At 40.8% G+C, this 57,671-nt stretch carries 43 protein-coding genes, 2 tRNA genes and 1 pseudogene (1 of these 46 running past the window's edge); 21 read left to right on the forward strand and 25 right to left on the reverse strand.

Annotated elements, in window-relative coordinates; genetic code table 11:
• On the reverse strand, positions 1-186 hold a 186-nt coding region (locus tag VIM94_RS00975; RefSeq protein WP_332037426.1), incomplete at its 3' end, for a DJ-1/PfpI family protein.
• 139 nt (positions 187-325) lie between these two features.
• Between VIM94_RS00975 and VIM94_RS00980 the strand changes: the two genes are divergently transcribed.
• Entirely contained in the window at positions 326-1,411 is a 1,086-nt protein-coding gene (locus VIM94_RS00980; protein ID WP_332037427.1) for a Gfo/Idh/MocA family oxidoreductase, read from the forward strand.
• Positions 1,412-1,512: 101 nt separating this feature from the next.
• Here the strand turns inward: VIM94_RS00980 and VIM94_RS00985 are convergent, their stop codons facing one another.
• Positions 1,513-2,298 carry a hypothetical protein gene (locus VIM94_RS00985; protein ID WP_332037428.1) on the reverse strand — a complete coding sequence of 262 codons (786 nt, stop codon included), beginning with the start codon at positions 2,296-2,298 and terminating at the stop codon, positions 1,513-1,515.
• Positions 2,299-2,689: 391 nt separating this feature from the next.
• Between VIM94_RS00985 and VIM94_RS00990 the strand changes: the two genes are divergently transcribed.
• Positions 2,690-3,115, forward strand: a complete 426-nt coding sequence (locus tag VIM94_RS00990; protein WP_332037429.1) for a hypothetical protein — start codon at positions 2,690-2,692, stop codon at positions 3,113-3,115.
• 179 nt (positions 3,116-3,294) lie between these two features.
• On the opposite strand, the gene VIM94_RS00995 is transcribed toward VIM94_RS00990, so the two are convergent.
• The 6 genes from VIM94_RS00995 to VIM94_RS01020 all read right to left on the reverse strand — a co-directional run bounded on the left by VIM94_RS00995 (position 3,295) and on the right by VIM94_RS01020 (position 13,961).
• The gene (locus tag VIM94_RS00995; RefSeq protein ID WP_332037430.1) at positions 3,295-4,605 is read right to left on the reverse strand and encodes a sugar porter family MFS transporter; all 1,311 of its coding nucleotides are present in this window, start codon (positions 4,603-4,605) and stop codon (positions 3,295-3,297) included.
• Positions 4,606-4,616: 11 nt separating this feature from the next.
• Entirely contained in the window at positions 4,617-5,726 is a 1,110-nt protein-coding gene (locus VIM94_RS01000; protein WP_332037431.1) for a glycoside hydrolase family 130 protein, read from the reverse strand.
• Positions 5,727-5,745: 19 nt separating this feature from the next.
• Entirely contained in the window at positions 5,746-7,218 is a 1,473-nt protein-coding gene (locus tag VIM94_RS01005; RefSeq protein WP_332037432.1) for a RagB/SusD family nutrient uptake outer membrane protein, read from the reverse strand.
• 30 nt (positions 7,219-7,248) lie between these two features.
• Entirely contained in the window at positions 7,249-10,296 is a 3,048-nt protein-coding gene (locus VIM94_RS01010; RefSeq protein WP_332037433.1) for a TonB-dependent receptor, read from the reverse strand.
• Positions 10,297-10,335: 39 nt separating this feature from the next.
• Positions 10,336-12,798: a hypothetical protein gene (locus VIM94_RS01015; protein ID WP_332037434.1), complete on the reverse strand. Its 2,463-nt coding sequence runs from the start codon at positions 12,796-12,798 to the stop codon at positions 10,336-10,338.
• A 122-nt stretch (positions 12,799-12,920) separates the two neighbouring features.
• Positions 12,921-13,961, reverse strand: a complete 1,041-nt coding sequence (locus VIM94_RS01020; protein ID WP_332037435.1) for a LacI family DNA-binding transcriptional regulator — start codon at positions 13,959-13,961, stop codon at positions 12,921-12,923.
• 712 nt (positions 13,962-14,673) lie between these two features.
• On the opposite strand from VIM94_RS01020, the gene VIM94_RS01025 reads away from it, so the two are divergent.
• Both VIM94_RS01025 and VIM94_RS01030 read left to right on the forward strand, forming a co-directional pair.
• On the forward strand, positions 14,674-15,039 hold the full coding sequence (locus tag VIM94_RS01025; protein ID WP_332037436.1) for an ATP-binding protein: 366 nt from the start codon (positions 14,674-14,676) through the stop codon (positions 15,037-15,039).
• Positions 15,032-15,697, forward strand: a complete 666-nt coding sequence (locus tag VIM94_RS01030; protein ID WP_332037437.1) for a response regulator — start codon at positions 15,032-15,034, stop codon at positions 15,695-15,697. The genes VIM94_RS01025 and VIM94_RS01030 overlap by 8 nt, the downstream gene beginning before the upstream one ends.
• 530 nt (positions 15,698-16,227) lie before the next feature.
• Here the strand turns inward: VIM94_RS01030 and VIM94_RS01035 are convergent.
• The 4 genes from VIM94_RS01035 to VIM94_RS01050 all read right to left on the reverse strand — a co-directional run bounded on the left by VIM94_RS01035 (position 16,228) and on the right by VIM94_RS01050 (position 22,728).
• Positions 16,228-16,313: transfer RNA gene (locus tag VIM94_RS01035), tRNA-Leu, on the reverse strand.
• A gap of 16 nt (positions 16,314-16,329) precedes the next feature.
• Positions 16,330-16,402 (reverse strand) — tRNA-Gly (locus VIM94_RS01040).
• Between the two features lie 157 nt (positions 16,403-16,559).
• Positions 16,560-19,157 (reverse strand): DNA mismatch repair protein MutS, encoded by a 2,598-nt coding sequence (gene mutS, locus VIM94_RS01045; RefSeq protein ID WP_332037438.1) that lies wholly within the window; start codon positions 19,155-19,157, stop codon positions 16,560-16,562.
• A gap of 418 nt (positions 19,158-19,575) precedes the next feature.
• The gene (locus VIM94_RS01050) at positions 19,576-22,728 is read right to left on the reverse strand and encodes a S41 family peptidase (RefSeq protein WP_332037439.1); all 3,153 of its coding nucleotides are present in this window, start codon (positions 22,726-22,728) and stop codon (positions 19,576-19,578) included.
• Between the two features lie 290 nt (positions 22,729-23,018).
• Here VIM94_RS01050 and VIM94_RS01055 point away from each other — a divergent pair, with 290 nt between their 5' ends.
• The gene (locus VIM94_RS01055; RefSeq protein WP_332037440.1) at positions 23,019-23,561 is read left to right on the forward strand and encodes an RNA methyltransferase; all 543 of its coding nucleotides are present in this window, start codon (positions 23,019-23,021) and stop codon (positions 23,559-23,561) included.
• Positions 23,562-23,569: 8 nt separating this feature from the next.
• Here the strand turns inward: VIM94_RS01055 and folK are convergent, their stop codons facing one another.
• Positions 23,570-24,703, reverse strand: coding sequence for a 2-amino-4-hydroxy-6-hydroxymethyldihydropteridine diphosphokinase (gene folK, locus VIM94_RS01060; protein ID WP_332037441.1), 1,134 nt, complete (start codon positions 24,701-24,703; stop codon positions 23,570-23,572).
• Positions 24,704-24,810: 107 nt separating this feature from the next.
• Here folK and VIM94_RS01065 point away from each other — a divergent pair, with 107 nt between their 5' ends.
• Both VIM94_RS01065 and VIM94_RS01070 read left to right on the forward strand, forming a co-directional pair.
• Positions 24,811-25,515: a queuosine precursor transporter gene (locus VIM94_RS01065; protein ID WP_332037442.1), complete on the forward strand. Its 705-nt coding sequence runs from the start codon at positions 24,811-24,813 to the stop codon at positions 25,513-25,515.
• A gap of 21 nt (positions 25,516-25,536) precedes the next feature.
• Complete coding sequence (locus VIM94_RS01070; protein WP_332037443.1) at positions 25,537-28,221, forward strand: AsmA-like C-terminal region-containing protein; 2,685 nt, start codon at positions 25,537-25,539, stop codon at positions 28,219-28,221.
• 67 nt (positions 28,222-28,288) lie between these two features.
• Here VIM94_RS01070 and VIM94_RS01075 read toward each other — a convergent pair whose 3' ends face one another.
• Positions 28,289-29,083 carry a DUF2797 domain-containing protein gene (locus VIM94_RS01075; RefSeq protein WP_332037444.1) on the reverse strand — a complete coding sequence of 265 codons (795 nt, stop codon included), beginning with the start codon at positions 29,081-29,083 and terminating at the stop codon, positions 28,289-28,291.
• Positions 29,084-29,196: 113 nt separating this feature from the next.
• Here VIM94_RS01075 and VIM94_RS01080 point away from each other — a divergent pair, with 113 nt between their 5' ends.
• Positions 29,197-30,711: a GH3 auxin-responsive promoter family protein gene (locus tag VIM94_RS01080; protein WP_332037445.1), complete on the forward strand. Its 1,515-nt coding sequence runs from the start codon at positions 29,197-29,199 to the stop codon at positions 30,709-30,711.
• A 50-nt stretch (positions 30,712-30,761) separates the two neighbouring features.
• On the opposite strand, the gene porV is transcribed toward VIM94_RS01080, so the two are convergent.
• From porV to VIM94_RS01110, 6 genes are all read right to left on the reverse strand, one after another.
• Entirely contained in the window at positions 30,762-31,934 is a 1,173-nt protein-coding gene (gene porV, locus VIM94_RS01085) for a type IX secretion system outer membrane channel protein PorV (protein ID WP_332037446.1), read from the reverse strand.
• Positions 31,935-31,945: 11 nt separating this feature from the next.
• Positions 31,946-35,578, reverse strand: coding sequence for a LamG-like jellyroll fold domain-containing protein (locus VIM94_RS01090; protein ID WP_332037447.1), 3,633 nt, complete (start codon positions 35,576-35,578; stop codon positions 31,946-31,948).
• A 495-nt stretch (positions 35,579-36,073) separates the two neighbouring features.
• Positions 36,074-37,363 (reverse strand): glutamate-1-semialdehyde 2,1-aminomutase, encoded by a 1,290-nt coding sequence (hemL, locus tag VIM94_RS01095; protein ID WP_332037448.1) that lies wholly within the window; start codon positions 37,361-37,363, stop codon positions 36,074-36,076.
• Positions 37,364-37,367: 4 nt separating this feature from the next.
• Entirely contained in the window at positions 37,368-38,198 is an 831-nt protein-coding gene (locus VIM94_RS01100) for a glucosaminidase domain-containing protein (RefSeq protein ID WP_332037449.1), read from the reverse strand.
• 1 nt (position 38,199) lies between these two features.
• Positions 38,200-39,138 (reverse strand): 1-aminocyclopropane-1-carboxylate deaminase/D-cysteine desulfhydrase, encoded by a 939-nt coding sequence (locus VIM94_RS01105; protein WP_332037450.1) that lies wholly within the window; start codon positions 39,136-39,138, stop codon positions 38,200-38,202.
• Positions 39,139-39,171: 33 nt separating this feature from the next.
• A complete protein-coding gene (locus tag VIM94_RS01110; RefSeq protein WP_332037451.1) occupies positions 39,172-39,498 on the reverse strand; it encodes a hypothetical protein in 327 nt (108 codons plus the stop codon).
• A 32-nt stretch (positions 39,499-39,530) separates the two neighbouring features.
• On the opposite strand from VIM94_RS01110, the gene VIM94_RS01115 reads away from it, so the two are divergent.
• From VIM94_RS01115 to VIM94_RS01130, 4 genes are all read left to right on the forward strand, one after another.
• Positions 39,531-39,698: a DUF5522 domain-containing protein gene (locus tag VIM94_RS01115; protein ID WP_332037452.1), complete on the forward strand. Its 168-nt coding sequence runs from the start codon at positions 39,531-39,533 to the stop codon at positions 39,696-39,698.
• 8 nt (positions 39,699-39,706) lie between these two features.
• Entirely contained in the window at positions 39,707-41,695 is a 1,989-nt protein-coding gene (locus tag VIM94_RS01120; protein ID WP_332037482.1) for a urocanate hydratase, read from the forward strand.
• A gap of 17 nt (positions 41,696-41,712) precedes the next feature.
• Entirely contained in the window at positions 41,713-42,255 is a 543-nt protein-coding gene (locus tag VIM94_RS01125) for a DUF4136 domain-containing protein (RefSeq protein ID WP_332037453.1), read from the forward strand.
• A 123-nt stretch (positions 42,256-42,378) separates the two neighbouring features.
• Complete coding sequence (locus VIM94_RS01130; protein ID WP_332037454.1) at positions 42,379-44,136, forward strand: aromatic amino acid hydroxylase; 1,758 nt, start codon at positions 42,379-42,381, stop codon at positions 44,134-44,136.
• Position 44,137: 1 nt separating this feature from the next.
• Here VIM94_RS01130 and VIM94_RS01135 read toward each other — a convergent pair whose 3' ends face one another.
• The 3 genes from VIM94_RS01135 to alaS form a co-directional block, all read right to left on the reverse strand.
• Positions 44,138-44,752: a DUF4230 domain-containing protein gene (locus VIM94_RS01135; protein ID WP_332037455.1), complete on the reverse strand. Its 615-nt coding sequence runs from the start codon at positions 44,750-44,752 to the stop codon at positions 44,138-44,140.
• A gap of 280 nt (positions 44,753-45,032) precedes the next feature.
• On the reverse strand, positions 45,033-45,968 hold the full coding sequence (locus VIM94_RS01140) for a GSCFA domain-containing protein (RefSeq protein WP_332037456.1): 936 nt from the start codon (positions 45,966-45,968) through the stop codon (positions 45,033-45,035).
• Between the two features lie 54 nt (positions 45,969-46,022).
• Positions 46,023-48,635, reverse strand: coding sequence for an alanine--tRNA ligase (gene alaS, locus VIM94_RS01145; protein WP_332037457.1), 2,613 nt, complete (start codon positions 48,633-48,635; stop codon positions 46,023-46,025).
• 130 nt (positions 48,636-48,765) lie between these two features.
• On the opposite strand from alaS, the gene VIM94_RS01150 reads away from it, so the two are divergent.
• The 5 genes from VIM94_RS01150 to VIM94_RS01170 are packed head-to-tail and all read left to right on the forward strand — an operon-like array spanning position 48,766 to position 51,913.
• Entirely contained in the window at positions 48,766-49,743 is a 978-nt protein-coding gene (locus VIM94_RS01150) for a M23 family metallopeptidase (RefSeq protein ID WP_332037458.1), read from the forward strand.
• Complete coding sequence (locus VIM94_RS01155; protein ID WP_332037459.1) at positions 49,743-50,072, forward strand: MerR family transcriptional regulator; 330 nt, start codon at positions 49,743-49,745, stop codon at positions 50,070-50,072. Before VIM94_RS01150 ends, VIM94_RS01155 begins: the two co-directional genes overlap by 1 nt.
• Positions 50,073-50,074: 2 nt before the next feature.
• The gene (locus VIM94_RS01160) at positions 50,075-50,671 is read left to right on the forward strand and encodes a LemA family protein (RefSeq protein WP_332037460.1); all 597 of its coding nucleotides are present in this window, start codon (positions 50,075-50,077) and stop codon (positions 50,669-50,671) included.
• Between the two features lie 3 nt (positions 50,672-50,674).
• Complete coding sequence (locus VIM94_RS01165; RefSeq protein ID WP_332037461.1) at positions 50,675-51,115, forward strand: TPM domain-containing protein; 441 nt, start codon at positions 50,675-50,677, stop codon at positions 51,113-51,115.
• Positions 51,116-51,913, forward strand: a complete 798-nt coding sequence (locus tag VIM94_RS01170) for a TPM domain-containing protein (protein ID WP_332037462.1) — start codon at positions 51,116-51,118, stop codon at positions 51,911-51,913.
• 104 nt (positions 51,914-52,017) lie between these two features.
• Here VIM94_RS01170 and der read toward each other — a convergent pair whose 3' ends face one another.
• The gene (der, locus tag VIM94_RS01175) at positions 52,018-53,325 is read right to left on the reverse strand and encodes a ribosome biogenesis GTPase Der (RefSeq protein WP_332037463.1); all 1,308 of its coding nucleotides are present in this window, start codon (positions 53,323-53,325) and stop codon (positions 52,018-52,020) included.
• A 115-nt stretch (positions 53,326-53,440) separates the two neighbouring features.
• Positions 53,441-54,322: a GTPase Era gene (era, locus tag VIM94_RS01180; protein ID WP_332037464.1), complete on the reverse strand. Its 882-nt coding sequence runs from the start codon at positions 54,320-54,322 to the stop codon at positions 53,441-53,443.
• A gap of 152 nt (positions 54,323-54,474) precedes the next feature.
• On the opposite strand from era, the gene VIM94_RS01185 reads away from it, so the two are divergent.
• The 4 genes and pseudogenes from VIM94_RS01185 to VIM94_RS01200 all read left to right on the forward strand — a co-directional run.
• Entirely contained in the window at positions 54,475-54,747 is a 273-nt protein-coding gene (locus VIM94_RS01185; protein ID WP_332037465.1) for a hypothetical protein, read from the forward strand.
• Positions 54,719-54,940: pseudogene (locus VIM94_RS01190) on the forward strand (class I SAM-dependent methyltransferase). Before VIM94_RS01185 ends, VIM94_RS01190 begins: the two are co-directional and overlap by 29 nt.
• 454 nt (positions 54,941-55,394) lie before the next feature.
• Complete coding sequence (locus VIM94_RS01195) at positions 55,395-56,936, forward strand: SulP family inorganic anion transporter (protein ID WP_332037466.1); 1,542 nt, start codon at positions 55,395-55,397, stop codon at positions 56,934-56,936.
• Between the two features lie 38 nt (positions 56,937-56,974).
• On the forward strand, positions 56,975-57,671 hold the 5' end (the start) of the coding sequence (locus VIM94_RS01200) for a TonB-dependent receptor (protein WP_332037467.1). Its footprint extends 740 nt past the window's final position; 697 of the gene's 1,437 nt are visible here — the first part of the coding sequence; it begins with the start codon at positions 56,975-56,977; the stop codon falls past the right edge of the window.

A 57,671-nucleotide genomic window follows, 5' to 3' on the forward strand; every position in this document is an offset into this window, starting at 1 on the left:
CCCCGGCTTTTCGGTATAGGTCTGGTCTCCTTCAAAATCGTGGATGGCGGTTTTTATCTTATCGCCTTTCTTTTTATCGGGGCATACCGTATGAACGGTATAACCAAGCATTTCCAACATTTGAAATGGCACCATAGTTTCGTAGTCCTCAGCGAAATCGCCGGTAAGGAAGAGTATTTTTTTCATAATAAAATCATTTAAAGCTAAGCAAGCTTAATTTACTAAATCCTACAGGTATCTGCATTAAATAATCGTTAAAAACCAGCCCATTACAGAGAAAAAGAGTCTCGTTTTTTATAAATTATAGATTCAAAAACCAAGCGCTATGCCTAATAGAAGACATTTCATAAAACAGTCTGGGCTTTTCCTTGCTGCCAGTGCCCTGCCTTTCCCAAATTTTATGATTCCGAAGAAAAAAGGAAAGCTCGGCGTTGCCCTTGTAGGTTTGGGCTATTACAGCAGCACTCAGTTGGCCCCGGCTCTTCAGGAAACCGGCTTGTGCGAATTAAGAGGCATAGTTACCGGAAGCCCGGGCAAAATTCCTGTATGGCAAAAGAAATATGGCATAAAAGACAGGAATGTCTACAATTATGAAAATATGGCGGATATGGCCAATAATGAGGAAATCGATGTGATCTACATCGTACTGCCAACCGGCCTGCACGCAGAATATGCAATTAAAGCCGCCGAAACCGGCAAGCATGTGTGGTGTGAAAAACCCATGGCGCGTACTGCAGAAGAATGCAGGAACATCATTAATGCCTGCGAAAAAAATAAGGTAAAACTTTCTATAGGATACCGCATGCAGCACGAGACCAATACCCGAAAAATAATGAAATGGGCAGAAACCAGGCCTTTTGGGACCATCAAAAACCTTGAAGCCCAGGCGGGGTATTATGGTTCCCCGATGAACCCCTGGAAACTAAAAAAAGAAATGGGTGGCGGGGCCTTGTATGATATGGGGGTATATCCGCTAAATGCAGCCAGGTATAGCACCGGAATGGAGCCTATTGCTCTTAGCGCCACTCATAGTACTAAGCGCCCGGAGATCTTTACAGAGGTAGATGAAACCACCAGTTTTGAACTTGAATTCCCCAATGGGATAACCGCCAGCTGCAAGACCAGTTTTGGGGAAAACCTGAACAATCTGGAAATAAATTGCAAAAAAGGATGGTATTTTTTAAGGCCTTTCCAGAGTTATAGAGGAGTTAAAGGGAAGGCCAGCGATGGCACTATCTTACCTCCTTTCGGGAAAAATCAACAAGCGGTGCAAATGGATGATGACGCGCGGGCAATTATAAATGACACCCCGGTTTTAGTTCCTGGAGAGGAAGGCCTGCGGGATATCGCGATCCTGGAAAAGATCTATGAATCGGCGGGAAACAAGGGAGCAAGAATGGTGCTTGGCTAGAAGGCCCAGGGAGCATCCTTTCAAATCTTAAACTTAAAAAATCCGGGGCTTTTAATTACCAGGTATTGTCTTAGGCATTTTATTCCTACACAACCTGTCCTTCAAAGATTAGCGATATAGCTTCCATCGAGAGCTTTCCCTGCAAATTTCCAGGAGGTAAAACTGGTTGAAAGCAGTTCTTCCACCTCTTCGATATCTCTTTTAAAATAGGTGTAGTAGACATATTTTGCCGTTTCCTCATCGAGTTCAGCAGGGTTTTGTCTAAGAGCCCTGAATATTCCCAATCTCCTTCCGGCCACTTTTTGTTTGCTTAGATTAAGGCTAATCTCTTCAGGGGAATGCTTGAATTGAAGGCCGAGGCTTTCTTTAAGTTCCAGCAAGATATCAAAAGGTGCCCGCCGTAGTTCTTCAAATTCAAGGATTTGGAGCCGGTGTTCTTGCGTTTGTTGCAATAAGGACCTAATGCCTTCAGAATATTTTCCTGCGATGATATAACTCGTATTCTGTGGCCCCAGCCCCACTTCCGGTGGACTACTATCCCATTTTACAGCTTCTATAAAACTGGAACGTTCTGTCCCTTCTTCACGATTTTTCCGGTAGGCAGCAAAACTGCGCCATACGGGATTCCTAAGCATCAGATAAACACTGGCCTGTGGCAGTAAGCATTCAGAAATATCGGTTTGGCCCAGCTCCTCCAGGCTTTCGAATTCGAAAATCCCTACCTTTAGATTTTTAGTTTCTTCAGCCGACTTACATTTCAGGATAGCTTTATTCTGCAGGATTGTAGGAGCTGTATCGGTTATTAAATTCTCCTTTAAGAGATCAAACACTTCCCTGGCACCACTATACTGCGAGGCAATTATCAAACAATCGAATTTACTTTTCATTGGGGCTATAGTATGTTCCGGAAAAAGAATCGCAAAGGCAATTCCTTTCTGTTCACGCAAATTATAGGCGAACAGCTATCACCTTGTGATCCGGGATCCGGAAAATTAATCTTATAACAACAACCAACGTAGTAGGTATAGCCGGTTTTTTTAATTTCTAATCAAAACGCTAAAGCATCTTCATTGCATTGCTCAAAAGTCCATCGCTTTACAAGACTATAAATCTGTGGTTTATAGGCATAACTAAATTAAAAAAATATAAGCTAATTTGAAATCCCCTATAAATAAGTAATGAACAGGTTATTAACTATTACCGGGAAAAACTACATTTCAATAAAAAATTATACTTTAGATTCACCTAGAAAAACAACTTCAAGCTGACATCAAACCTATGGGAAAATCAAAAAAGGATATACTTATACAAAGCATCTCCTTCGCCGTAACTTTTGGAATAGCTTTCTTTGCTGTTCAGTATTTTTTCTTCTCTAGCAATAACCTGGAAGAACAGCTGGCCGATGCAGCCCTGGAAGTAAATAAAATTTCCCCTAAGATGGTCGATGAATATTCCAGGCTAGACAGCGCTTCTACCGTGAGCGATCAGGTTTTTAAATATCATTATACCCTGGTCAATATGTCTAAGCAAGAAGTAAATACAGATACTGTAGAAAAATATATAAGACCGGGCATCATTAAAAATGTAAGCTCAAGCCCCGATCTAAAAGATTTCCGGGATAATAATATCACGATGAGCTATAATTATTATGATAAAAACGGCAAGTTTATCCTGAACATTGATGTCACCCCAGAGATGTATTAGGAAGTCTAATACTATTCCTGCCGCCTTAAACCCTCTCCTTCCATCCTGGTTTGAACCAATTTTTAAGGAAAATAAAATTTTGCCTTAACTCCCGGAGCAGATAGGCTTTACGTTACCAAATTGGTAAAAAAAAGCCCGATGTTATCATCAGGCTTTTTTTAATCAAAAACAAATACAAACTAAACATTCTCTTCCAAAGTCTTTCCTTTAGTTTCCGGAAATAATTTAAAAACGAAAAGTAATTGAAAAATCATCGCTAAGGCAAAAAAACCAAAAGCATATGTGCCTCCATTTGGCAATTCGGCTACCACTGGAAACATCCAGGTAAGGATAGCCGCCCAGAACCAGTGAATAAAGGTGCCAAAGGATTGACCTGAGGCTCTAACCCGATTAGGAAAAATCTCTGATATAAAAACCCAAATAACCGCTCCCTGGGAAAATGCAAAACTTGCGATAAAAATCAAAATAGGAACGATCAATAAACCTGATCCAATTTCAGACTCATTTAAATAAAATGCACTAAAAATCAAACTTATGATCATTCCTAAAGTCCCCCAGATCATAAGTTTTTTCCTCCCTATCTTATCTATAAGGCTCATAGCTATGATAGTAAATACCATATTGACAAAGCCTACAGATGCAGCTTGGAGAAAAGCACTATCTTGGCCGATTCCCGACATTTCGAAGATCCTCGGAGCATAATACATAATAGCATTAATCCCCGAAAACTGATTAAAGGTAGCCATTAAAAAGACCAAAAGTATAGGCCTGAAATATTTACTCTGAAATAATTTTTCTTTTTTTACATTCTGCTGTAAGGAGTTTTTGATGCTGTCAAAGGTTTCTTTTGCCTTTAGATCGCCCAATTGTTTCAAAATATTAAGCCCCTCCTCATCATTGCCCTTTATTATCATCCATCGTGGGCTTTTAGGAATAAAAAAGGTAAGAAGAAAGAATATTAGGGCCGGAACTGCTTCTACACCTAACATCCATCTCCAAGCGTCATTCTGAATTTCAGTCTTTAAAAAGTAGTTGGATATAAACGCTAACAAAATCCCGAAAACAATACTAAATTGAAACAATCCAACCAAACGGCCCCGGTGCGTAGCGGGAGAAATTTCAGAGATGTACATTGGAGCAATCACAGAAGAGGCTCCAACCCCCAGTCCGCCTAAATATCGATATAGTAAAAATAGCTCCCAATTACTGGTTAGGGCACAGCCTATAGCAGACAACCCAAATAAGAAACCAATAAATAAAAGAGATTTTTTTCTACCTAATTCCTGGGCAGGCCAAAAAGCAAAGATAGCACCTATAATCGTCCCTATTAATGCTATAGAATTTGTAAATCCATGAGCGACAGGATCAAGGCCGTAAAAAACCTTAAGACCTTGTTCGGCACCCGATATTACCGCCGTATCAAAACCGAATAATAAACCTCCTAAACTAGAAACAATTGCACCGGTTAGAAGTTTTTTACTTAAAGCCATAGAAAATTTTTCTAGTCATTATTAGTTTTTACTACTCCTACCATACTATCGGCTGTTCCATAATATAGATACCACTCATCCTCGAAGAAAACTAAACCTTCAATAAATGTTGTTCCATCTATATACTGACCCGATTTTTCAAAAGGTAACTCGGGTTTTATAAACGGTTTTTCAGATCGATCCAGGAGTTTCCATGGTTCATTTGCATCATACAAAGCCTGCCCTCCTGTGTATATCCTATTTCCTAATTCTTCTACTCCAATATTTTGAGAGTTCCCCGCATTATACAAAACAACAATACCATCTTCAGTTAAAACTGGTGGTGGTCCTGCTTCAACTAACCAGGAATCAAAATAGCCCGGGCGTGGGCTCAGGACAGGTGCCAAATTACCTTCATAGTCTTCTACTGGCTCCCAATTAATTAAATCATCAGAGCTTGCTAACCAAATATGAGGCACCCCGTAATACATCCAGTATTTTCCATTGATCTTAGCAGCGACAAGTTTACCATCCTTAAGCTCGGTAACTATAGCTCCAGATTTTGTCTCGGTATTGTGATACTTTCCATCCTTCCATTCCTCAAAAATAGGCCCTTGTTTTTCCCAGTTTTCCAGGTCTTCTGAGGTTGCTACCGCTAACCTTGGATATTCCCTGTTCCATTGGGTGTAAGTAAGAACGTAAAGTCCATCTTCGGTCTCTACAATTCGTGGATCCTCTGTGCCACCTGTCCATTCAAACTCTTTTTGGTGATCATCATCTGGATAGAAAATGGGTTCGCTCTTTCGTTTATATTCTTCTCCATCCCTGGATACAGCCAGTCCAATCCTGGAAGTATGGCCCCCAATTTCTTTTTCTCCTAATTTCTCCTCAGCTCTATATAACACGTGAATTTTATCATCCTTAACTATAGCTGCCGGGTTAAAGGTTGCCATAGATTCCCACCTGATCTCTTTGTCGGTCATAGGATCTTTAAATGTGGTTAGACTATCTTTCTGTATAATGGGTTTGGCATCCTCAAACCTTTCAAAAGGCCCCATCATCCATTCTTTTTCCAATTTTTCCTGACTGTATCCCAGCAAACTAACCAGGGATACAAAAATTGCTATATAACATTTATTCATAATAATATCATTTTAAAAATTAGTAACCCGGGTTCTGTTCAATTTGCCCACCACTTTTATCTATTTCACCTTGAGGAATTGGATAAAGGTAATTGTAGTCCTGGAAGTTTTTCCCCATTTCTGTTAATACCTCTTCGGCAATACCCCACCGCCTTAAATCATTAAATCTATGTGATTCAAACCCAAGTTCAAGCCTACGTTCGTGCCTTAAAATCTCTAAAGCCTTTTCTTGAGAATATCCCTCACCTGAAACTTTAGCCAGACTGGTTGAGGTGCCGTCTAAAGCCGGAGTGTTCTCTGCTCTTACTCTTATTTGATCAATAATTTCAAGACCGGCTTCTACTTCTCCTGTTTCAATTAAGGCTTCGGCCTTCCAAAGCAATACATCGGCATATCTTATATATACTCTGTTGCCCGGGGAATCATCATTCCCTTTATAACGTCCATCTGTAGTTCCCAGCAATTTATGAACAGATTGTTCATCACTTTCTACTGTATAAAGCAATCTAGGATCCCCTTCCTCAAAAGCAGCTTTGAAATCATCGGTTGGGGCTACAAAACCCCATCCCATTAAAGCGGCAAGTCCATTACCCTTTCCGGGATTCTGTTGTTCCTGGTGGTCATAAGCAAAAATCACCTCATCTTCCTGAAATTCCTTGGATACGTCGAAGGCGTCAAAGTAATGGTCATTTAGAGAATAATAGCCCCAGGATTGTAATTCCTCAATATGGCTAATCACAGTATTCCATTCCTCTTGGTATAGTGCTAGTTTTGCCTGCATAGCTTTAGCCGCACCTAAAGAAACTCTCCAGGGTTCTGAAGGACTTGAGTATTTTCCCATTGGCAGAAGATTTGCTGCAGATTCCAGATCATCACTTATTAAATTTAGAACCTCCTGTTTTGGAGCCCTTTCAGAAACTTCATAAGCGGCTTCAAAATCCTCTAATGGTTCTGTCAACAATGGAACATCCCCAAAAAGATTAACTAAATCGAAGTAATAAAAAGCTCTAAGGAAATATGCCTCTCCTAATAAACGACTCCTTTCCTCTTCTGTTAAGCTTGTCGTCGAAACTACTTCGGTATTTTCTAAAGTCGCAATGGCTTGGTTAGCTCTGGAAATTCCTTCATAGTCATAACTCCATGCTCCATTAAATGCACCGTTCATGGAAGTGAAATTAAAGGCTGCAATTTCATCCATCCACGCCTGGTCCCCGTCAGGATTCCATTTTTTATTCATATCGCCTGCGGCAATATCCTGTAAGATGAAATCATTTTTAGTTACCTGGCCATCATCCCAGGCCCAATTACCCACTATATTTAAAGTGGAGGAAAGAAGTTGATAGGTTGAGTTTACACTCGAAGTAATAGTGCTTGCGGTAGGCTCAGAACTAATCTGGTCCTTGGTTATTAAACCTATAGGCTCCTCATCTAATTCACACCCCCAAAGAATCACACTCAGGGCTATAATTACTGTTTTTGTTATATTTTTCATTTTATAATTTTTTAATTTCAAACCTTTTTATTATAAGGTTATATTAACACCAAATAAAACTGTCAATGATTGAGGATAAGTACCAAAATCAATTAAATCTGTTGATTCGGGGTCAAGCCCTGAATAATCCGTTATCGTAAAGAGATTCTGGCCGGAAGTATAAATTCTAACACTTTCAACTCCTATCTCTTCCTGTAAACTTAAGCTATAACCTAATTCAATATTTTTTAATCGAAGATAAGAAGCGTCTTCAACAAAAATATCTGAAATCCGGCTACTCCCATTATCGGTAAAGCTTACTCGGGGAATGGAATTAGTCGATCCTTCTCCATCCCAACTTCCTAGCACCCTGTCTGTGAAGTTAAACGGACGGGTATCATAATCAATTATCTTTTTCAAATCATTATATCGGTCGACGCCGCTGACTCCCTGAAAAAGCAAACTAAAATCGAAACCTTTATAATCAAATCCTGCATTCAACCCAAAACTCAATTTTGGATTAGGGTTCCCAATAAAATCCCTATCATTATCATTGATTCTGCCATCTCCATTCAAATCCTTGAATTTGATATCACCTGGCTTTTGTGGTGGATTAGGTGTACCGTCCAAATGATCAGCTATCTCTTGCTCATTCTGGTATATTCCTTCTTGGATAAACCCATAATAAGAATTCAATGCTTCTCCTGGTTGGGTGCGGGTAACTCTTCCATTGATATAAGGCAGGTTAGGGTGTAATGAATTTACTTCATTTTTTAAGGTTGCTATGTTACCACTAACGGAATATTTGAATTCATTATCATAATTTCTGTAGGATAATGCAAATTCAAGTCCGCTATTACTAACTTCTCCGGCATTAAGGAAGGTTGGTGATACATCCCCCACAAAATTTGGAAGGGAAATAGGTAGCAAAATATCTGTGGTTTCTTTCTTAAAGTAATCTACACTACCATATATCCTATTATCGATTATTCCGAAATCCAAACCAACATTGGTCTGGGTGGTCGTTTCCCATTTCAAATCAGGATTTCCATATCGACTTATTAGGTACCGATCGGCATCTCTTCTATATAAGGTTAAGTAAGCAAAATTTGGAATTTCCTGGTTTCCTAATTGTCCCCAACTGGCTCTTAATTTCAGTTCAGATAACCAGGTAAGGTCCTCAGTAAACTCTTCTTCTGAAACCATCCATCCGGTAGAAAATGACGGGAAATAACCCCATTGATTCTCTTCGGCAAACCTCGAAGAAGCATCTGCTCGTAAATTCGCGGTAACCATATATTTATCCTGGTAAGAATAAGTTGCTGTTCCAAAGAATGAAAATAATGACCACTCCTCTGCTAAGCCTCCATTCCACAAATCTTGTTCTGTATCACCAAAATCTATATATCGAAAATTAGGTTGAGTAAAATCAAATCGTGCTCTGGAAGCATTTAAATTAGACAATTTAGAGGTTATATATTCTGTACCCACCAATGCATCTATACTATGCTCTTCAAATTCTTTCGAATAATTTAGGCTGTTATTCCAGGTTAAGGTGATGTCTTCGCCACGGGTTTCACTTAAACCATTAGGCCTGTTCTGTCTCCCTAAACCTCTATCCCGGGCTGCTCCTCCTCCATCATCATCTCCAAAATTTACAGCAAAAGCCTTATTATGAATAAAATTAATATCCGCTCCGAAATTGGTTCTGAATGTTAAAGATTTATCCTCAAGGAAACTATATTCAGCAAAAAGATTTCCGAAAGTTTTAAATGTTCTTGCCGCATCATCTGTGAAAAACGCTAATGCTATAGGGTTTTGGGAATATTCATATTTATTGCTTTCAAAACTATCGGGTCCCTGATAAAAAGGTAAATCGGTAAATGGATCCTCTTCAGAATAAGTAGGATCAGAAGGATCTTTTTTCACAGGAATTATCGGAGGACGCAAAAAAGCATGTCTTATAATTCCGGGAGCATCCCCACTGGAGGAGATTCTATCTTTATACTCATATGATGCCTGAAGGTTAGCACCAGCTCTAAATCTATCTGTTACGTTAGACTGAATATTTGACCGGAAATTAATTCTTTCATATTGGTCATTGTCGTAGACTACAGGCCCGTCTTGTCCAAAATATCCTCCCGACAAGAAGTAGTCAGTATTTTCATTCCCTCCTGAAGCAGTTATTTGCGCACTATGGGTGCGACCTAGTTCAAAAAGTTCATCAAGATAATCCACATCAGCAAAATCACTTCTGTTAAGATCTCCTGTATAAGGATTTTCTCCTTCATAACCGGCATTATCCCAGGCCTGCTCTACTGTTTGCATATATTGCCGGGCATTAAGCATATTTGGGAGATTGGTTACTTTTTGAAATCCTGTAAAATAACTTGCCTGGATACCTTTACGATCTCCCCCATTTTTGGTTTCAATAACAATTACACCCCCTGCTGCCCTGGAACCATAAATTGAAGCTGCTGAAGCATCTTTTAGTACAGTCATAGACTTAATGTCAGAAGGATTAAGAAAAGATATTTCTCTTGATGGAATTCCATCAATTACATAAAGCGGGTTGTTATTTCCTATAGTTCCATTCCCACGAATTCTCACTTCAACCTCATCTCCTGGTGCACCGGTACTCTGGGTAATATTTACACCGGCAACCTGCCCTTGAAGTGCCTGGGTAACTTCAGGAACCCTTCTGGACTCGAGATTACCCACATTAACCGAAGTGAGTGCCCCGGAAATTGTCCTGCCTTTTTGAGATTTATACCCAACCACAACCAGCTCATCTAATTGTGAAACCTCATCTTCAAGGAATACATCAATTTGTCTCCTTCCCTCTACGCTTATCTCCTGTGTCTTAAACCCAACATAGGAAAAAATTAACACGGCATCAGACTCATTAAGTTCAATACTATAATTACCATCAAAATCGGTTACAACACCATTATTGGTACCTTTCTCCACAACCGAAACGCCGGGAATGGGAATATCTGCAGCCGTTACAACTCCGGTCACAGTTTGAGCAAAAGTAGCACTCCAGCTAAGGCTTGCCAGAATTAGCAACAGGCTAAGAATTAAACTATTTTTTTTCATCATTTTTTATTTAAAATTAGTATTCCAGTATGTTAGTATTTATTGATTTTCCTTTTTAAAATCCGGGTCCATTTCAGGTTTTCTATCCCCTACAAATTCATTAGCCATTAAAACGAAGACATTCCAGCTAAGACCCCGGGTGGAAGGCCACCATTCATCGTAAGAATTCCATTTCGTTGGAATAAATTCCTTACTATAGGGCCAATTTGGATTCAGGTTTTTCTCCGCCCATAATCGATTCTCCATCCGTTTTTTCGCAGGCTTCCAACCATGCCAAGATCCTACTGCATAGGCGGTATATTCAGCCCTTAACCAACTACCACCATTATAGTAATACCCATCTCTGCTGTTATCTTGGTAGTTATTCGCTCCGAAATCTCCAAAGGGCTGATAATTTTCATCCATATAAGTATAAGCTTTTTCATCATCAGTTAACCTCAGAATTATTGGAGCCGTGGTTCCAATTTCCGGATGTGAAGAATTTTTAACCTTATTAAGTGCTGGAATCTGATCCAGATGATTTTGCACCATTTCATCTGTAAGCATAGGTTTTTCAAAAATCCAAAGCGAAAGAAATTCAGGAACAAGATCAGTAACACTTATAAGATCTGGGTAATCTGTATCAAAAAGCAAATGTTTTCTTTCCTCATCATAAAAATTCTGATACTCCTGCTCTGCGAGCATGACATAATCTTTTTCTATCTCTAAGCCCAGAGCCTGGATGGTTTTTAAAGCAACAGCAAACATTCCTTGATTCGCGGCCATCCGTTCTGTTTTTGGATGGTATTCCATAACATCTACCTGGCTCATAGAAAAATGCGAAGCACATTTCCCATCTCTGTTTTCATCAAATTCATTTAATATATAATCTGCAGCAAGTTGTATCTTTTCTTTTGGCAATTCCACACCAAATCTTCTCTTATTCAGCAAACCCCAAATCAACCACTCTATAGTTGCCTCATTATCTTTGGCTTCAACCGATCCCATATATGGGGTAATAATAGTTCCTATTGCCCCCTCGGGAGTTTGGGTGGCTGTCCACTGATTCCAGATTGAAGTATTTAGATCTTTATTATAAGTAGAGATTACAGACCAAAAAGAATCTCTGTTATACATATCCGGAGAATAGTTCAGATTAGGAACATTAAATGGTTTTTCGTCATCAACTGAAATTACCCAGGTCATCATTTGAAAATTAGCATAAAGCATTTTTTCTATTTCAGTGCCTTCAAACCCCATACCTTCAGCAAGCTTAACTTGTGAGGAGATCTTGAAATCCTTCTGGCCGTCCCAGGGCTTAATGAAAACATAGGTCACTTTTTCCACAGTTTCCCCCATCGGCAATTTATTATAATCAAGACGGTAAGGCTTATGCTCGACTATTTTTAAATTTTTAATATCAATAGAGCCCCTTAACCCATTTGTCCTTCCAATAAATACCTTAACGTCTTCCGCCTCGGTATAGGAAAGCATCACACTAGCCTTAAATTCCTGCCAGGAATTTTTTTCCAATGGGAACCCGTCTATATATTTTATACCGTGTTCCAATTCAGAACCTTCAATTCCATCTTTATATTCATATAATTTTAAGGCCAGAGGCATTTCCCCTTTCGCTGAGAAGGAAATACTGTAAATTTTTTGAGGTTCCATCCCAGACATAAATTCCATTCCGGCTTTATCACCCTTAGGAAAGCTCATTTCAATAAGGGAATCACCTTGTTTTAAATCAACATTTCCGGTTTTAGAATATGAATCAGGTACTTTTAACTCCCAACTTTCACCATGATCCAAATTCAGAGCCTCCCCAAAAGTGTATTTTATATAATGTTTCCCGTTATCCTGTTCTTCTGGCGATGCTATTGAAAGCAATTTCGCATCTGGCAATATGCGCATTCCTACCATTCCACCACCCCTGCCTGAAAAACGTCTCCTTGTAGTTCTGGTAAAATTATTTTTGTATCCCGGGTCGGTTAGAAACCCCACCACATCATTCTCTTTAGTTATAAATCCGGCTGATGGATATAATTCGTGTACCATTCCGCCTTTGAAATTTTCATGTTCAAAACTTACATACTCCCTTGGGCTTAACGAAGGCACGTTAGTGAAATCTACAGAATAGTAGAAGTTAGGAATGGAATTTTGGCTAATCCTAAAGGTTTTCCTGATAAGTGTGGCACTCACTCTTTCGTACTCTACTTCCAAATAAAGATTTGCATCGAAATCTTTCAAATAATGAGCTCTTTCCAAAACAACCCCCTTTTCGGTTTCCTTATAGGAAGCAGCTTTCCAGTTCTCTAAACTTGACCTTACACTACGATCAAGGTTAGACAGATTAAGGCTAAATTCACCCGGACTATCAATTAATTCTTCTGACTCATTTAAAATTTGAACAAAATAGCCGTTTTCTTCATTTCCCCTTACTGCTAAACCTAATTCCTGAGAATATCCAATTCCTGAAAAAATTAACAAACAAAAGACTGATAATAGTGATTCTAATCGCATAAGCATGTTTAAAACTGGTCGAAAACGGTATAGTAAAACGTTTTACTAGGCAGCTAATATAAATAGCTATATTATATTTACCAAATTATTTAACAAGAATGAAAAGTTAGAATCTCCTTATCTTAACTGGAGCTTAAATTCTTTACTTTATGCAAGGAATCCCTTACAATTAGTTCTCCCGGCAAGATTTTAGTAAAAAAATGCATTTTTTCTTTTTTTGAAGCGAGAATTTCCAGAGTCCCATTTATAAGTTCTTTCGCTAATTCAGAAATTGGTTGAGCTATTACGCTAATTGGGGGAGAATAGAGTTCAAAGACATCACGCTCATCAAAAGATATTATAGCCAAATCTTCAGGAATTTTGATTTGTTTTTCTCTTATTACACGCAATCCGTTAATGGCAAGATTATTTGTAGCAAACAGAATAGAATCTATATTCGGATTTTCCTCCAGGAAATTGCTAATTGCAGCCATACCGGTCGGAGTTTTTACCTGGTCAAATTTCAGAAATAATTCATAGGCAGGTAATTGAAGTTTATTAATCATATTTAAATACCCTTCATGTCTCTCTACTAATGGAGATAATTGAGAATCAATCCCAACGAATGCTATATTTCTCCTCCCTGATTCATAAAACCCGGTCACCGCCTTTTGAGCTCCCTCAAAATTTTCAAGGACCACATAATTATGCTTGAAATTTTTAAAGTATCTGTCAAAAACCATTACAGTTTGCTGGTCTTCATAAATCAATTTTCTCAGGTCATTTTCAAAATTCTCTGGTGGGGTGATTATAAAAGCATCAACCTGCCCTTTAAAAAGAGTTAAGAGCTCCAGAGTTCTCTCCCTGTCATTTTCAGTGCTACAATAAATAATATTGTAACCATTTTTAAATGCAATCTCCTCCATCTGTTTGGCAATAGCAGAAAAGAACGGATCTGAAATATCCTCAGCCATAAAAACGATGGATTTGGATTTACCTGTTCGTAGTGATTGGGCAGAAGAGTTAGGTTTATAACCTACCTTTTGAATATAATCCTCAACCTTTTTTATTACCTCTTTACTAATTTTATTCTCTGCTTTATTATTAACAATAAAGGAAATTGTAGTTATGGAAATCCCCAATTCCTTAGAAATATCTTTCATCGATATTTTTTTACGCTTCATTTTTTAAGGGATTTTTATAGTAAAAAAGTTGGATTAAATACAAAATAATAGCAAATGTATAAAATTGAAAAGATCCATTACCAGATAGATCCTTTCAATTTAAGAATTATTAGATGTCTCCATAGGAGCTCATAGGGCATAATCATTTAAGTAAGAACTCGTCACGAGGGCTCTATCACTTTACAACGGCTATTACCCGAAACTCTGTTCATCTCAAAAAAAATTCAAACATCATTCACCTGAATATACTCTTGGAATCTATTAAATAATTTGTCACTACTTTAAAATTTCCTCGTTACCTCCTGTACTTTAGAAAAGTCACCGGATGGTATAAAGTAACAAGGTATTTATTCTACTTAATGTGAAGAAAATCCCGATAAAGATACTTCTATGGCTTTTTTTAATCTCACCTTATGAAAATTCCATGCTTTTCTTCTTTGCTGATAGGTTTAATCCTTATTGCTACTTTTTCATGCAAGCGATTTGAGAATCAGGAGGAAAATAACCGCAAACCTTCTGATAGTAATCTTGTCTATTTCCAAAAAGCTCAAGAGGTACAACAGGTTAAGGATAGACTTTATAACCTCAACAAGTCTTTGGCGTTTGTGAAGAACAGGCGGGGCTCAAGAGTATTTAATCCAGGACCAGAAATATTTCCCGGGAAAACAGGTCTATAGATACAGGAGAAAATTATCTCTCCAGCCATACAGCCATGCTTACTTCCAATACTTCATTAAATACAAGAATCATACTTCGGGGCCAGGAAGCCATTCACCGAAATAAATTAGCATCAGAAAAGAAGATTATTCTTTATAGGGTTCTCCAGGAATTAATAATTAATATAAAAAAATACAATGGAGCAAAGCTAGTAGCCATTAGCTTAGAAAATACCGGTAATTACCTGGAATTGACCTGTTCCGACAAGGGAAATGGGTGTACGAACAATGATTTGAGAAACGGGAACATGAACCAAATTATGGAAAACCGTATTTTTTCTATTGGAGGAGATATTACCTTTGAAGCAGAAAAAGGAAAAGGGCTAAGAGCAGTATTAAAATTCCAATTTAAGTATGTTTAAAAAAGTACTCATAGCAGAAGACATGGATAGCATCAACCACGCTGTTGCAGCCAGCCTTTCTGAAATGAGCATAGAAAATATTGCCCATGCCCAATACTGTGATCAGGCTTGGTTATTGGCAAAAAAAGCTATACAAGAGGAAGATCCTTATGACTTGCTAATCTGTGATCTATCTTTTAAAAAAGATCACCGCAATGAGAAAATCACCTCCGGAAGTGAACTTATTGATATCTTGAAACTGGAAGATCCCCATCTTAAAGTAATTGTCAATTCTATTGAAGATCATCCTCAAACGGTAAGGAAATTATGGGATTCAGGTAATATAGAAGCCTATGTTTGCAAGGGTCGCAACGGTTTAAAAGAATTAAAAGAAGCAATAAATACGCTTTGGGCCGGGAATAATTACAATTCTCCCGAGATAGAAAATTCCCTGAGGCAGGATAATATACTAGTCCTTAATAATTTTGAGATCAAGATTGTACAATACCTTGCTGAAGGTTTTACCCAGGATCAAATAGAAGAAAAACTAAAATCAGAGGGAATAAAGCCCAACAGCAAAAGTGCTATTGAAAAACGCCTGAAAGAATTAAAAGAAGAGTTCCAGGCAAATAATTCTATTCACCTGGTGAGTATAATGAAAGATCTAAAATTGATTTAAATATAAAAGCCAGTTCTATAAAACATGCAAAATTGGGTAGGGTCGATTTTTCTGTTTTTGAACTGGCTATTTTTTTAAGTTTTATAACAATAACAGGTAGGATTAGTCATCAAAGCGTCCAAACATTGGCTCTCCCACAAAAACAGACTAAATAAATTAAGAAAAAACCTAATAATTAATAGGATAGCACTCTTATTGCTTCATTTTCCAGGTTTCCACATTTCCACTTATTAGAGAATAGTAGTTTTTAAGGGTTTGACGCAAAGCATGCCTCACCTAAATTAATCCGGATCTATCGAATTGGGAACTATAACACCAGACAGTATAATTTATCAACATTAAGCGAGATACAATTTCCAGATATTCTTCTCTTCTAAATTCCAGAGGCAAAGAACTCAAAAACCTTTCTTTTCATATAGCATTTTTTGGAAGTTTAGAATCCTCCGGGAGCTGAATGAATCCTTCTTAGCACTATAGGCACCATGAAAACAAAAAACCCTTGAAAATCAGTCGATTAACAAGGGTTTATGTACTCGGAGCGGGACTTGAACCCGCACGGACGCATTTGTCCATTGGATTTTAAGTCCAACGTGTCTACCAATTCCACCATCCGAGCGTGGAAAATTTGAATGAGCGAAAAACGGGATTCGAACCCGCGACCTCCACCTTGGCAAGGTGGCGCTCTACCAACTGAGCTATTTTCGCGTTTTTGAAAGAACTACCACGATTTTATTCGCGGTCGCAAGTATTATTGCGGTTGCAAATTTAATATAAATCTTATAATGTCAAAGTCTTTTCATTAAAAAAGAACGGAGTTTGTCACTTAAAGAATCTAAGCGCTTAAACTTCAATGCATCGTGGCTTAAGTTCTGGCCTTTTTAGCCTTTTTAACCTTTCCCGCCAACATGCGCTTGATCTCGTTGAGCTTCATCAGAGCCTCCACAGGAGTAAGCCTATCAATATCTATCTCAAGCAATTCATCTTTAAGTTCTTCCAGTAAAGGATCGTCAAGATTAAAGAAACTCAGTTGCAACTCGTCTTCAGCCGATTTCTTCAGGATCTCTCCCGAGTCTTCCATAGAATGGGATTTCTCGAGCTTTTCCAGGATCTTGTTGGCGCGGTGTAATACCTGCTGAGGCATCCCGGCCATCCTGGCCACGTGTATCCCAAAACTGTGTTCACTGCCTCCGGGCACCAGTTTCCGAAGAAAAAGCACATTGTCCTTTAGTTCCTTCACCGAAACATTAAAGTTTTTAATACGCTCAAAAGTGTCACACATTTCGTTCAGCTCGTGGTAATGCGTCGCGAAAAGCGTCTTTGGCCTGGCAGGATGTTCGTGCAGGTACTCACTGATAGCCCAGGCTATGGAAATCCCGTCATATGTACTGGTCCCTCTCCCGATTTCGTCGAGAAGCACCAGGCTTCGGTCTGAGATATTATTCAAAATACTGGCGGTTTCATTCATCTCTACCATAAAGGTCGACTCCCCCATCGAAATATTATCGCTGGCACCCACCCGGGTGAAGATCTTGTCTACCAGGCCGATCTCCGCCGACTTTGCCGGGACAAAACTACCCATTTGGGCCATAAGCACAATCAGGGCGGTTTGTCTTAAAATCGCCGACTTACCACTCATATTGGGCCCGGTGATCATGATCACCTGCTGGTTTTCTCTATCCAAATGCAGGTTGTTGGTCACATAATTCTCGCCAATAGGGAGCTGCTTTTCGATAACGGGATGCCTGCCCTCACTAATCTCCAACTCATAGCCTTCCATAATTTCAGGCATACAGTAATTTTCGGTCCTGGCCTGTAGCGCAAAAGAGGCCAGGCAGTCCAACCGGGCGATTAGCTGTGCGTTTTGTTGCACGGGCTGAATATAATCGCCCATCCATTGTACCAATTGGGCAAAAAGCTGTTGTTCCAGATGCAATATCTTTTCTTCGGCCCCTAATATTTTAGCTTCATATTCCTTGAGTTCCTCGGTGATATAACGCTCGGCATTTACCAGGGTCTGTTTTCTTATCCATTCCTCCGGAACCTTATCTTTATGGGTATTACGCACTTCGATATAGTAGCCGTAAACATTGTTATTCCCAATCTTCAGGGAGGAAATTCCCGTGGCCCGGGTCTCCCGCTGCAGCATATTATCCAGGTAATCTTTGCCGGAAAAAGCGATTTTGCGCAGCTCATCAAGTTCTTCGGAAAAGCCTTCTTTAATGCAGTTCCCCTTCAGGATATTTACGGGCGCCTCCTCATTGAGGCTCTGCCCTATCTTCTCTCTAAGCAATTTACAATCGTTCAGTTGATCCCCTATGATCTTTATCGCTTCATTTTCCGATTCGAGGGCCAGGGCTTTTATTGGCACCACTGCATCCAGCGAATGTTTGAGTTGATTCACTTCCCGCGGGCTCACTTTTGTGGTAGCGACTTTAGAGATAAGCCTTTCCAGGTCACTAATTTGTTTTATATGCTGCTGAATTTCTTGCAGAATTTTCGGATTTTCCAGCAGAAACTCCACCACCTGGTGCCTTTGCCTTATCTTTTCTGAATTCTTCAGCGGAAGGGCCAGCCATCGTTTCAGAAGCCTGCCTCCCATTGGCGAAATGGTCTTATCGATCACATCCAGCAAGGTCACCGCATTGGCGGCGGTTGAATGATAAAGCTCAAGATTTCTTATAGTAAAACGGTCCATCCAGACATATTCCTCTTCCGCAATACGGTTAACCGCATTTATATGCTGAAGTTTATCGTGGCGGGTTTCAGCCAGATAATGTAAAACTGCCCCTGAAGCGATCACCCCTTCTTCCAGATGATCCACCCCGAAACCTTTCAGGGATTTGGTTTGGAAGTGTTCATTCAGGGTTTCATAGGCGAAATCTGATTTAAAAACCCAGTCATCGAGATAGAAACAATGAAAATCTTCCCCGAAGGAAGCAGCAAAATCCTTCTTATATTTCTTCTGAATCAGGACCTCACTGGGGCTGAAATTCTGAAGCAATTTGTCAATATATTCGGTATTTCCCCGGGCGGTGAGGAATTCCCCGGTGGAAACATCGAGGAAGGAAACCCCGAGAATCTTTTTTCCGAAGTGAACCGCACAGAGAAAATTATTGGATTTGCTTTGCAACACCTCATCGCTCATCGCTACTCCGGGTGTTACCAGTTCGGTTACACCCCGTTTTACAATGGTCTTGGTCATCTTAGGATCTTCCAGCTGGTCACAGATCGCTACCCGCTCCCCGGCCTTCACCAGTTTCGGAAGGTAAGTGTTCAGGGAGTGATGCGGGAATCCTGCCAGCTCGGTACGCTCGCTGCCGTTATTACGATTGGTGCATACAATATTGAGAATGCGTGCTGTTTTGACCGCGTCTTCGCCAAAGGTCTCATAAAAATCGCCCACCCTAAAAAGCAGCAGAGCATCAGGGTACTTCGCTTTAATAGCGTTGTACTGCTTCATTAAAGGGGTTACTTTCGGAGATTTTTTTGCTGACACAACTTTGGGTTTTAAGTAGCTGCTAAAATAAACATTCTCGCTGCGACTTTAAAAGAATAGAAAATTCTTGTAGAAATTTTATCCACAGGTAGTACGTTGCTCACATCAGTCTCAAAAAGCAGATATTAGGATAGTAATTTTGACAGATGCGTTTAATCACCAGGCTTTTCACAGTATGCATCTTTCCCGGCTTCATAAGCTTTTTTTATCTCATCCCGGTTCATAATCAAAACCTGAAATACTATCTTCATAATAAAACAAACTCCTGTCTTCTGTACCTATCTCGTCCACTTCCTGCACAAGAAGGCAGTTTCCTTCCGTCTCACCCATTCATATGACGGTGTACCGATTCTAAGAAACAAACAGGGTTAAGTCAAGTTTACTAATTATTCCCTTTTTGAGGGTATTCCGGAGATGGCACTTCTGCCGGCGGATTTTCATCCAGTTGTTTCAGAACGATCTCTATGGCTTTTTCCAGTTGTGGATCCTTCCCCTCGATCACTTCTTCCGGCCACTGTTCTACCTCAACATCCGGAGTCACCCCTTCGTTCTCCACACGAAAACCTTCTTCAGTATAAAATGCAACGTTGGGTGCGGTAACAGAACCGCCGTCTATAAATTCCGGGTATCCCAGCACTCCCACAAGACCGCCCCAGGTAGTTTTCCCCACAATAGTGCCCAGATTAAATTTCCTGAACATCCACGGCAGATAATCCCCGCCGGAACCGGCAGTTTCATCTGTGATCATCACCTTGGGACCTTGAATAGAAGCACTTGGTGATTTAAGATCCTTTCCATAGCGGAACCTCCAGTGCGCCTGCTCCGGTTTTTTGAGCATATCTATAACATAATCTGCCAGCTGCCCACCGCCATTAAAACGCTCATCTACAATGATAGCCTGCTTATTCGCCTGTGGAAAGAAATAGCGTTTAAAATATTCATGTCCCGCAGTAGCGGTATTTGGCACATATACATAAGCTACCCTGCCGTTAGTGGCTTCATGTACTTTTTTAATATTCCCTTCTACCCAGTCACGATTCCTCAAAGCCCCTTCATTTTCCACCGGAGTTACCTTCACTTTCCTGGAGTTTCGCATGTTGGGATTGGGCCCCACAGTAAGCATTACAATTTTTCCGGCGGTGTTTTCAAAGAATTTATAGATATTATCACCAGCCTTTAATTCTTTTCCGTTTACCTCTAGAATATAATCGCCTTCTTCTACATCAACTCCCGGCTCGGTAAGAGGAGACCTCAGATTAGGATTCCAGTTAAGTCCGCCATAGATCTTTTCAAACCTGTACCTGTCATTTTCAATACTGTAATCTGCTCCAAGAAGGCCACCCTTAATAGATTCTTTGGAATGAAGCTTATCGCCCCTGCTGGAAAATCGATGATGCCCTACTCCAAGTTCGCTGAACATCCACTCCATAACCCGGTAAAGATCGCTGCGGGAAGTAACATCGCCAATAAAGGGTTTATATTTCTCCTTCATGGCATCCCAGTCTACCCCGTGCATTCCCGGATCATAAAAATAATCTCTGTTAACCCTCCAGGCCTCATTAAAAATGTTGGGCCATTCTGCTACGGGATCTATTTTCACCTGGATATCCCCGGTTTTAAGAAGGTTTTTTTCCTCGATTTTATCAATTTCAGCTATTCCCCATTTATCTTCTGCCTTATAAAGTATCATCTTAGCATTTGCTGAAATCTCATAGGAAGTTGCCGGCATAATCTCCTTATTTTCCCTTTCCTTAAGATTATACATATTTAGAGTGCCCTTGTTTTGCTCGTGAGGAGGATAGGATAAATAATATAGATTTCCTTCCTTTGGTGAATTGAGATAAGCATAATTACCTGCAGGCACCGGAACATCCACAATCCGGTTTTCTATCCCATCAAAATCAATTTTAAGGTCAGGGGCTTTGATCTCTTTGTCTTCTTCAGCTTTCTTCTTTTTCTCCTCTTCCTTCTCTGCCTGCTCTATCTTCTCAACATCATTCTCTCTTGCAAAGGGAGATTCAACTTCTTTCTGTAAAGTAACCAGGTAAATAGAACTGGTCATTTCCATATCCTGGTTAGATTGATCAAACCAGTTCACAACAGGGCCAGCATCTGTAGAAGCAAGCATGTACAGGTATTTCCCGCTAGGATCAAACACCGGGCTGGAAACACTGGAAAAGCCATCTGAAATAGGATAGGATTTGTTTTCAGAAAGAGAATACACATACGCCTGTTCAAAGCTTGTGCCCGTTACTACCGTATAACTTATCCAATTTGAATCGTGAGACCAGCTGCCAAATAGATTCCTAAAAACCCCGGGCATGTAGCGTTCGTCTTCAGACACTTTTGTTACCCGGCCGGAGTCTGTATTGAGCACATAAAGGTTACGGCCATTGTCTACGAAACTAATTTTTTTACTGTCTGGTGACCATCGCGGATAGGCATAAAAACCGGTACCCTCAAGTTTGAATTTCTTTGGCTCTTTTTGTTCACTTTGATCGTGGACGTGAAGGGCATATTCTCCGCTTTCATCACTAAAATAGGCGATGAATTTCCCATTTGGAGACCAAACAGGATATTTTTCATGTGCTCCAGGAGTGGATGTTATATTCACAACATCTCCCTTCTCGCCAGGTACAGTAACCACCTCTCCCCTAAAGTCCATCGCCACTCTGGCACCGGTGGGAGAGATTGAAGCACTGCGTATATACTCATCACCTTTTACAAAGCGGGGTCGCAATTCAAGAAGATCTGTCGCGATCCCAATTTGAAGTTTCGTAGTACTGTTATTTGCCGGATTGAAAATGTGCAGATAGCCGGCCTGTTCGAAGATAATCTCATTATCTCCTGCGGAAAGATCCAACACCGGGAAGTCTTCATAATTTGTATGTTGGATAAGCTCTTTGGAATTCGTATCGTAACTATACAAATTAAATTCCCCATTTCTATCACTTCTAAAGTAGATTTTATCTCCCAGCCATTGAGGCCTAGTGTCGTTGCTTCCGCTTTCAGGCTTTGGGATTTCAATTACGGCATGATCATTAGTGTCGTAAATCCAAATGCGGGAAGCCGTACCCCCACGATAGTATTTCCACTGATTGAAAACTTCATAAAGTGGTGTGTAAGCGATGTACCTACCATCTTCGGAATAATCTGCCCAAAAAGCATTTGGAATCTCCAGTTCATTAACCTGTCCGCCACTCACAGAGACTTCAAATAGTTTAGTATACCTATTGGTGAAAACGCTGCGCTGTGAGGCGAAAAGAACGGCATCACCATCTGGGGAAAAGTCACGCACCAAATCTTTACCGGGGTGCCAGGTTAGACGTTCGGGAATACCTCCTGCAGATGGAACTACATAGACATCTGTATTTCCATCATACTCTGCATTAAAAGCTATTGAGTTACCATCTGGCGAAAAAACAGGATTGGATTCGACCCCGTCATCTACCGTAAGACGTTTGGGAAAAGAACCATCTTTATTTGCAACCCAGAGATCTTCAGCATAGATAAAAGCGATTTGAGTATCACTCATAGCCGGCTTTGCGAGCAGCCGCGTATCTTCCTTATTGATATTTTGGGCTGTGAGACTAAATGACAGAAAGAACAAAATGGACAGAAGGGAAAAAGAGTAAGTCTTCATAGAAAGAATATATTTTATACTTCTAATATAAAACTAAAATTCTGAAATCCCAGGTCCCTTGATCAGGGATACATCAAGGTTTTTCTAGCTGCTGGTCAATGTTTTAAGGTTATCCCTAACCTACACTTATCTTTTTACACTTAAGTTGTATAATCCCTCCCATTCTTATTAATTTTGCCGCTATGCAAAACCGGAAATTAAAGAATAGTGAACTGGACCGTAAAACGGTAGCGGAATTCAAAGAAGCCAGCAAAACTCCCATTATCGTGATCCTGGACAACATCAGGAGTTTAAACAATATTGGCTCGGTTTTCAGAACCTCAGACGCTTTTTTGATCGAAAAGATTTATCTCTGCGGAATTACGGCCCAACCTCCACATAAAGATATTCAGAAAACCGCCCTGGGCGCTACCGATACCGTGAGCTGGGAATATGCTGAAGATATTCTCGAAGTTGTAACCCGACTTCAGCAGGAAGGGGTACAGGTTTTTTCTATAGAACAGGCAGAAGGCGCCATTATGCTGGATCATTTTAAACCGGAAAAAGAAAAAAAACTGGCAGTGATCTTCGGAAATGAAGTGAAAGGAGTCCAGCAGAAAGTGGTTTCGGCAAGCGATGGGATCATCGAAATTCCTCAGTTGGGCAGCAAGCATTCCTTAAATATAGCCGTTAGTACCGGCGTGGTGCTTTGGGATCTGTTTTCTAAACTCAAAGCAGCACAATAAAGCCTCTGCTAATTTTTCACTTCAATTTCACTTAGCAAATCGAGATAATCTTTGCGCTTATTCACAAAATCTTTTGAAGAAATATCGATGATCTGCACCCTTAGTTTGGTTTGTGATTTTATGAAACTGAGATAAGATTTATTGATCTCCATCAGGTAGTCGGGCTGGATATTTTGCTCATAATCCCTGCCTCGTGTCTTGATATTTTCCAGCAGGCGATCGGTATTCTGATATAGATAGATGTAAAGATCGGGTTTCACCAGCTCTTTATACATGAGGTGAAACAGCTTATGATAAAGCGAATATTCATCTTCATGCAGCGTGATCTTGGCAAAGATCAGGGATTTAAAAACATCATAATCTGAGATCACAAAATCCTTAAAAAGATCGTATTGCGCCAGGTCATCGGCTAATTGCTGGTAGCGATCGGCCAGGAAGGACATCTCCAGAGGAAAAGCATAACGCTCCTTATTCTCATAGAATTTTGGTAGAAAAGGATTGTCTTTAAATCGTTCCAGGATGAGCTTGGCGTTGAAATCCTGTGAGATCATCGTGGAAAAACTGGTTTTCCCTGCTCCGATATTCCCTTCAACAGCAATATAATTACAGCCTGTAAATCCAAATTTTCTGTTCGGAATTTGAAGCTGCTCATCTATGGGAGTGATTTCATCTGTATCATTTAGCTGATTCAACATCTTTTCGATGGAAACATTGAGCACAGGATGTATTTCCTTTCCCGCGATATCAGACAAAGGCTGTAAAACGAAACGCCGCTTATGCATATGGGGATGCGGAAGGATAAGATCTTCAGAATTGATGATCAGCTCTTCCATTAAAAGAATATCGAGGTCTAAGCTGCGACTTTGGAAGTTTTTGGAATCACTTCGCAAACGCCCCGATTCGGTCTCGATTTCCAGCAACTTTTTCAGCACTTTTTTTGCTGAAAAACGAGTGGAGACAGCGATACAGGCATTAAGAAAGTCATCTCCTTCAAAACCCCAGGCGGGAGTCCGGTAAACTTTGGAGATTTGGTGTATATCGCCAATCTCTTCATAAATGCTGTTTACCGCCTGTTGAAGCAGACCAAAACGGTCGCCAAGATTGCTTCCCAGCGCTATATATACTAACTTAGGGGGTTCCAAACTGAATTAAGAAAAATTTAATAAGGGTTTAGCTATAAATTTCACAGCAAATTAAGCAAAACAAAACCACATACCCGTAAATTTGTTAGAAGACTTAACAAAAAAATTTGGCAGAACTTTACCCGAAAGATAAGCTTGCAGCACAGCGTATTTATTTAATTTTAGGGGGATTGTTTATCGCATCCCTGGTAGTTTCCAACCTGATCTTTCAGAAATTTTTTTCCTGGGATTTTTTCGGGTTGTACACTTTTGAGATCTCTGTAGGAATTCTGCCCTATCCCCTTACCTTCCTCATCACCGATATCATAAGTGAGGTTTACGGGAAAGCAAGGGCAAATAGGCTAGTAACCACAGGCATTTTTGCTTCGTTCTTTTCATTACTGATAATCTTTGTTGCCGATGCCGTACCCGCAACCGCATGGTCGCCTATTGACGATGCTCTTTTCAGCAAGGTCTTTGGTGCCACAGCAATTGCGGTGCTGGCTTCGATGATCGCCTATTTGCTGGCACAGTATATAGACATTAGCATTTTCCATTTCTGGAAGCGGTTAACCAAAGGCAGGCATTTATGGCTTCGGAATAACTTTTCGACCTTCCTGTCTCAGTTTGTAGATACGTTTTCGGTCCTGTTTTTGCTTTGCAGCTTTGGAAAAATCGAATGGAAACTCTTTGGCGCCCTGCTGCTTAGCGGCTTCCTTTTTAAGGTAATTGTAGCCTTACTGGACACCCCCTTGCTCTACGCCTCGGTGTTTTTACTGAGAAAGCGATTTGGGATGAAGTGGGGAGAAGAATTTAAAGAATTAGAATTTTAGTTTTGATAAATAGCTATTTATATGAAAAAAGTATTCAAAATAATCGGGATAGTCATTTTAGTGCTCCTGGTGATCCTTATCGCGGCGCCTTTTGTATTCGAGGCACAGATCAAGGATTATGTGAAAAAGACCATTAATCAGAATGTAGATGCGCAAGTTGAATTCTCCGACATTAACCTCAGCTTATTGCGGAGTTTTCCACAAGCCACGGTAGTGATCAAAGACATCAGCATGATCAATAACGAACCTTTTCAGGGCGACACGCTTGCCCTGGGGGAAGAATTGCTACTGGAAATGTCCATAAATGAATTATTCAAAGGCAGTAAGGAGGCTAAACGCCTCGACCAGCTTAAACTTAATAAAGGTTATATCAATATCCTGGTAGATTCCCTGGGTAATAACAACTACGATATCGCTATTAAAGATACTACCAAAACCGCAGATTCCACTGCGGGTTTCAGTTTTGATCTGCAGCATTACGAAATCAATGACAGCAGGATCAGATACCGGGATGAAGGGCAGAAACTGCTGCTGGACATAGAAGATCTTAATCATGAGGGGACCGGGGATTTTTCTCTTGCTGAAAGCGAGCTGGACACTAAATCTGAAGCTTTGGTTTCCCTGGATTATGACGGGGTAAATTATTTAAACCGAAATAAAATTGCCCTGGATGCAGTGATACAGATGGACCTGGAAAATCTGCGTTATACCTTCCTGGAAAATGAAGCCACCGTGAATCAGCTTCCGCTAAGTTTCGAAGGTTGGCTACAGGTTAACGAAGGCAGTAACGAGATGGACATTAGTTTCCGGACTCCTTCTTCCGACTTTAAAAATTTCCTCGCGGTGATCCCGGAAACCTATGCGAAGAATATTGAAGACGTAGAAACTTCTGGAGATTTCGTGGTAAACGGAAGGATATACGGGATCGTAGATGAGACTTATATTCCAAAAATAGACATCAGAGCCCAATCCAGTAACGCCAGGTTTAAATATCCCGATCTTCCGAAAAGCGTAGAAGATATCAATATTGACCTGAAAGTATTAAATGAAACCGGTCTTGTTGATGATACCTTCCTCACCTTTGATGATGTGACCTTCAGAATAGACCAGGACAGGTTCAGCACTAACGTGAGCATAAAAAACCTGATGGGAAATATGCTGGTAGACATGGCGCTGAAAGGAACAATAAATCTTGCCAGTCTGGAGCAGGCTTATCCGCTCGAACTGGAACAGGACCTTAACGGAGTCCTCACCGCCGACCTGACCACTCAATTCGATATGAATTCCATTGAAAAAGAGCAGTATCAAAACGTAAATAGTCAGGGTACGGCCAGTATCAGGAATTTTAGTTATAAATCTCCTGAAATCCCCAACGAGGTAAAGATCGCCAACGCCAATATGAACTTTAATCAGGGAAATGTAAATGTTCCTGAATTGAAGCTCACCACCGGGCGCACCGATCTAACTGCTTCGGGCGAGATTCAAAATTTGATGGGTTTTCTCTTTACCGAGCAAAACCTGAAAGGTAATTTCAGGGTGAATTCCAACACCTTTGCAATCAATGATTTTGTGGTTGCAGAGACCGAAGAGGTGCAAACCGAAGATCCCGAAACCTCAGCAAAAAAGACGCAGAAGATCCAGACAGGCCGGGAAGCGGTAAAGATCCCTTCCTTTTTGGATACGGAACTCGCTTTTAACATACGCACGCTCATTTATGACGACCTGGAATTGAAAAACGCTAAGGGAAATATCATTTTAAGAAATGAGACCGCCACCCTACAGAATATTTCCACGGAAATCTTTGACGGAAGCATTGGTCTGAACGGAAATGTTTCGACCAGGGAGGCTACGCCTACTTTCGAGATGGACCTGGATTTAAATGCATTGAATATTGCTGAATCCTTTGCCAGCCTTGATATGTTGCAGGCTCTGGCTCCTGTGGCCCAGGCCCTGGAAGGCAAGTTACAGACCAATTTAAAACTAAAAGGAAACCTATACGACGATCTCACCCCGCAGTTACAAACTATTGCCGGAAATGCGCTGGCAGAGATCCTCACCGCCGATGTGGATCCTGCGAAATTACCCTTGCTTTCAAGACTGGACCAGCAATTGGAATTCATAGACCTGGATAATATTGACTTAAGTAAGTTAAAAACCTACCTCACTTTTAAAGATGGAATGGTAGAAATACAGCCTTTCGATTTTGATGTTAAAGGAATAAATGTTCGGGTTGATGGAAGTCATGGTTTCGATATGAGCATGAATTACAATCTAAACCTGGATATTCCTGCCGCGATGCTTGGCAATCAAATAAGCCAGAGCCTTAGCAGTTTAAGCGGAGAGGAAATCAGGGAGATGGTGGTAGCACTTCCGATAGGTTTAAAGGGCACCTTTCAGAAACCACAGATCAATATTAATATGGAGCAGGCCGTTAGTGAGTTGACCCAGCGTATTGTAGAAAAACAAAAGGATAATCTAAGAAAAAGAGGAGAACAGGCGATAAGGGATGTCATAAGCGGAAGGACCGGACAGCAAAAGCAAACCGACACCACTGCTACGGGGGACACCACCGCCGTTCCCACTCAAACCCCGAGAACCAGAGATACCACGATCACCCAGGAACAGCAGATGAAAGAAGCTGCGAAAAATATTCTCGGTGGAATCCTAAAGAAAAAAGAAACCAAAAAAGACACCACTAATCAATAGCAGTGAGTAATTATTGAACTAATAAGGCCGGCGATTTGCCGGCCTTATCTTCTCGGTTTTTTTATACTTATTTCACCTGTAGCTCCACCACAAATCCTTCATGGCTTCGTACATTAAAAGCGGTCCCATCCTCAAAAAGCAGGTACTGTCCCTTGATGCCTTTAAGCAGGCCTTCATAAAATGGAGTCTTCCCCAGGTTAAGGGTTTTTACCTTCCTGGGAAATTCCAGCACCGGAAATTCTATCTCTGTCTCCTTATTGTTAGCAAGGTAGTATTCCCGGGCTTCTTCCGGGATATATTGTTTTAGATTTTCACGAATCTCTGCCAGGTTAAGGTCAAGCACATCATTAGTGAGCATCTTGCGCCAGTTAGTCTTATCGGAAACATGGCTTTTTAAAGCGACTTCGGTGATTCCGGCCAGGTAGCGGTTGGGAACTTCTACTATTTCAATTGCTTCGTGGGCACCCTGGTCTATCCATCTTGTGGGGATTTGAGACCTGCGGGTTACTCCTACTTTTACGTCGCTTGAGTTAGCGAGGTATACCACGTGGGGTTGCAATTGCGCCCGCTTTTCAAATTCCAGATCGCGATCTTCTTCATCGAGATGGGCCTTGCTCAGCTCCGGACTTATCACCCAATCCCCTGCTTGCGGAATAGACGTAAAACAATCGTAGCAATACCCCTGGCGGAAGATCTTTTTCTGCAAGCCGCAATTCAGGCACTGAAACCTGATAAAATTAATACTTAAGGTCTTTCCCAAAAGTTGATTCATATTGATGAAATCGTCTTCAAAAATGAGATAATACTGAACCTTATCGGTAATTTCGGTTCTCATTTTTGTAAGCACACCTTCGTATCTCATATAATTTTCTGTATTTTTAACCGAAGTTGATTTGCAGGCTTCTCAGTTTAGACTAATTTTAACCGGCCAACTCCCGCTGATGCTTTGTTCAGCGTATAAAGATATAAAGAATAATGCCAATCCCCTTAGTAAACTCTGTTGCTTCCTGGTTTTTAAAGAAGCGTATCCATCAAATGGAGTTATTTATAAAGTATCCCAATGAGGTTCAGGAAGAACTCCTTAAAAACCTGATTTACAAGGCAAAAAATACCGAATTTGGAAAAAAATATGATTTCAGCAGTATTAAAACTTACTCTGATTTTGCCAGCCGGGTACCCATTCAGCAATATGAGGATTATCAGGATTGCATTGAACGTAACCGGCAGGGAGAAAACAATATCTTCTGGCCTACACCCATAAAATGGTTTGCCAAGTCCAGCGGCACCACCAATGCAAAAAGCAAATTCATTCCGGTAAGTGAAGACTCCCTGGAACTTTGTCATTACAATGCAGGAAAAGACCTGCTTTGCATCTACCTCAACAACAATCCGCAATCACAGCTATTCACAGGAAAGAGTTTACGGCTGGGAGGCAGCAAGCAAATTTACCGTACCAACGGCACTTCTTATGGCGATCTTTCGGCTATACTAATTGATAATATGCCGTTTTGGGCAGAATACAGTAGTACTCCCAGTAATGATGTATCTCTATTGCACGACTGGGAGATAAAGATGCCCGCTATAGTAAACGAAACCAAAGGGGAAAAGGTTACCAGCCTTGCAGGAGTGCCCAGCTGGATGCTGGTTTTACTCAATAATGTCCTGGAGGCTACCGGAAAAGAAAATCTTTTTGAGGTTTGGCCCACCCTGGAGGTTTATTTCCACGGTGGTGTTAGTTTTGAACCTTACGGACCGCAATACAACAAGATCCTGCCCAGGGAAGATTTCAGGTTTTATGAGATCTATAATGCTTCGGAAGGCTTTTTCGCCTGCCAGGATCAGAATGATTCCAAAGAGCTACTCTTAATGTTGGATTACGGTATTTTCTATGAGTTCATCACTATGGACACCTATGGAAGTCCACACGAAAAAATTATTCCTCTTTCAGAAGTAGAAACGGGGAAAAACTACGCCGTGATAATCACCACAAATGCCGGACTCTGGCGTTACAAGATTGGAGACACCGTACGATTTACTTCCACCAACCCCTACCGGATAAAAGTTTCGGGCAGAACCAAGCACCACATTAATGTTTTTGGCGAAGAACTCATCATTGAAAATGCTGAAGAAGCACTGAAGAAAGTTTCTCTGGTTACCAATTGCGAGATTGTGGATTATACCGTAGCCCCTGTCTTTATGGAAGGCAGGGAGAAAGGTGCTCACGAATGGATCATTGAATTCAAGAATAAACCCCGGGATTTTGAGCAATTTAAGACCGAACTGGATTTGGCCCTGCAAAGCGTAAACAGCGATTACGAGGCCAAACGCTACAACAATATGACCCTGAATATGCCCAGAATCCACCAGGCCCGTGAAAAACTTTTTTACGACTGGCTGAAGAAAAATGGAAAACTTGGCGGCCAGCATAAAATCCCCAGACTTTCGAATTCCAGGTCATATCTTGAAGAGTTACTTGAAATGAATAATTAAAAAAACCGCCATTTTAGACGGTTTGATTGGTTAAATAAAGAAATAATTTTCTATAAAGAAGTCAATTCTTCTATATTAACGGGAGTACTGCGTTCCTCCCTACTTCCTAAATCTATACTTAGCGAAAGTTTCCACCCTTTATCCTGCCTAAAACTTACATTATTGGCAATTGGGGATTGATATGCAAAATCAAATATGAACCTATCATAAACTGCACCGGCACCAAGGGTAATGTGGTTGAGATAACCTTTATCTCTATGTTGTGTAATATAACCAGCCCGAAGTTTAAAATTATCGTTAAAATTAAATTCGGATCCCAGAGATAAAATCACTTCCTTCATTTCTTCTGAAAATCCATCGGGAGCATCTCCAAAAGAATTAAACCAGCCTCCTACTACACTTTTCTCAGGAATATTTTTTTGATCATCAGTTGCTGGAACAAGAAATTTTAGGGCTTCAAGATAGAAAGAGATAACATCATTCTGCCCACTAGCTATATGATAACCTCCCCCAAGCTCAAGAGAAGTTGGTAACGGATAATCATAATCTTCATTGTCTGCATACTTCAGTTTAGAACCAAGGTTTTTTAAGTTGAAACCTAAGGTCCACTTATTGACTCTTTTATATAAGGGTTCTGAAATATAATAACCAGAAACATCTGCGCTAATGGCATTTCCTGTTCGCAACTGTACTCCGGTTTGATTTTGATTATCGGTAATATCAGATCTAATATACCTTCCAGTAACCGCCAATCCAAAGTTTTCATTCAATTTTAATCCATAAGAAAGATCAAATGCCAGTTCGTTGGGAACAAAGCTTCCCTGATTTATAATTTCATTCCCCATTTGCTCTTCAACTTCAACATTACCAAAACTAAAATAAGTGAGTGATCCACTTATAGCCGATCTCTCATTGAGACTTTGATAATAAGCTACATTTGCGTGAAAAATGTCATTAGCATATCCCACAAATCGTGGAATATAAGATAAGCCTACTCCTGCACTTTCTTCTGCCTGAAAAAGAAATTTGGCAGGATTATGAAATTGAGAAAAAGCATCGGGTAATGTTGATACTCCGGTTTCTCCCATCGCTCCAGACCTGGCATCTGGTGTAACCTGCAGGAAAGGCGCACCGGTTATTACCGGTCGCACTAATTCCTGGCTACTTACTGTAAAACCTACAAAAACTAAAATTAGACTTATGAATATATTCTTTGTTATCATTATGTTTTAATTTAAAGCGCTATTAATTTTTTCAAGTATACATTACCTTCCTGATCGATAATTCTTACCAGTAGAGTTCCTTTGAAAGGAGCTACTTCAATCTCTTGTTCATTGCTTTGATTGCCTTTTATAATTTTATACTTGCTGGTTTCACTTTCTAAAATTTGAATTTCAACAATTTTAGTTCTAAAAGGAACAATGACCTTTGCTGAAGTACTTTGTTTTAAAATAGTAGGCACAACGTGTGCTTCTAAAGTTTCAGGATGATTAGTAATCACTTCTACCTGAGCCATAGCTTGAGCGGAATTACTATTAGCATCTGTAACTGTCAAAATAACTTCATAGACACCTGGCTCGGTAAAGGTATCCTGATCTAAACTTAGACTCACTTCACTGCATTCGTCGTAACTACCATCATTTATATCTTCCGCAGAAATACTTACATTTTCTTCAGGATCTAGAACAACCGTGATATCATTGGTATATACAAGAGGTGCAGTAAGATCATTTACAATGACCTGTTGCTCCTGGGTAGCGGTATTTCCGCTTTCATCTTCAAACACCCAGTTTATTGTGTATGTTCCCTGATCGCTATAGATTATTGGATCATCGGTTGTAGCGGTTATACTTCCCTGGCAGTTATCTGTAGCAGTTGGAGCGGTAATATTTGAAACATTACAGTCTACGTTAATGGTTTCTAGTTGAGCCACATCTGGAATCGGCGCCATAGTATCTTCAATAATAACTTCCTGTTGCTGATATGCTATATTTCCAGCCGCATCTTCATATTTCCAGGTTACTATGGTAGTGCCCTGCGATGTTATTGGAAAGTCCACATCTGCTACCGCAACAATTTCGGTATCGCAATTATCTATAGCAAGTGGTTTAACCAAATCTGTCTCTTCAATTATACATTCAGCATCTACCACATCTAATACATCCATAACCGGCATTGGGGCTGTAACATCTTGTATTATCACCACAGCAGTTGTGGAAGATTCATTGCCGTTAACATCAATAGCGGTTAATTTCACTGCATTCTCACCTATATCTTCACAGGTGAAATCCATAATATCCAAACTAAGACTTGCAATTCCGCAAGCATCATTCGATCCGTTATCGATCATCTCCGGAGTAATAGAAGCCATTCCCATTTCATCTAGTTGAACCGTGATGTTTTGCGTCAGGACTTCAGCAGCAATATTATCTTCTACGGTTACTATCGCAGTTGCTGAAGAAGAATTCCCGCTTTGATCGGTCACTGTAAGTGTCACCTGGGTTTGCTTTGTTATGCCTTCAACAAAAATTTCTCCATTAGAGCCAAAAAGATTTCCATCGTTATTTCCTTCTTCATCGTTGATTTCTGTACCATTTATATTATCAAAAGTATAGTTACTAACCACTCCATTTAAGGGGGCTTGACTTGCTTTGTCTTCTTCAACCTCTAACGTATTTAGTGCTCTATCATAAATTCTTACCTCATCTATTTGCCCGTCAAAATTATCTCTGAAACCAGCACCGTTATTTATTGTTTCCCTACCTACAAATAATTTGCTGCTTGTGGTATTTATATTGGGCTTAGAAAATGTTTCAGACTCTCCGTTTGCGTATAGGGTAATTAATCCATTTTTAAAGGTAACTGCAATGTAAGTCCAGGTATCATTTGGAATGGATAAATTAGAAATATAATCATCACATCCACCCCAGAAAACCAGTTTATTATTTTCACTCATTCCCAGTCCGAACATTTTACTGGTACAATCACCATCACCTTGCTGAATTAAACATCCCCAACAAAATTCAGAAACGTCAGGATTAACCCATAAACTGATGGTTCTTTCCTCAGCACCTATAGGAATATTAGCTGTTGTATCTGTTGAGAAATAGGAGTTATTCTCGGTGGCAAAATCAATAGCCGAAGGAGTGTTCGATTCAATATTTTCACAATTAAATTCAGTTTCATCTAAACTAAAGCTAAGCGCATTAGGATCGGTACAATTATCACTACTCCCAAAATCGATCATTCCCGGAGTGATAGAAGCCATTCCATTTTCATCTAATTGAAGCGTTATGTCTTTAGCAATTGCCGTGGGAGCAGTATTATCTTCTACGGTTACTATAGCAGTAGAAGAAGATTCATTACCATTAATATCGGTCACTGTTAGCGTTACGGTGTTTGCACCAATATCTTCGCAGGTAAAATCGTAAACATCTGCAGAGATAGAGGCGATTTCACAATTATCAGATGATGCATTATTTATGCTTAACAAAGCATTTATTGGGGCGTACTTAAAACTTACCGATGATGAATATCCGGAAGTTTGATTTACAGACATCCCAACAATGGCCTGACCAGCTGGAGCAAATTTAGTAGTAGTATTTAAGTTTGATGTTGCTGTTCCGGAACCACTTATTGCCCCTAAAACAGTATTTTCAACATCATTAAGGCTTCTTCTTGCTACTTCATTTAAAGACTTAGCATATCCCTGAATACTCACATGAGTTCTTGACGATTGCTGGTATTGATAATCTCCATCTATAACCTGGAATCCAACCAGAATTTCATTCCCATTTAAAATTTTAGTGTTTCCTAAACTGGTTTGAGAGCCACTGAAACAGGTTTCAATTACCTCCGTTCCCAGGCTACCATCTGCCAATACTTCTTTACACAACAATCTGAAATCATCTAAGATCCAACCTGAAGAACCTTCGTAACCAACGGCCACATAACCTTCGGGGCAATCACAATCTACAGTAGTAGTTGTACTAACGCTATTTTGAGGCTCAAGTTTACCAGCAACAGGTCCCACAGAATAATCACCGCTAATTGAAGCCTTGCCATTCTCATCTAATACCAGGCTTACATCCCGGGTATTAACGATAGGAGCTATATTATCTTCTACGGTTACCGTTGTGGTACAGGTATCAGTTGCACCATCGCTATCGGTCACGGTAAGGTTTACCGTATTTGCTCCAAGATCTTCACAGGTAAAAGCAGTTTTATCCAAACTAAGGCTTACACTACCTTCCGCATCACTGGATCCGCCATCTACATTAGTTGGAGAAATTGTTACACTGCCAGAAGCATCTAACTGAGCAGTAAATGCTTTACATACCGCAACAGGCGCTTGATTAACTTTTGCACCCAACAATTGAGTTTCAGCAATTTGCAAGCTATTATCTGAGCCACATTGAGTAGTAAATATTATTCTATAATATTTATAGCCATTTGTATTGGAAAAAGAAAATGACCTCTTTGCAAATCTTGAAGAGATACAAGGAATACTTCCTGAAGCAACGCTTGTAAAGGCACTCCCATCATTAGATCCCAAAATTTGAAAATTACGGGGATCTCGATTGGGCGAATCATTGGCGGTTGTAATCTCTATACTGGTTGCTACGTAAGCAGCTCCTCCCATAAAAACAGTAAAACCCATGCCATCTGAATAGTTAAAATCCAGAAACTTTGTATAGTTATTAGCATCAATTATTTTACTAACGTCTTCTCCGTAAGGCGAATTTACACTACCAGTAGTAGAAATATTCATGCCGGGAGTAAAAATGGGTGACTGTCCCAGCGCTTCACCAAAAGCTACACTAATAAAGATTAACAATAAAAATTTAAAGGAGTAATTTTGTTTCATTTAGAAAGGTTTGGTTAAAATTAGAATACCCGATATGCTACACTCTTAAACAGCGACTGACAATACATTTGAGTAATCCCGTGATTTGAAAATTGGATAATTCCAGACTGGTATGCCTGATAGGAATTTAAAGGGGGCATTAAGAAAGTTTGATTAAACAGTTTTTAGTATTTATCTTAAAATGAGAGCAAATATATATTTTTTTAATGTTTCCTTAACTGTTTTCCAATAGGGGAAAATACCCCTTTTTTGCACAAAAATGTATTGTAACAGAATAGCTATAAGGGATGATGGATGATTTCTAAAATAATTCAACACCTCTTAAATTCGACGAAAAACAATTTTAATCGTCAAAATGAAAGTTTATTTCTGAACTATGCCCCAATTACTTGTGTTTATAAAAAGTAATTCCTGGCTCAACTTTAACGGGCTTCTCTTTGGCCCATAAAAAAGCCCCGGAAATTTCCGGGGCTTTTTTTTATTTACTTGGCTTTTCTAAAATTCCTTAGTGACTTTTGCTACCGCCTCAATAGTTCTATCAAGATCTTCATAAGACAAAGCTTCGCTAATAAACCAGGTTTCGAAGGCACTGGGTGCAATGTAAATCCCATTTTTCAGCATTCCGTGGAAAAATTTATTGAAAACACCAAGCTTTGCGGATCTCGCTGCAGAATCAAAATCGATTACAGGTTCTTTCCCAAAATGAACCGAGATCATAGAACCCACTCTATTTATGGTAAAATCAATATTGTTTTGAGTCAGCACTTTTTCGATACCTTCGTGGAGATAGGCAGTCTTTTTATCTATACTTTCAAAAATCTCTCTTTTGCTGTCCAGTTCAGTCAGCATAGCTAAACCTGCAGCCATAGCAAGTGGATTTCCGCTTAAGGTTCCGGCCTGGTAAACAGGGCCTATTGGGGCCAGGTAATCCATAATTTCGTTTCGGGCGGCAAAGGCCCCTACCGGAAGTCCGCCTCCTATCACCTTTCCAAAGCAAAGGATATCGGCTTTAACCCCAAGTCTTTCCTGCACTCCCCCGGGCGCAAGTCTGAAACCGCTCATCACCTCATCGAAGATCAGCAGGATATCGTTGGCATCACATAATTGCCTTAAGCCTTCCAGGAAGCCTTCTTTTGGTGGGATGCATCCCATATTCCCGGGAACAGGCTCAATAATAAGACAAGCGATCTCCCCATCATTAGCTTCGATCACCTCCTTAACATTTTCCAAATCGTTATACCTGGCTAACAAGGTATCTTTTGCTGTGCCTTGAGTCACCCCGGGACTATTTGGCGTTCCGAAGGTCACAGCACCACTACCCGCCTGAATCAGGAAGGAATCGCTGTGGCCGTGATAACACCCGGCAAATTTGATGATCTTTTCCTTTCCTGTAAATCCACGGGCCAGGCGCACTGCGCTCATTGTAGCCTCGGTGCCCGAATTAACAAAGCGTATCTTATCTATATTAGGGACCATTTTCACAGCCAGTTCTGCAATTTTGGTCTCAATTTCTGTAGGAGTACCAAAAGAGGTACCGCTTTGCGCTTTTTCAACCACGGCATCTACCACCGGTTTATGGGCATGCCCAAGGATAAGCGGTCCCCAGGAATTGATATAATCAATAAGTTTATTCCCATCTTCATCAAAGAGATAAGCCCCCTCGGCTTTTTTAACGAAAATCGGGTCACCCCCAACGGCTTTAAAAGCACGTACTGGGGAGTTTACCCCGCCGGGGATTACTTTTTGGGCGGCGGCAAAGAGCTCGCTGCTTCTTTTATAAATCATATATTTAAAATTCTGAAGGTGAAATAATATACAAGATCTGGCCTACGGCCAGGGTCTCATCTTTAAGGTCGTTGTAACGTTGCAAATCTTCTACCGAAATATTGTAGCGTTTTGCGATCCCATACAGGGTATCTCCTTTTTCGACACGGTAGGTTAGTTCAGAAGGTTCCGGGTTATGCGTATAACTGGGAGAAGGCCTTTTTAAAACATCGGCGTCGTATCGGTATAGTTCGTAACGCTCAATAATGCCGATTAGTTTTTCAGGATATTTTCTATCGGTTGCATATCCGGCCTTTCTGAGACCACGGGCCCAGGCCTTATAATCATCTGTACTCAAATCAAAAAGAGAAGCATACCGCGCTCTTTCGGTAAGAAACAAAGAGTGATCCCGATAGGAGTACTTTGCATCTTTATATTTTCTAAAACATTCCCCGCGGGCATCATCATCATGATAAACCCTGGGGCCATCCCAGTCGTGACATTTTATTCCGAAGTGGTTATTGGCACGACGGGAGAGATCTCCCTGCCCTGCACCAGATTCCAGGATCCCCTGGGCCAGGGTGATACTGGCAGGAATATTATACAAGCGCATTTCTTCCTGGGCGATGCCCGAAAAATCTTTGATATAATCTTCTACGCTATAACGTCTGGGTGAGGGTTCCAAAGTTTCAATCTTTTGATTATCAGCATGCCGGTTAGTGTTGTCCTGAGGGGCCGGCAGCTCCACCCGCGGTCCCGAATCGTTTTTCTTTTGGGTGATTACTTTTTTCTTGCTTCCGCAGGAAACAGCAAAAACCGAAACAAAAAGCAATAAAAATATAGATTTTATCCTCATCTCATTTGTTGATTAAGGGCAGATTCTTTTTCCTTAAGATATTATTAACACCATCAATTCCCTGGAGTCCGCCTGTATGAATAGCAAGAATCTTAGACCCGGCAGGGAATTTTCCTCTTTTTATTTGGTCAAAAATACCAAAAACTAATTTTCCCGTATATATGGGGTCAAGTTGAATTTGGTATTTTTTTTTGAATTTATTAATAAAATTTACCAATTGCGAATTCACTTTAGCATAACCACCAAAATGATAGTTTAGTATTAACTCCCAGTTGTTTTTATCGCTGTACTTCTTTATTTCCTCCGCCAGGAAATCGCCTTTTAAAGCCGGGTATCCTAAAATTTGCTGGTTATCTCCCGAAGCATTAATAATTCCGGCAATGGTTCCTCCCGTACCTACCGCGCAGCATATATAGTTAAATTCTTCGTCTCCGGGGCCAAGAATTTCCTTACAACCTTTCACGGCAAGTTCATTTGTTCCCCCTTCCGGAAGCAGGTAAAAGTCACCAAATTTCTTCTTTAATTCCTGCTGAAAAATATCATTGGTTTTCTCACGGTATACTTGCCTACTCACGAAATGCAGCTGCATCCCACAGGAGTGAGCGAATTCAAGGCTGGGATTTCCCTCCAGGGTTTTTGAGAGGTCTTCACCCAGTTCTTCACCGCGAATAACACCAATAGTTTTTATCCCGGCAATTTTTCCAGCCGCCGCTGTGGCAGTAATATGATTAGAAAATGCTCCCCCAAAAGTGAGAATAGTATCTTTATCCTGATTAAGCGCCTCTTTCAGGTTATATTTTATCTTTCTGAATTTATTCCCGGAAACTTCCGGGTGAAGCAGGTCTTCCCGTTTCAGCAACAGGCTCACCCCTTCAGGAAATTCAGCAATAAACTGATTTTCAGAGTAAATATTGACATCAAAATTTAGGCTTTCCGGCATTCTGCAAATATCTCAAAATCTGAATCAGGTAAACTATAAAAACTGTAAAAATGCCCAGAACTTACGTTCAGAAAGATAGTCCTCTTTCATCTCCTGGGTATAGGCTTCCCGCTCAAAACTTATATTTTTATAGGCCAGAAAAGTATCCCTGTATTGAACAAGCCTAAAGAGATATTCTGTTAAATACCAGATATAAAAAGGAAGCACAAAAAGTTCGATTTGTTGCCTTAGGTGGATCTTTTCGTGATTTATAAAGTATTGATCATCCTTCAGCTCCCTGGTTCTGAGAATTACAAAAGGCCAGATGCTTACTCCTTTGAACTGCTTCCCGAGCAGATATTTGTTGACGATCAAAATCACGCAATCAAGATAAGAAATTGTATTTTTGTGGTATGAGTTTTTTAAAGAAAAGAATTCCTTTGGAAGAAGGGGATTACTATCTTACCCCCGAAGGTTACCGTTGCTTTACCCAACAATATCACCTTAAACGTGGTTATTGTTGTGAAAGCGGTTGTCGGCACTGCCCTTATGGATACAATAAAAAAACCAACACACAATAATGACAAAGCTGAGTTTCAAAGAACAAATACTACAGGGAATACCTGAAATCTTACCGGCAAAAAAAGCCTATAATAATACAGTAAACCACGCACCAAAGCGAAAGGAGATACTTACTGAAGAAGAAAAAAAACTTGCCTTAAAAAATGCCCTTCGGTATTTTAAACCCAGGCATCACGAGGAGCTTTTAGCCGAATTCAAGGAAGAATTAGAAAAATACGGTCGAATTTACATGTACAGGTTTAAACCTGAATATGAAATTCACGCCCGTTCTATTGAAGAATATCCCGGGAAAACTACTCAGGCCCGGGGAATTATGCTTATGATCCAAAACAATCTTGACCCAAAGGTAGCACAGCATCCCGACGAACTTATCACTTATGGCGGGAACGGGGCTGTTTTTCAGAATTGGGCTCAATACCTCCTTACTATGCAGTACCTGGCTCAAATGGATGATGAACAAACTTTGGTAATGTACAGCGGGCATCCTATGGGATTATTTCCTTCGCATAAAAAAGCACCAAGGGTGGTAGTTACTAATGGAATGATGATCCCTAATTATTCCAAACCTGATGACTGGGAGAAATATAATGCATTAGGTGTGACCCAATATGGACAAATGACTGCTGGAAGCTATATGTATATAGGGCCGCAGGGAATTGTGCATGGTACCACCATTACGGTATTGAATGCAGGCAGGAAGATTGCTAAATCAGGAGAAGGCCTGGAAGGAAAATTATTCGTCACCTCCGGACTTGGAGGCATGAGTGGCGCGCAACCCAAGGCTGGTAATATAGCCGGTTGCATTACAGTTTGTGCCGAAGTAAATCCCAAAGCTACCCAAACCCGTTATAGTCAGGGCTGGGTAGATGAAGTGATTAGTGATCTTCAGGATTTAAGTAAAAGAGTAAGGCAAGCCAAAGAAAACAAAGAGGTTGTTTCTATCGCCTACCAGGGAAATATCGTGGAGGTATGGGAACATTTCGACATGGAAAACATTCAAATTGATTTAGGCAGCGATCAAACATCCCTACACAACCCATGGGCTGGAGGTTACTATCCGGCGGGCTTAAGCCTTGATGAAGCCAATAAAATGATGGCGGAAGAACCAGAGGAATTCAAAAATAAAGTTCAGGAGAGTTTGCGCAGGCAGGTGAAATCGATCAATGCCCACACTGCGAAAGGCACTTACTTTTTTGACTACGGAAACGCCTTTTTATTGGAAGCAGGCCGCGCAGGTGCCGATATCTTTGTTGATAACAGCAGAGATTTTAAATATCCCAGCTATGTGCAGGATATCATGGGGCCTATGTGTTTTGACTATGGATTTGGTCCATTTCGTTGGGTATGCGCCAGCGGCAATGACAAAGATCTGGAAAAAACCGATGCCCTGGCCGCAAAGGTGCTGGAAGAACTCAAAGAAAATTCTCCCCAGGAGATCCAACAGCAGATGGCCGACAATATTAAATGGATTAAAGGTGCAAGAGAAAATAAACTGGTTGTTGGATCACAGGCCAGGATTCTTTATGCCGATGCTGAAGGAAGAATAAAAATTGCCAAAGCCTTTAACGATGCCATAGCCCGGGGAGAGATCGGGCCGGTAATATTAGGACGAGATCATCACGATGTTTCCGGTACCGATTCGCCGTACCGCGAAACCTCCAATATCTATGATGGCTCCCAATTTACAGCTGATATGGCTATACAAAATGTTATTGGAGATAGCTTTAGAGGAGCCACCTGGGTAAGCATCCACAATGGAGGTGGTGTTGGCTGGGGCGAGGTTATTAACGGAGGGTTTGGTATGATTCTTGAGGGAAATAAGGAGTCGGAAGAGCGCCTAAAATCTATGCTTTTCTGGGATGTCAATAACGGAATTGCAAGACGAAGCTGGGCCAGAAATGAAGGTGCGGTTTTTACTGCAAAACGCGCTATGGAAATGGAGCCCCGTTTACAACTAAGCATTCCAAATATGGTAGACTCCCGATTATTAGACTAAATTTAAAAACTACACTTATGAGATTCTTAAAAATTACTCCGGTTTTACTGCTACTGGCAGTTTTTCTTACCTCCTGTAGCAGCGTAAGGGTTGCTTCAGATTACGATCGTGAAGCCGATTTCAATTCTTACCAGACTTATGCCTTTTTTAAACCAGGAATCGACAAAGCAGAAATATCTGATCTTGACAAAAAACGTATTTTAAGAGCTATTGAATCGGAAATGCAAGCAAAAGGTTTTACCAAATCCAATAATCCTGATATGCTGGTAAGTATTTTCACCAAAACCAACGAAAACATCAATATCTACCAAAACAATATGATGGGCTGGGGATACGGTTGGGGATGGCATCCCTGGTACTGGGGTTCAGGTTATAATACCGTGAACCGCACCAGTGAAGGAACCCTATATATAGACCTTATAGATGCTGAAGAAAAAGAACTCGTATGGCAGGGAATGGGAACCGCCGCTCTTGCCCGCGAGGTGAATAAAAAACAGGAAAGAATTAACGAAATAGTTCAAAAGATCCTGGAGAAATACCCTCCCGGCTCCGAACAATAGAACTATAAATCTTAAAAACGCCCCTTCTAAAGGGGCATTTTTAATATCAAAGGCTTTCTATTGACTTATTCTTAATTTCAGGCATAATTTTTTATATTTAGATCAAAATCAAGGCTTGCGATTATGTTAGATAAAATTGAATCCAATGAAATTCTGGACAGACTTCCTGCCCACCTTCAGCAATTTATAAAACCACAGAATTACGAGGATTACACCCCAATAAACCAAGCGGTATGGCGCTATGTAATGCGCAAAAATGTAGATTATCTGAGTAAGGTGGCCCACGAATCTTACCTGGAAGGCCTTCGTCAAACAGGGATTTCTATAGACAGCATTCCAAATATGTATGGAATGAACCGTATTTTAAAGGAAATAGGTTGGGCAGCAGTGGCCGTAGACGGATTTATTCCGCCCGCGGCATTTATGGAATTCCAGGCCTATAATGTACTGGTTATTGCCAGTGACATCCGGCAGCTGGAACATATAGAATACACCCCAGCCCCCGATATCATCCACGAAGGTGCTGGACACGCCCCTATCATTGCAAACCCTGAATATGCTGAGTATCTAAGACGCTTTGGAGAGATTGGTTGCAAGGCAATTTCCAGCGCAAAAGATTATGAGATGTATGAAGCGATAAGACATTTATCCATAATCAAGGAAGCCGAAGACACACCAGAAGAAGAAATAGAAGCAGCTGAGAAAAAAGTGGATGAACTCCAAAATAATATGGGCACGCCTAGTGAAATGGCGCAAATCAGGAACCTGCATTGGTGGACCGTTGAGTACGGCTTGATAGGCACCCCTGAGGATCCGAAAATATACGGTGCCGGCTTGCTCTCTTCAATAGGAGAGAGTACCTGGTGTATGACCGATAAAGTGCGAAAAATCCCATATACTATTGAAGCCAGTAAACAGGACTTTGACATCACAAAACCTCAACCACAGCTTTACGTTACTCCCGATTTTGCGCATTTAAGCTCGGTGTTGGAAGAGTTTGCCAATAAAATGGCACTTAGATGTGGTGGCCTATCCGGAATACAGAAATTAATTGAATCAAAAAACATTGGTACTGTAGAGTTTAGCACAGGCCTTCAGGTCTCGGGGGATTTTTCACGGGTTATTGAAATTGATGGGAAACCGGTTTATGTACAAACCACGGGAAAAACCGCACTTTCACACCGGGAAAAAGAATTGGTTGGACACGGCATAAGCAATCATCCCAATGGTTTTGGCTCCCCGATAGGCACCCTCAAAGGCATTAACCTGGCTATTGAAGATATGAGTCCAAGAGATCTTCGGGCTTACGGAATTTATGAAGGAGAAGAAATTGAACTCGATTTTGAAGGTGGGATAAAAGTTTCTGGAGAAATCATTACAGGTTCCCGCAACCTGCAGGGAAAAATAATCCTGATAAGCTTTAAAAACTGTACCGTCACTTATGGAGAGGAAATACTCTTTAGACCCGAGTGGGGGAAATTTGATATGGCGGTTGGCAAAGAAATAATATCGGCTTTTGCCGGCCCGGCCGATGCGACATCCTTTGATCTTATTACCCATACTCCTTCCAGCACCACAATAAAAAGCAAGAAGTCTAAGGAACGTCAGGAACTGGAAGAACTATATGCATCGGTTAGAAACATCAGAGAAGGAAAAAACGCAAAATTTTCATTACAGGCCGTACTGGACCTTCTAATTGAACACCATCCAAACGACTGGCTACTGAGCGTGGAAATTTATGAAATCACCGCAGGAAAAGACGAAGAACTAGCCAGGAAAGCCTTTCAAAACCTGGAAAAAGTTAAAATAAGACGTCCGGATATAAGCCATCTAATTGAGGGTGGTCTGGAACTTATCGACGAAAAACTTGTTAGCGGATAAATTAAAGTTTTATCAGTTCAAGATCTTCAGAGTTAGAAAAATCCTGGCCTTTATATTCCAGGGTCCACCCCATTGTGCTGGTAAGAATATAAATCTTTTGAAGCTCACTAATCAGTCGGTTTTTGGCATTTGTCTTAAGCGTAGAGCTATCTACCTTTTCCCTAATAGAGGCTTCTATTCGCTTTCTGATCTTATTATGGTCTTCGGCCTTAAACTGGTTCAGGTAATCCTGGGTTACATCGTAATATTGTATTTCGGGATTGATCGTTATCTCTTCTTCAGGAATACTCAGGATACGCACGATCTTATTTTCTTCATCAATTTCGGTTTCCAGTTTTCCCAGATCATAGGCAACCGTGGCTTTAGCATTCACCACAATCAAAGCTTTTTTCTGTGCTGAAAAAATATCGAGATAGAATTTACGGGAATCCTTATAAGAATAAACCTGGGAGAAAGTCCCTTCAGTCACCACGAGTTTACCTACATTTTTAATCTGTTCCTGAATTAGGCTGGTATCGGCTTCTAACCGGTCACGCTCATCTTCACGATTTTCACAATATCTCATTCCAAATACTACGAGTAGGACTAATACAGCACCGATAAGAAAGTTTCTCATAAAGTCTTAATTATAAGAATTGAGGGATTTACGCAGAATGGCACAAAATTGAAAGTTTAGGTGGTTTTATAAAAAACTTATGGACGGCCCCACCCGTCCATAAGTTAAAACTTCTAAAATCTACCCCAACAAATTTTAGAAAACGAATTCTAATTTCATTACTTAAACCGGAAAAAGGTTTAACGTTTTGAAGTCTAAAATCCTATATAAAAATACAAAATATAACTTTAAAACGAAGATTTTAAGATGATTTTAAACTTTGTATAAAGTAAAGAAATCGTTAAAATTTTAAGTGAGGATGTTTTTGGAGAAGATTTTCTTTGAGAGTCTTTAGTTTATTTAGAAAATTCCTGTGAGCTTCAGATTCCGGGTTAAAAGGTCGGTGGGAAAAGCCCTTTTGTATCCTTTCCACCTCAGCAAGTGTTATCATCGCATCTTCAGAAAACCAGGTTTCAGTGAATCTTTTCCAGATGTAGTTAATTGCAACGGAAGAGGGATGCAGCATATCTTCAGCATAAAAGCGATAATCCCGAAGCTCATCCATCATAATTTCATAGGATGGAAAATAAGCTCCTTTTCCAACGGAATGTACAGCACTAATGAGGTTGGATTTACTAAGCTGGTTCTCTACAAAACCATCCCTAAGGTGTCTTACCGGTGAAACGGTAAAAATAAGCCTGGCCCGGGGATTTATCTTTTCGAGAAAAGTTGAAATATTTTTTAAGCTTTCAATAATTTCTCCCACTGAAGACAAGTCTTTTCTGAATTCTCGCTGCGGAATTTTATGACAATTAGCCACAGTATGGCCGGTTTTCAGATAAGTATAATTCCAGGCCGTACCAAGAGTGATTACCACGTGACTGATTTGCTCTAAAAAATCCCGGGTTTGCTCAAGCTTTTTATCCAGAGTTTCAAGAATTCTATCCTTATCGGGATCACTCAGGCTTGAATGAGCCTCAAAACAGTGCCAGCGTTCGTTATAAAAAAAAATATCTTCTTCGGAATAATGATAACCCGAAACCACGCGCTCGAGGAAAGCTTCTATAGCCTGTGGGTGAAAAAAGATGCCAAAGGGATTCTGAAGCTTTCTGATCTTATAGTACTCAAGTTTTGCTCCTATATTTTCTACAAAACAAGATCCCAACAGCAACAGCTTCGAATCGTAACCGATCTTTGGCTGTTTTTCCTTAATAGGAATGCGGGTCCTGAATTCCATAGTCCTTTTTTCTATAGCTTGCTGGCTACCTCTTAAAATAATCCGGCAATAAGCTTAATCGATATAAGATTTTGCCTTTTGCAGGGCCTCATTAAGTCCGGCTGGATTCTTACCTCCTGCCGTAGCAAAAAACGGCTGGCCGCCTCCACCTCCCTGGATGAATTTCCCGAGTTCCCTAACTATCTGCCCGGCGTTCAGATCTTTTTCCTTTACCAGGTTTTTAGAAATATAACAACTAAGAAGTGCTTTACCATTTTGCTCTGCCCCAAATAACAGGAACAGATTGTCTTTCTCGTCTGCCAGCTGATAAGCCAGGTCCTTAAGGCCACCGGCATCAAGATCCACCATTTTTGCGAGGAAATTTACTCCGTTAATTTCTTCAATTTCAGCCTTTAATTCGGTTTTGAGGTTTTTTGCTTTATCTTTCAACAAGGCTTCCACCTGTTTCTTTAAAACTGAATTCTCTTCCTGCAAACCGCTTACAGCTTTTACAGGATCGTTTGCGTTTTTCAGCTCATTCTTGATTTGCTCTAACACCTGGGTCTGTTCAGCGAAATACTCGCGAACAGCATCGCCGGTTATGGCTTCTATTCTTCTTATACCACTGGCCACAGCAGCTTCAGAAGTTATTTTGAAATACCAGATATCTCCGGTATTCTTCACGTGAGTTCCGCCACAGAGCTCCATAGATTCACCAAAGCCGATAGCCCTAACAGATTCACCATACTTTTCTCCAAAAAGTGCTATAGCACCCTGATCTAAGGCTTCCTGAAAGGCAATATTGCGTTGTTCATTCAAGGCAATCCTCTCGGCGATCCTTTTATTTACGAATTCTTCCACCTGCTCCAGTTCCTCTTTAGTCACTTTGCTGAAATGAGAGAAGTCAAAACGCAGGTAATCGCTTTTTACCAAGGATCCCTTTTGTTCTACGTGAGCACCCAAAACATAGCGGAGTGCCTGGTGCAACAGATGAGTTGCCGAATGGTTTGCAGCAGTAGCCTCACGCTGAGTTTTACTTACCACCGCCATTAGTTTTCCTTGGGGATTCTTTGGAAGGTTTTTAGCGAAATGAACGATAAGGTTATTTTCCTTTTTCGTATCGAAGACAGATATCTTATTTCCATCGACTTCTTCCAGGTACCCCTTATCTCCTACCTGGCCACCCCCTTCAGGGTAAAATGGAGTTTGTGTAAGTACAAGCTGATAGATCTCGCCTCGTTTTTTTGTTTCCACTTTGCGGTACCTGGCTAGCTGAACATCAGCTTCAAGCACATCATAACCTATAAAGGCCTCCCCGGAAACAGGATTTATTTCATGCCAGTCCCCGGCAGTGATTTGCGTTGCAGCACGGGAACGGTCTTTCTGTTGCTTAAGTTCCGCTTCAAACTCTCCTTCATCAAGGTCGTAACCACGCTCCCGCAAAATAAGTGCGGTAAGATCTATTGGAAAACCAAAAGTATCGTAGAGTTCAAAAGCTTTTTTTCCTGAAACCACTTTATCTTTAGTTTCAGCAATTATATTTTCCAGGCGAACCAAGCCCTGATCTAGGGTACGAAGAAAAGACTGCTCTTCTTCCCTAATCACATTCTCAATAAGATTTTTTTGAGAAACAAGCTCGGGAAATGCCTGCCCCATCTGCTTGCTCAATGTCGAGATCAATTTATAGATAAATGGCTCTTTGGAGTTAAGGAAAGTGAAGCCATAACGAATTGCCCGTCTTAAAATTCGACGGATTACATAACCTGCTCCAGTATTTGAAGGCAATTGACCATCGGCAATCGAAAAAGCGACCGCACGAACATGATCGGCGATAACCCTGATGGCGACATCAGATTTCTCAGAAGCCCCATACGGGGTATTCGTAATTTTTTCTATCCCCTCGATTAGCGGAGTAAAGACATCGGTATCGTAATTGGATTGTTTCCCCTGCAGGACCATAGAAAGTCGTTCAAAGCCCATCCCGGTATCTATGTGTTTGGCAGGAAGTTCTTCCAGAGAACCATCGGCTTTACGGTTGTACTGCATAAAAACCAGGTTCCATATTTCTACCACCTGTGGGTGATCCTCATTAACAAGTTCACGTCCGGGTTGCTTTGCTTTATCAGCTTCAGAACGAATATCGATATGAATTTCAGAACAAGGTCCACAAGGCCCCTGCTCACCCATTTCCCAGAAATTATCCTTTTTATCTCCGTAAATAATGCGATCTTCAGGAATAATTTTCTTCCATATCTCCAGGGCTTCAGTATCCAGCCCCAGGCCATCTTCCTCACTGCCTTCAAAAACCGAAATATAAAGGTTATCCTTATTAATCTTGAACACTTCTGTTAGCAGCTCCCAGGCCCAGTTAATAGCTTCCCCCTTAAAATAATCGCCAAAACTCCAGTTGCCAAGCATCTCGAACATAGTATGGTGATAAGTATCCATCCCAACCTCTTCAAGATCGTTGTGTTTTCCGCTTACCCGGAGGCATTTTTGGGTATCGGTAACTCGGGTATATTTTGGCACTGTGTTGCCGAGAAAGTATTCCTTAAACTGGTTCATCCCTGCATTGGTAAACATAAGCGTGGGATCGTCTTTTATAACCATTGGTGCCGAAGGCACAATCTGGTGAGATTTGGACTTAAAAAATGCTAAGAATTGGTGGCGTATTTCCTGAGATTTCATCAAAACGTTCTAATCTAAAATTTATTAAATTGTGACGGCGTGGAAACAATTTTTATATTTGCTCGTTAAGCCTTTACAGTTTGCACGGTAATTGCTCATATTGGAGGCAAAAATAGCATAAATTTGACTCATGTCGAAGGTAAAATATTATTACGATAGCGAGACCCTTTCTTATAAAAAAATCGAAGGCCGAAAAGGCAGGCGGTTAGGCATTATATTACTAAGTATTTTAGGTTCCTTTCTGGCCGGTTTTCTGCTTTTGGTGTTATATCTCAATATCCCTCAAATTGAAACCCCAAAGGAAAAGGCTTTAAAAAGGGAGCTCCAAAACATGCAGTTGCAGTACGGTCTACTCAACAAAAAGATGGACCAGATACAGGATGTGCTGGCTAATGTGGAAGACCGCGACAACAATATTTACAGAATGTATTTTGAGGCCAATCCAATTCCCGAGGAACAACGACGGGCAGGTTTTGGTGGTATTAACCGTTACCGCAACCTTGAAGGTTTCGATAATTCTAAATTGATTATTGAAACTAATAAGCGGATGGATATCCTTACTAAGCAAATCGTGGTTCAATCTAAATCTTTAGATGAGATAGCTGAACTTGCCAGGGAAAAAGAGGAACTTCTTTCTGCTGTTCCGGCTATCCAGCCCGTAAAAAATGAAGATCTTAGCAGGATCGCTTCGGGTTATGGATGGAGAACAGACCCATTTACCAAGGTCAGGAAATTTCATTATGGGATGGATTTTACGGCACCCCGAGGCACCCCTATTTATGCCACAGGAAACGGAAGAATTGAGCGCGCAGACAACCGCTCCACAGGATATGGGAATCACATAAGAATTGATCACGGGTATGGGTACACCAGTTTGTATGCCCACCTGCACAAATACAATGTGAGAGTAGGCCAGCGTGTATTGCGCGGCGATGTAATTGGTTATGTGGGCAGCACCGGTAGATCACAGGCCCCTCATCTGCATTACGAGATCTTTAAAGACGACAGACGAATAAACCCTATTAATTTCTACTATGGACACCTGTCTCCGGAAGAATTTGATGAGGTCTTGAAAAAAGCACAACAAGAAAACCAATCTTTGGACTAATGCATCTTAACCTACCCGACAAAAGATATTACAGTATTGGGGAAGTAGCTACCGCATTTAAGGTGAATACTTCGCTAATTCGTTTTTGGGAAAAGGAATTCGATGTGATCAAACCGAAGAAAAATGCCAAGGGAAACCGAAAGTTTACTCCTGAAGATATCAGGAATCTCGAACTTATCTATCATCTTGTCAAGGAAAGAGGATTTACCCTGGAAGGGGCTAAAACCCACCTGAAAGAAGAAGGACATAAAACCCTCAACAATTTTGAAATAATTCGTAAGTTGGAAGGAATAAAATCAAAACTAACCGACCTTAAAAACCAAATGTAAATATGAAAAAATGGCTTATCCCGGCAATTATTATTGCCATCGTAGTTTTTGTTATTTATAGTTTTACAGCAGGTGTTAACAACACTGCCGTAGAAAAAGAGGAAAACGCCAAGATGGCCTGGGCTAATGTTGAGAGCTCATACCAACGCCGGAATGATCTTATTGGAAACCTGGTGCAAACCGTACAGGGTGCGGCCGATTTTGAAAGAGGAACCCTTACCGATGTTATTGAAGCGCGATCGCGTGCCACTGCCGTAAATGTTGATGCGGACAACCTTAGCGCAGAACAGATTCAGCAATTCCAACAGGCTCAAAGTGGAGTAAGTTCAGCTTTATCGCGATTACTGGTAACCGTGGAGCGCTATCCGGATATCAAGGCCAATCAGAATTTCCTCCAGTTACAATCACAACTGGAAGGCACCGAGAACAGGATTAACGTTGCCCGCGATAGGTATAACGAAGCCGTTGCTGATTACAATACTTATATCAGGGTATTCCCAAACAATATTTTTGCGGGGATGTTCGGATTTGAAAAAATGGAACGTTTCCAGGCAGATGCAGGAGCAGAAAACGCACCGGATGTAGAATTTGATTTTTAAAAAATGAGCAAGGTAAAAGATTTCTTAAGCAAAAAGGATGAAGAGGAGATAATTGAAGCCATTCGGGTTGCCGAAGGTCATACCTCAGGTGAAATCAGGGTTCACCTTGAAAAATCCTGTGGAGACAAAGACATCTTCGAGCGGGCTATGGAAGTCTTTCATCAACTAAAGATGGATAACACCAAAGAAGAAAACGGGGTGCTTATCTATGTAGCCGTAGAAGATCATAAATTCGTTATTTATGGAGACAAAGGCATTAATGATGTAGTCCCATCAGATTTCTGGGAAAGCACTAAAGATGCCATCGTAAGTCAGTTCAAAGAAGGAAAGTTCAAGCAGGGTCTGGTAGACGGGATTCTTAAAGCTGGAAAACAGCTCGAAGAGCACTTTCCATGGTCACCCGATAACACCAATGAACTCTCCAACAATATTTCAAGAGAATAAATGCTACAAACCCAACTCAAGACCATATTCACCTTTCTTTTTTCACTGTTTCTGATATTTTCAGGATACAGTCAACGTGAAATTCCCCCCAAACCATCTCAGGAAACCAGTGTTTATGATGAGGCAGATGTTTTAAGTAGCGAAGAGGAACAGCGCCTTGAACAAAAACTCATCAGTTATGCCGATACCACCTCTACCCAAATAGTATTGGTCACCATTGAATCTTTACAGGGAGAGTATGAGGGCACCTATGCTGCCCATTGGGCCCAGGAATGGGGAATAGGCCAATCAAAGGAAGATAACGGCCTTCTAATTCTACTGGCCGAAAACGACAGGAAGATCTGGATCACTACAGGTTATGGCCTGGAGGAATACCTCACCGATGCCCGAACCAAACAAATCATAGAACAAATAATCCTTCCTGAGTTCAGGCAGAATAATTATTACACAGGTCTTGATAAGGGAACCACGGCCATCTTTCAGGTCCTGGAAGGAACTTTCCAGGGAACACCACAAAACAAAGGGAAATCCGGAGGCATCCCGGTGCAGTTTCTAATTCTGGGAATTATCTTCCTAATAATCATAATTTCGCTTGGTAACAAGAACAAAGGCGGCCGTAATGGAGGTCGCCGAAGCACCGGAGGCACTTTGCTGGATGCTATCATTCTAAGTTCGCTGGGACGTGGCACTTTTGGAGGAGGAAGCTCCTCAGGCGGCGGATTTGGTGGCGGAGGAGGCTTCGGCGGGGGCTTTGGCGGAGGCGGTTTCGGTGGAGGCGGTGCCGGTGGAAGCTGGTAACTCCAGTGTACTGACACCCCTTTATAATTTTTCAGCAAACAAATAGCCCGGCAATTAGTATTACCGGGCTTCTTTATGGTTTAATTTTATAGCCTAATGATTCTTTATTTTTTTCTAAAATAAACCGCTACCGGAACCCCATTAAAATCAAATTTTTCCCGCAGTTTATTTTCCACAAATCTTTTATAAGGATCGCGCACATACTGTGGCAGGTTGCAGAAAAAAGCAAACTGAGGTTGCGGTGTTGGTAATTGTGTACAGAATTTGATCTTTACATATTTACCTTTATAGGCAGGTGGAGGAGTGTGCTCCAGGATTGGTAGCATCACATCGTTAAGTTCACGGGTTTTAATCTTTTTACTTCGGTTCTCAAAAACCTTAACAGCGGTTTCTATTGCCTTAAAGATACGTTGTTTGGTAAGTACTGAAATAAATACGATAGGCACATCGGTAAAGGGCTCTATTTCTCTTCTGATCCTGGCTTCGTATTCCTTCATCGTATTGGTTTCTTTATCTTCTACCAGGTCCCATTTATTCACGAGAATCACTATTCCTTTGCGGTTTCTTTCCGCCAGCCAGAAAATATTCTGTACCTGCCCGTCAAATCCACGGGTGGCATCCAGCACGATTAAACAAACATCACAGTTCTCTATAGCACGTACCGAGCGCATCACCGAATAGAATTCAAGGTTTTCCTTAACCTTGGATTTTCGTCTGATTCCGGCGGTATCCACCAGATTAAATTCAAAGCCAAAACGATTGTATTTAGTATCCATAGAATCGCGGGTTGTTCCGGCGATATCGGTTACTATGTAACGTTCTTCCCCGATGAGGGCATTAATAAAAGAAGACTTCCCGGCATTGGGACGTCCCACCACCGCAAAGCGCGGAAGCTCAGATTCCTCATCGGCCTCCTGTTCGGGCAGAGCTTCGATTAATGCATCCAGTAAATCGCCCGTACCACTACCGTTGGTGCTGGCAATAGGGAAATATTCTCCCAGCCCAAGGGAATAAAATTCTACCGCATTTTCAAGACGCTTATTGTTGTCTACCTTGTTTACGGCAAGAAATATAGGTTTGTCAACTTTACGCAACAATTTTGCTACCTCTTCATCCATAGGGGTTATGCCGCTTTCAACGTCTACCATAAAAATAATGGCATCGGCTTCATCTATGGCGAGTTCCACCTGCTTATCGATTTCAGCTTCAAAAATATCATCGCTGCCCTTCACATAACCGCCGGTATCGATAAGGGAAAATTTCCTTCCATTCCAGTCAGATTTCCCATAATGACGGTCACGGGTAACCCCGCTTACCGAATCAACGATCGCCTCCCGGCGTTGAATGAGACGGTTGAAAAAGGTTGATTTTCCTACATTTGGCCTTCCCACGATAGCAACAATATTGCTCATAGCTTATTCTTTTATTAAAGTGCAAAATTAGTGTAAAAAATCGGGTTTAGCTGAAAAGCGAATCCGCATATTTTTCCCTCTGAAAAACGGTACTTAGGATAGACCAGGATCTTATTTAATCGTTATACCCAAAACGCTTGAGCTGCCTCTGGTCGCTGCGCCAGTTTTTATTAACTTTTACGTATAGTTCAAGGTGCACCTGTTTCCCGAAGAATTTCTCCAAATCCTTTCGGGCTTCTACTCCTACTCTTTTTAAGGCCGCACCTTTATGGCCAATGATAATTCCTTTTTGAGTATCTCGTTCCACCATGATCACGCTACGCATTCTGATTATTTTTTCTTCTTCAAAGAATTCCTGTGTATCGATTTCTACAGAATATGGAATTTCCTTTTTATAGTGCATCAGGATTTTCTCACGAATGATCTCGTTTACAAAAAAGCGTTCAGGTTTATCGGTAAGGGTGTCCTTTGGATAAAATGGCGGCGCCTCAGGTAAAAGCTCAATAATACGGTTAAAGACCTCGGCCACATTAAAACCTTCCAGGGCAGAGATAGGGAATATTTCCGCATTAGGCACTTTTCCTGCCCATAATTCTACCTGGGATTCGAGTTCATCCTGATTGGATTTATCAATCTTATTCAGCAATAATAAAACAGGAATTTTAGCCTGGATGATCTGATTAAAGAAAGCTTCATCTTTAAGTTCCTGCTCCCCAATTTCAACCATATAGATCAACACATCGGCGTCCTCAAAGGCCGATTTAACAAAACTCATCATCGACTCCTGAAGCTGGTAAGCGGGTTTTATTATTCCCGGGGTATCGCTAAGAATCATCTGAAAATCCTCGCCGTTCACGATCCCAAGAATACGGTGTCGGGTGGTTTGCGCTTTGGAGGTTATGATAGAGAGTTTCTCACCCACAAAAGCATTCATCAGCGTTGATTTTCCCACATTGGGGTTTCCTATAATATTTACAAATCCTGCTTTATGTGCCATTTTACTAAAAATTTCTTTCTGCAAAAATAGCAAGATATGTAGCAATCACATCGCAATAAGCCTGTTTAAATTTAAAATACCCTTAAAATCCATTAAATTTAAGTCAGTGAACTTCAGTATTTAAGGAGTTTAACTTTGAAAACTTTTTTTATTTGGGAATAACAGGCTACAAAACCGCAGCACAAAATTCATTGCAGGAGCCTGGAATAGAGGTCAACGGCAAGCAGCCCTGGTACAATTATGGTAAAAATGATAATTTTTATCAAGTTGCTCCTAGCCGTGGTTCTCTTGGGTTTGGAGAATCCTACATGGAAGCTTGGTGGGAATGCCGGGCCTTAGATAAAAAGTTTCATCGCCTTTTCAGGGCAAATCTGGAGGAAAAAAACAGTACTCGATATTGGTTGTGGTTGGGGAGGTTCTGCTAAATATGCCGCTAAAAATTATGGCGTAAGGGTTACCTGAAGAACAGGAAAAACTAGCCACTGAATGTTGCCAGGGATTGCCGGTGAGATCAGATTTCAGGATTACCGGGATGTTCGTGAAAAATACGACCGCATAGTCGGTATAGGAATGCTGGAGCAAGTAGACCATAAAAATTTTGAAAATTTATGCAAGTAATTAAAGGAGGTTTAAAATAAACCTCTTCAGCCTGGTTCATTTTATAGGTGGAAATTTTGCCTGAATCAAGTGCGGCAGTTTTCCGGGCAAAAAAATAAATTTATGGCAGCTGGTACTCAGCTATCCTCAATCTTCAGAAAGATATCACTCCCTGCACCCGCGAACATTTTTAGCTTGCCCTAAGCTTTTCAGCAATGAAGGTTTAAATCAAGTTATTGTCGATCTCACAATTTAAACGGCTATAAATTAAGAGTATAACAAAAAACAGAAGTTAATCTGGCCTGAGCTTTTCTGTTAAAAATAATTAACTAATTTTGCCGGCTCTTATGAAACATGGAAGAAACATAAAATCATCTCCGCTTACTCCGCCATAAACGAGTCTTAGCTTCTCCAATTTTCAATTATTCCGCGAAGAAAACTTTCGGCAATCACTATGCACTAAACCTCTATTCTGATGAAAAAGATTTTCAACCTTTTTGATTTTTCCCAAAAAGTAAATTACAAAACAGAAATTCTGGCAGGATTAACCGTTGCCCTGGCTTTAATTCCCGAAGCGGTTGCCTTTGCTTTTATCGCCGGATTATCTCCACTCACCGGGTTATATGCAGCTTTTGTCATGGGGTTAATAACCGCCATTTTTGGTGGTCGCCCCGGGATGATCTCTGGAGCTACCGGCGCAGTCGCCGTGGTAATTGTGGCTCTTGCTGTTTCCCATGGTCCCGAATATGTTTTTGCTACAGTTATCCTGGCGGGATTGATCCAGATTTTGGCCGGAGTGCTACGGCTAGGTAAACTTATCAGGCTGGTACCACACTCGGTGATCTTCGGTTTTGTGAATGGCCTGGCCATTATTATATTCATGTCTCAACTCGACCAGTTTAAAGTTCCCAATGCGGCAGGAGAACTGGAATGGATGACCGGCGCCCCACTCTATACATTCCTGGCCCTGGTGTTAACTGCTATTTTGATTATCTGGCTTCTACCTAAATTAACCAAAATAGTGCCGGCCACCCTGGCAGCTATCCTTGTGGTATTTGGAATTGTTACTGCCCTGGGCATAGACACAAAGACCGTAGGAGATATGGCCTCAATTAAGGGAGGTTTCCCTCCTTTCCATATCCCCATGGTTCCTTTCAATTTAGACACTCTAATGCTGATTTTTCCCTACGCCGCAATTATGGCCGGAGTAGGTTTGATAGAAAGTTTATTAACGCTTAATATTTTGGACGAGATCACTGAAACCCGTGGCAGCGGTAACAAGGAGTGTGTAGCGCAGGGTGGTGCAAATATTCTTTCAGGCTTCTTCTCAGGAATGGGAGGTTGCGCTATGCTTGGTCAGAGCCTTATTAACGTTAGCTCTGGTGCACGAGCCCGATTATCGGGAATTGTAGCAGCAATAAGCTTACTCATCTTTATAATGTTTGGTTCCAGTGTGATTGAACTTTTACCTATGGCAGCACTCACCGGGTTAATGATCATGGTTGCCGTGGGCACCTTTGAATGGGCCAGTTTAAGAACTTTCAGAAGAATGCCAAAATCAGATATTCTGGTAATGGTCCTGGTAACCGGAGTAACTGTTGTGCTTCACAATCTTGCTCTTGCTGTACTTATTGGGGTGATAATTTCAGCACTCGTTTTTGCCTGGGATAACGCCAAACGTATTAGAGCCAGGAAAAGAGTAGATGAAGAAGGTGTTAAACATTACGAGATTTACGGCCCTCTTTTCTTTGGATCGGTGCAGGCATTTAACGATAAATTTGATATTCTAAATGACCCTGAACATGTGGTTATTGACTTTTCAGAAAGCCGTATTGTAGATATGAGCGGAATTGAAGCAGTTAATAAATTAACCGAAAGATACCACAAACAAGGCAAAAAACTTCATCTAAGACACTTAAGCAGCGACTGCAGAGCACTTTTAAATAAAGCCGATGCCATTATTGAAGTTAACATTCTTGAGGATCCAACCTATAAAGTAGTAGCAGATAAGATTTAAGTTTAGTAAATTTATAGGGCAACTATAAATTTAAGGATATGTCTGTAATTGATGAGGGAGACCTGGAATTTGAGAACATTACTTCAATAGAGAATAAAACCCTTAGAATAAATCTAAACAAGAATATCTACGGCACCTTTGCTGAAATTGGTGCGGGCCAGGAAACTGTGCGAAACTTTTTTCGGGCCGGTAGTCCTTCCGGTACCATTGCCAAAACCATAAGTGCCTATGATAAGGATTTTAGCGATGCAATATATGGCCTGGAATCAACCGGAAGATATGTCACCGAATCCCGGTTGAAAAGCATGCTTAATTATGAAAGCAAACTCATAGAAGAGCGCATCTCCCGGGAAAAACATCCGGATAAATTATTCTTCAGTTACGCTAATACAGTTGCAACCATTGACTGGGCAAAGAAATATAAAGGTCACGGATGGCTTGGAATAAATTTCCAAACAAAACCCAGGGAGGAATACAGTAGTATAATTCTACACGTACAGTTTCACGAAAACAGCGCGGTTCACCAGCAAATAAGTCTGGGAATCCTGGGTGTAAACCTAATTTACGGTGCTTTTTATCAATCTGATGACCCAAAGGAATTACTCAAGCATCTTTTTGACCACCTTTCTAATGACAAGATAGAGATAGATTCTATAAACTTTACAGGACCTGTGTTTAAAAAAGTTGACAACCGCCTGATGAGTTTACAGTTGGTTAAGAATGGTATTACCGAGG

Origin of the sequence: Salegentibacter sp. (assembly GCF_036568425.1) — a bacterium.
In the GTDB taxonomy this organism is placed as follows: Bacteria; Bacteroidota; Bacteroidia; order Flavobacteriales; family Flavobacteriaceae; genus Salegentibacter.

Excerpts from the sequence above, each read along its gene's own strand:
- VIM94_RS01170 (WP_332037462.1), top strand. The coding sequence starts at position 51,116 with ATGCTACAAACCCAACTCAAGACCATATTCACCTTTCTTTTTTCACTG.
- era (WP_332037464.1), bottom strand. The coding sequence starts at position 54,322 with ATGGCACATAAAGCAGGATTTGTAAATATTATAGGAAACCCCAATGTG.
- VIM94_RS01070 (WP_332037443.1), top strand. The coding sequence starts at position 25,537 with ATGAAAAAAGTATTCAAAATAATCGGGATAGTCATTTTAGTGCTCCTG.
- mutS (WP_332037438.1), bottom strand. The coding sequence starts at position 19,157 with ATGAAGCAGTACAACGCTATTAAAGCGAAGTACCCTGATGCTCTGCTG.
- VIM94_RS00985 (WP_332037428.1), bottom strand. The coding sequence starts at position 2,298 with ATGAAAAGTAAATTCGATTGTTTGATAATTGCCTCGCAGTATAGTGGT.
- der (WP_332037463.1), bottom strand. The coding sequence starts at position 53,325 with ATGAGCAATATTGTTGCTATCGTGGGAAGGCCAAATGTAGGAAAATCA.
- VIM94_RS01020 (WP_332037435.1), bottom strand. The coding sequence starts at position 13,961 with ATGAAGCGTAAAAAAATATCGATGAAAGATATTTCTAAGGAATTGGGG.
- VIM94_RS01135 (WP_332037455.1), bottom strand. The coding sequence starts at position 44,752 with ATGAGAAACTTTCTTATCGGTGCTGTATTAGTCCTACTCGTAGTATTT.
- VIM94_RS01005 (WP_332037432.1), bottom strand. The coding sequence starts at position 7,218 with ATGAAAAATATAACAAAAACAGTAATTATAGCCCTGAGTGTGATTCTT.
- VIM94_RS01090 (WP_332037447.1), bottom strand. The coding sequence starts at position 35,578 with ATGAAACAAAATTACTCCTTTAAATTTTTATTGTTAATCTTTATTAGT.
- VIM94_RS00995 (WP_332037430.1), bottom strand. The coding sequence starts at position 4,605 with ATGGCTTTAAGTAAAAAACTTCTAACCGGTGCAATTGTTTCTAGTTTA.
- VIM94_RS01100 (WP_332037449.1), bottom strand. The coding sequence starts at position 38,198 with ATGAGGATAAAATCTATATTTTTATTGCTTTTTGTTTCGGTTTTTGCT.
- VIM94_RS01130 (WP_332037454.1), top strand. The coding sequence starts at position 42,379 with ATGTTAGATAAAATTGAATCCAATGAAATTCTGGACAGACTTCCTGCC.
- VIM94_RS01125 (WP_332037453.1), top strand. The coding sequence starts at position 41,713 with ATGAGATTCTTAAAAATTACTCCGGTTTTACTGCTACTGGCAGTTTTT.
- VIM94_RS01015 (WP_332037434.1), bottom strand. The coding sequence starts at position 12,798 with ATGCGATTAGAATCACTATTATCAGTCTTTTGTTTGTTAATTTTTTCA.
- VIM94_RS01165 (WP_332037461.1), top strand. The coding sequence starts at position 50,675 with ATGAGCAAGGTAAAAGATTTCTTAAGCAAAAAGGATGAAGAGGAGATA.
- VIM94_RS01160 (WP_332037460.1), top strand. The coding sequence starts at position 50,075 with ATGAAAAAATGGCTTATCCCGGCAATTATTATTGCCATCGTAGTTTTT.
- VIM94_RS01075 (WP_332037444.1), bottom strand. The coding sequence starts at position 29,083 with ATGAGATACGAAGGTGTGCTTACAAAAATGAGAACCGAAATTACCGAT.
- VIM94_RS01155 (WP_332037459.1), top strand. The coding sequence starts at position 49,743 with ATGCATCTTAACCTACCCGACAAAAGATATTACAGTATTGGGGAAGTA.
- VIM94_RS01080 (WP_332037445.1), top strand. The coding sequence starts at position 29,197 with ATGCCAATCCCCTTAGTAAACTCTGTTGCTTCCTGGTTTTTAAAGAAG.
- porV (WP_332037446.1), bottom strand. The coding sequence starts at position 31,934 with ATGATAACAAAGAATATATTCATAAGTCTAATTTTAGTTTTTGTAGGT.
- VIM94_RS01195 (WP_332037466.1), top strand. The coding sequence starts at position 55,395 with ATGAAAAAGATTTTCAACCTTTTTGATTTTTCCCAAAAAGTAAATTAC.
- VIM94_RS01050 (WP_332037439.1), bottom strand. The coding sequence starts at position 22,728 with ATGAGTGATACTCAAATCGCTTTTATCTATGCTGAAGATCTCTGGGTT.
- VIM94_RS00990 (WP_332037429.1), top strand. The coding sequence starts at position 2,690 with ATGGGAAAATCAAAAAAGGATATACTTATACAAAGCATCTCCTTCGCC.
- VIM94_RS01055 (WP_332037440.1), top strand. The coding sequence starts at position 23,019 with ATGCAAAACCGGAAATTAAAGAATAGTGAACTGGACCGTAAAACGGTA.
- hemL (WP_332037448.1), bottom strand. The coding sequence starts at position 37,363 with ATGATTTATAAAAGAAGCAGCGAGCTCTTTGCCGCCGCCCAAAAAGTA.
- VIM94_RS01105 (WP_332037450.1), bottom strand. The coding sequence starts at position 39,138 with ATGCCGGAAAGCCTAAATTTTGATGTCAATATTTACTCTGAAAATCAG.
- VIM94_RS01025 (WP_332037436.1), top strand. The coding sequence starts at position 14,674 with ATGCTTACTTCCAATACTTCATTAAATACAAGAATCATACTTCGGGGC.
- VIM94_RS00980 (WP_332037427.1), top strand. The coding sequence starts at position 326 with ATGCCTAATAGAAGACATTTCATAAAACAGTCTGGGCTTTTCCTTGCT.
- VIM94_RS01115 (WP_332037452.1), top strand. The coding sequence starts at position 39,531 with ATGAGTTTTTTAAAGAAAAGAATTCCTTTGGAAGAAGGGGATTACTAT.
- alaS (WP_332037457.1), bottom strand. The coding sequence starts at position 48,635 with ATGAAATCTCAGGAAATACGCCACCAATTCTTAGCATTTTTTAAGTCC.
- VIM94_RS01140 (WP_332037456.1), bottom strand. The coding sequence starts at position 45,968 with ATGGAATTCAGGACCCGCATTCCTATTAAGGAAAAACAGCCAAAGATC.
- VIM94_RS01000 (WP_332037431.1), bottom strand. The coding sequence starts at position 5,726 with ATGAATAAATGTTATATAGCAATTTTTGTATCCCTGGTTAGTTTGCTG.
- VIM94_RS01010 (WP_332037433.1), bottom strand. The coding sequence starts at position 10,296 with ATGAAAAAAAATAGTTTAATTCTTAGCCTGTTGCTAATTCTGGCAAGC.
- VIM94_RS01150 (WP_332037458.1), top strand. The coding sequence starts at position 48,766 with ATGTCGAAGGTAAAATATTATTACGATAGCGAGACCCTTTCTTATAAA.
- VIM94_RS01030 (WP_332037437.1), top strand. The coding sequence starts at position 15,032 with ATGTTTAAAAAAGTACTCATAGCAGAAGACATGGATAGCATCAACCAC.